Origin of the sequence: Arthrospiribacter ruber (assembly GCF_019343195.1) — a bacterium.
GTDB lineage: Bacteria > Bacteroidota > Bacteroidia > Cytophagales > Cyclobacteriaceae > Arthrospiribacter > Arthrospiribacter ruber.
In genome coordinates, this window is record NZ_RPHB01000002.1 from 634,385 (window position 1) to 692,055 (window position 57,671).

At 41.6% G+C, this 57,671-nt stretch carries 51 protein-coding genes (2 of these 51 running past the window's edge); 22 read left to right on the top strand and 29 right to left on the bottom strand.

Going from position 1 to position 57,671, the window contains the following annotated elements:
* From EGN73_RS05675 to EGN73_RS05695, 5 genes are all read right to left on the bottom strand, one after another.
* On the bottom strand, positions 1–791 hold the 5' portion of the coding sequence (locus EGN73_RS05675; protein WP_219287555.1) for an efflux RND transporter periplasmic adaptor subunit. It extends 292 nt beyond the left edge of the window; 791 of the gene's 1,083 nt are visible here — the first part of the coding sequence; it begins with the start codon at positions 789–791; its stop codon lies beyond the left edge, outside the window.
* A gap of 227 nt (positions 792–1,018) precedes the next feature.
* Positions 1,019–2,224 carry a 3-phosphoshikimate 1-carboxyvinyltransferase gene (locus tag EGN73_RS05680; protein WP_219287556.1) on the bottom strand — a complete coding sequence of 402 codons (1,206 nt, stop codon included), beginning with the start codon at positions 2,222–2,224 and terminating at the stop codon, positions 1,019–1,021.
* Positions 2,225–2,241: 17 nt separating this feature from the next.
* Complete coding sequence (aroB, locus tag EGN73_RS05685; protein WP_219287557.1) at positions 2,242–3,273, bottom strand: 3-dehydroquinate synthase; 1,032 nt, start codon at positions 3,271–3,273, stop codon at positions 2,242–2,244.
* A gap of 71 nt (positions 3,274–3,344) precedes the next feature.
* The gene (locus EGN73_RS05690) at positions 3,345–4,442 is read right to left on the bottom strand and encodes a chorismate mutase (RefSeq protein WP_219287558.1); all 1,098 of its coding nucleotides are present in this window, start codon (positions 4,440–4,442) and stop codon (positions 3,345–3,347) included.
* 298 nt (positions 4,443–4,740) lie between these two features.
* Positions 4,741–5,868: a bifunctional 3-deoxy-7-phosphoheptulonate synthase/chorismate mutase type II gene (locus EGN73_RS05695; RefSeq protein ID WP_219287559.1), complete on the bottom strand. Its 1,128-nt coding sequence runs from the start codon at positions 5,866–5,868 to the stop codon at positions 4,741–4,743.
* A 242-nt stretch (positions 5,869–6,110) separates the two neighbouring features.
* On the opposite strand from EGN73_RS05695, the gene EGN73_RS05700 reads away from it, so the two are divergent.
* The 3 genes from EGN73_RS05700 (at position 6,111) to EGN73_RS05710 (ending at position 10,416) form a co-directional block, all read left to right on the top strand.
* A complete protein-coding gene (locus EGN73_RS05700; RefSeq protein ID WP_219287560.1) occupies positions 6,111–7,307 on the top strand; it encodes a proline dehydrogenase family protein in 1,197 nt (398 codons plus the stop codon).
* Positions 7,308–7,369: 62 nt separating this feature from the next.
* Positions 7,370–9,088, top strand: coding sequence for a lysine--tRNA ligase (lysS, locus tag EGN73_RS05705; protein WP_219287561.1), 1,719 nt, complete (start codon positions 7,370–7,372; stop codon positions 9,086–9,088).
* 113 nt (positions 9,089–9,201) lie between these two features.
* Complete coding sequence (locus EGN73_RS05710; RefSeq protein ID WP_219287562.1) at positions 9,202–10,416, top strand: arginine deiminase; 1,215 nt, start codon at positions 9,202–9,204, stop codon at positions 10,414–10,416.
* A 389-nt stretch (positions 10,417–10,805) separates the two neighbouring features.
* Here EGN73_RS05710 and EGN73_RS05715 read toward each other — a convergent pair whose 3' ends face one another.
* Positions 10,806–11,183 (bottom strand): hypothetical protein, encoded by a 378-nt coding sequence (locus EGN73_RS05715; protein ID WP_219287563.1) that lies wholly within the window; start codon positions 11,181–11,183, stop codon positions 10,806–10,808.
* Positions 11,180–12,592, bottom strand: coding sequence for a 23S rRNA (uracil(1939)-C(5))-methyltransferase RlmD (gene rlmD, locus EGN73_RS05720; protein ID WP_219287564.1), 1,413 nt, complete (start codon positions 12,590–12,592; stop codon positions 11,180–11,182). Before rlmD ends, EGN73_RS05715 begins: the two co-directional genes overlap by 4 nt.
* A gap of 156 nt (positions 12,593–12,748) precedes the next feature.
* Here rlmD and EGN73_RS05725 point away from each other — a divergent pair, with 156 nt between their 5' ends.
* Together EGN73_RS05725 and EGN73_RS05730 are read left to right on the top strand one after the other, a co-directional pair.
* The gene (locus tag EGN73_RS05725; protein WP_219287565.1) at positions 12,749–13,561 is read left to right on the top strand and encodes an SDR family oxidoreductase; all 813 of its coding nucleotides are present in this window, start codon (positions 12,749–12,751) and stop codon (positions 13,559–13,561) included.
* A 4-nt stretch (positions 13,562–13,565) separates the two neighbouring features.
* Positions 13,566–17,492 (top strand): AAA domain-containing protein, encoded by a 3,927-nt coding sequence (locus EGN73_RS05730; protein ID WP_219287566.1) that lies wholly within the window; start codon positions 13,566–13,568, stop codon positions 17,490–17,492.
* 9 nt (positions 17,493–17,501) lie between these two features.
* On the opposite strand, the gene EGN73_RS05735 is transcribed toward EGN73_RS05730, so the two are convergent.
* From EGN73_RS05735 to recQ, 4 genes are all read right to left on the bottom strand, one after another.
* Positions 17,502–17,945 carry a gliding motility lipoprotein GldH gene (locus EGN73_RS05735; protein ID WP_219287567.1) on the bottom strand — a complete coding sequence of 148 codons (444 nt, stop codon included), beginning with the start codon at positions 17,943–17,945 and terminating at the stop codon, positions 17,502–17,504.
* Between the two features lies 1 nt (position 17,946).
* Positions 17,947–19,248, bottom strand: a complete 1,302-nt coding sequence (locus tag EGN73_RS05740; RefSeq protein ID WP_246611478.1) for a PSP1 domain-containing protein — start codon at positions 19,246–19,248, stop codon at positions 17,947–17,949.
* Between the two features lie 132 nt (positions 19,249–19,380).
* Positions 19,381–20,679, bottom strand: coding sequence for a phosphoribosylamine--glycine ligase (gene purD / locus EGN73_RS05745; protein WP_219287569.1), 1,299 nt, complete (start codon positions 20,677–20,679; stop codon positions 19,381–19,383).
* A 15-nt stretch (positions 20,680–20,694) separates the two neighbouring features.
* Positions 20,695–22,875, bottom strand: a complete 2,181-nt coding sequence (gene recQ, locus EGN73_RS05750) for a DNA helicase RecQ (protein WP_219287570.1) — start codon at positions 22,873–22,875, stop codon at positions 20,695–20,697.
* Between the two features lie 393 nt (positions 22,876–23,268).
* Here recQ and EGN73_RS05755 point away from each other — a divergent pair, with 393 nt between their 5' ends.
* Genes EGN73_RS05755 through EGN73_RS05770 form a run of 4 tightly spaced genes read left to right on the top strand, consistent with a single transcriptional unit; the run spans position 23,269 to position 25,404 of the window.
* The gene (locus EGN73_RS05755) at positions 23,269–24,342 is read left to right on the top strand and encodes a mannose-1-phosphate guanylyltransferase (RefSeq protein WP_219287571.1); all 1,074 of its coding nucleotides are present in this window, start codon (positions 23,269–23,271) and stop codon (positions 24,340–24,342) included.
* Entirely contained in the window at positions 24,342–24,683 is a 342-nt protein-coding gene (locus EGN73_RS05760) for a nucleotide pyrophosphohydrolase (RefSeq protein ID WP_219287572.1), read from the top strand. Before EGN73_RS05755 ends, EGN73_RS05760 begins: the two co-directional genes overlap by 1 nt.
* 35 nt (positions 24,684–24,718) lie before the next feature.
* A complete protein-coding gene (locus tag EGN73_RS05765) occupies positions 24,719–25,261 on the top strand; it encodes a hypothetical protein (RefSeq protein ID WP_219287573.1) in 543 nt (180 codons plus the stop codon).
* Entirely contained in the window at positions 25,258–25,404 is a 147-nt protein-coding gene (locus tag EGN73_RS05770; RefSeq protein WP_219287574.1) for a DUF2256 domain-containing protein, read from the top strand. The genes EGN73_RS05765 and EGN73_RS05770 overlap by 4 nt, the downstream gene beginning before the upstream one ends.
* A gap of 19 nt (positions 25,405–25,423) precedes the next feature.
* On the opposite strand, the gene EGN73_RS05775 is transcribed toward EGN73_RS05770, so the two are convergent.
* From EGN73_RS05775 to EGN73_RS05790, 4 genes are all read right to left on the bottom strand, one after another.
* Positions 25,424–27,856, bottom strand: coding sequence for a zinc-dependent metalloprotease (locus EGN73_RS05775; protein ID WP_219287575.1), 2,433 nt, complete (start codon positions 27,854–27,856; stop codon positions 25,424–25,426).
* Positions 27,857–27,920: 64 nt separating this feature from the next.
* Complete coding sequence (locus EGN73_RS05780) at positions 27,921–30,014, bottom strand: ComEA family DNA-binding protein (protein WP_219287576.1); 2,094 nt, start codon at positions 30,012–30,014, stop codon at positions 27,921–27,923.
* Positions 30,011–30,826, bottom strand: coding sequence for a PorV/PorQ family protein (locus EGN73_RS05785; RefSeq protein ID WP_219287577.1), 816 nt, complete (start codon positions 30,824–30,826; stop codon positions 30,011–30,013). The genes EGN73_RS05780 and EGN73_RS05785 overlap by 4 nt, the downstream gene beginning before the upstream one ends.
* An 84-nt stretch (positions 30,827–30,910) precedes the next feature.
* Complete coding sequence (locus EGN73_RS05790) at positions 30,911–32,359, bottom strand: BamA/TamA family outer membrane protein (RefSeq protein WP_219287578.1); 1,449 nt, start codon at positions 32,357–32,359, stop codon at positions 30,911–30,913.
* A gap of 69 nt (positions 32,360–32,428) precedes the next feature.
* On the opposite strand from EGN73_RS05790, the gene yidD reads away from it, so the two are divergent.
* Positions 32,429–32,650 (top strand): membrane protein insertion efficiency factor YidD, encoded by a 222-nt coding sequence (gene yidD, locus EGN73_RS05795; protein ID WP_219287579.1) that lies wholly within the window; start codon positions 32,429–32,431, stop codon positions 32,648–32,650.
* Here yidD and EGN73_RS05800 read toward each other — a convergent pair.
* The 5 genes from EGN73_RS05800 to EGN73_RS05820 are packed head-to-tail and all read right to left on the bottom strand — an operon-like array spanning position 32,632 to position 37,945.
* Positions 32,632–33,756, bottom strand: a complete 1,125-nt coding sequence (locus EGN73_RS05800; RefSeq protein WP_219287580.1) for a prolipoprotein diacylglyceryl transferase — start codon at positions 33,754–33,756, stop codon at positions 32,632–32,634. The genes yidD and EGN73_RS05800 overlap by 19 nt on opposite strands.
* Positions 33,757–33,798: 42 nt before the next feature.
* On the bottom strand, positions 33,799–35,646 hold the full coding sequence (gene nadE / locus EGN73_RS05805) for an NAD(+) synthase (RefSeq protein ID WP_219287581.1): 1,848 nt from the start codon (positions 35,644–35,646) through the stop codon (positions 33,799–33,801).
* A 45-nt stretch (positions 35,647–35,691) separates the two neighbouring features.
* Positions 35,692–36,432 (bottom strand): ribonuclease III, encoded by a 741-nt coding sequence (rnc, locus tag EGN73_RS05810; protein ID WP_219287635.1) that lies wholly within the window; start codon positions 36,430–36,432, stop codon positions 35,692–35,694.
* Position 36,433: 1 nt separating this feature from the next.
* The gene (gene fabF, locus EGN73_RS05815; RefSeq protein WP_219287582.1) at positions 36,434–37,687 is read right to left on the bottom strand and encodes a beta-ketoacyl-ACP synthase II; all 1,254 of its coding nucleotides are present in this window, start codon (positions 37,685–37,687) and stop codon (positions 36,434–36,436) included.
* Between the two features lie 21 nt (positions 37,688–37,708).
* Complete coding sequence (locus EGN73_RS05820; RefSeq protein ID WP_008629501.1) at positions 37,709–37,945, bottom strand: acyl carrier protein; 237 nt, start codon at positions 37,943–37,945, stop codon at positions 37,709–37,711.
* A gap of 152 nt (positions 37,946–38,097) precedes the next feature.
* Between EGN73_RS05820 and EGN73_RS05825 the strand changes: the two genes are divergently transcribed.
* The 4 genes from EGN73_RS05825 to EGN73_RS05840 all read left to right on the top strand — a co-directional run bounded on the left by EGN73_RS05825 (position 38,098) and on the right by EGN73_RS05840 (position 41,206).
* Positions 38,098–38,526 (top strand): IPExxxVDY family protein, encoded by a 429-nt coding sequence (locus tag EGN73_RS05825; RefSeq protein ID WP_219287583.1) that lies wholly within the window; start codon positions 38,098–38,100, stop codon positions 38,524–38,526.
* Positions 38,527–38,539: 13 nt separating this feature from the next.
* A complete protein-coding gene (pyk, locus tag EGN73_RS05830; protein WP_219287584.1) occupies positions 38,540–39,970 on the top strand; it encodes a pyruvate kinase in 1,431 nt (476 codons plus the stop codon).
* Positions 39,971–40,130: 160 nt separating this feature from the next.
* The gene (locus EGN73_RS05835; protein WP_219287585.1) at positions 40,131–40,373 is read left to right on the top strand and encodes a hypothetical protein; all 243 of its coding nucleotides are present in this window, start codon (positions 40,131–40,133) and stop codon (positions 40,371–40,373) included.
* Positions 40,374–40,435: 62 nt separating this feature from the next.
* The gene (locus EGN73_RS05840; protein ID WP_219287586.1) at positions 40,436–41,206 is read left to right on the top strand and encodes a YdcF family protein; all 771 of its coding nucleotides are present in this window, start codon (positions 40,436–40,438) and stop codon (positions 41,204–41,206) included.
* Here EGN73_RS05840 and EGN73_RS05845 read toward each other — a convergent pair.
* From EGN73_RS05845 to EGN73_RS05870, 6 genes are all read right to left on the bottom strand, one after another.
* Positions 41,203–42,345 (bottom strand): DUF4221 family protein, encoded by a 1,143-nt coding sequence (locus EGN73_RS05845; protein WP_219287587.1) that lies wholly within the window; start codon positions 42,343–42,345, stop codon positions 41,203–41,205. The genes EGN73_RS05840 and EGN73_RS05845 overlap by 4 nt on opposite strands.
* A 115-nt stretch (positions 42,346–42,460) precedes the next feature.
* Positions 42,461–42,919 (bottom strand): CBS domain-containing protein, encoded by a 459-nt coding sequence (locus EGN73_RS05850; RefSeq protein ID WP_219287588.1) that lies wholly within the window; start codon positions 42,917–42,919, stop codon positions 42,461–42,463.
* A gap of 113 nt (positions 42,920–43,032) precedes the next feature.
* Positions 43,033–44,568 (bottom strand): FG-GAP repeat domain-containing protein, encoded by a 1,536-nt coding sequence (locus tag EGN73_RS05855; protein WP_219287589.1) that lies wholly within the window; start codon positions 44,566–44,568, stop codon positions 43,033–43,035.
* Positions 44,569–44,654: 86 nt separating this feature from the next.
* On the bottom strand, positions 44,655–45,236 hold the full coding sequence (locus EGN73_RS05860; RefSeq protein ID WP_219287590.1) for a sugar O-acetyltransferase: 582 nt from the start codon (positions 45,234–45,236) through the stop codon (positions 44,655–44,657).
* Positions 45,237–45,977, bottom strand: a complete 741-nt coding sequence (locus EGN73_RS05865; protein WP_219287591.1) for a copper homeostasis protein CutC — start codon at positions 45,975–45,977, stop codon at positions 45,237–45,239.
* Positions 45,974–46,963, bottom strand: a complete 990-nt coding sequence (locus EGN73_RS05870) for an isoaspartyl peptidase/L-asparaginase family protein (protein ID WP_219287592.1) — start codon at positions 46,961–46,963, stop codon at positions 45,974–45,976. Before EGN73_RS05870 ends, EGN73_RS05865 begins: the two co-directional genes overlap by 4 nt.
* A 363-nt stretch (positions 46,964–47,326) precedes the next feature.
* Here EGN73_RS05870 and EGN73_RS05875 point away from each other — a divergent pair, with 363 nt between their 5' ends.
* The 8 genes from EGN73_RS05875 to EGN73_RS05910 all read left to right on the top strand — a co-directional run bounded on the left by EGN73_RS05875 (position 47,327) and on the right by EGN73_RS05910 (position 55,823).
* The gene (locus EGN73_RS05875; protein WP_219287593.1) at positions 47,327–48,088 is read left to right on the top strand and encodes a creatininase family protein; all 762 of its coding nucleotides are present in this window, start codon (positions 47,327–47,329) and stop codon (positions 48,086–48,088) included.
* 247 nt (positions 48,089–48,335) lie between these two features.
* Positions 48,336–49,214, top strand: coding sequence for a phytanoyl-CoA dioxygenase family protein (locus EGN73_RS05880; RefSeq protein WP_219287594.1), 879 nt, complete (start codon positions 48,336–48,338; stop codon positions 49,212–49,214).
* A gap of 12 nt (positions 49,215–49,226) precedes the next feature.
* A complete protein-coding gene (locus EGN73_RS05885) occupies positions 49,227–51,233 on the top strand; it encodes an alpha-ketoacid dehydrogenase subunit alpha/beta (protein ID WP_219287595.1) in 2,007 nt (668 codons plus the stop codon).
* A 100-nt stretch (positions 51,234–51,333) separates the two neighbouring features.
* Positions 51,334–52,062 (top strand): lysophospholipid acyltransferase family protein, encoded by a 729-nt coding sequence (locus EGN73_RS05890; protein WP_219287596.1) that lies wholly within the window; start codon positions 51,334–51,336, stop codon positions 52,060–52,062.
* A 15-nt stretch (positions 52,063–52,077) separates the two neighbouring features.
* A complete protein-coding gene (omp85, locus tag EGN73_RS05895; RefSeq protein WP_219287597.1) occupies positions 52,078–53,544 on the top strand; it encodes an Omp85 family outer membrane protein in 1,467 nt (488 codons plus the stop codon).
* 119 nt (positions 53,545–53,663) lie between these two features.
* Positions 53,664–54,992, top strand: coding sequence for an alpha-L-fucosidase (locus EGN73_RS05900; protein ID WP_219287598.1), 1,329 nt, complete (start codon positions 53,664–53,666; stop codon positions 54,990–54,992).
* A 137-nt stretch (positions 54,993–55,129) separates the two neighbouring features.
* On the top strand, positions 55,130–55,312 hold the full coding sequence (locus EGN73_RS05905) for a hypothetical protein (protein ID WP_343207084.1): 183 nt from the start codon (positions 55,130–55,132) through the stop codon (positions 55,310–55,312).
* Between the two features lie 100 nt (positions 55,313–55,412).
* Positions 55,413–55,823: a rhodanese-like domain-containing protein gene (locus tag EGN73_RS05910; protein ID WP_219287600.1), complete on the top strand. Its 411-nt coding sequence runs from the start codon at positions 55,413–55,415 to the stop codon at positions 55,821–55,823.
* A gap of 32 nt (positions 55,824–55,855) precedes the next feature.
* Here the strand turns inward: EGN73_RS05910 and EGN73_RS05915 are convergent, their stop codons facing one another.
* The 3 genes in view from EGN73_RS05915 to EGN73_RS05925 are tightly spaced (at most 14 nt apart) and all read right to left on the bottom strand, a layout consistent with a single transcriptional unit that may run on beyond the window.
* Positions 55,856–56,587: a 3-keto-disaccharide hydrolase gene (locus EGN73_RS05915; RefSeq protein WP_219287601.1), complete on the bottom strand. Its 732-nt coding sequence runs from the start codon at positions 56,585–56,587 to the stop codon at positions 55,856–55,858.
* A gap of 3 nt (positions 56,588–56,590) precedes the next feature.
* The gene (locus EGN73_RS05920) at positions 56,591–57,019 is read right to left on the bottom strand and encodes a c-type cytochrome (protein ID WP_219287602.1); all 429 of its coding nucleotides are present in this window, start codon (positions 57,017–57,019) and stop codon (positions 56,591–56,593) included.
* Between the two features lie 14 nt (positions 57,020–57,033).
* Positions 57,034–57,671, bottom strand: partial view of a sugar phosphate isomerase/epimerase family protein gene (locus tag EGN73_RS05925; protein ID WP_219287603.1) — the 3' portion only. The gene runs 415 nt beyond the window's last position; only the last 638 of its 1,053 coding nucleotides appear in the window; the start codon falls outside the window, past its right edge — the gene reads right to left on this strand; the stop codon is at positions 57,034–57,036.

Sequence of the window (57,671 nt, forward strand, 5' to 3'; positions counted from 1 at the left end):
GCCTCAAAGACCTCCCCCCTATAGCTGTCCATATTCACCAGGATCTTTTGCCCTTTTTCCACTTTGGAAATATCGTATTCATCTACCAGCATTTCCAGGACAAACTCTTCCCCACTTCCCAAAATGGCCAAGGGTGTCTGGGCGTTTACCATTTCACCCTTTTCTTTCAAAATGGAATAGACCAAGCCCTTAACTTCACTTTTCAATACCAGGTCACTTTCCAAAGCCCTGCTGATCGCAAGGTTCTTAGAGGCCGATCTTTCATTGAACTCTATTTCTCTTTTGAGTTCATTATACCTCAAAACTGAGGTTTCGTAGGATGTCCTCGAATTTTGATAGGCAAGCTCTCTTTGTTCAAACTCCAAAGAAGACCCGATCCCTTGATCTTTAAGCCTTCTTTGTCTTACCCAAAGCAAAGAATCATTGACCATCTTGTTTTTTGCAAGATTTATATTGACTTCTAGGTCTTTCAGCCTATTTTGATTGGCCTGAATATCCGAATATGCCCGATTGAGCTCTGCCAATTCGCGGTTGACTCTTGCGGATTCATTAAAAATGGCAAGAATAGGCGTGCCTACCTCCACAGAATCCCCTTCTTGCAGAAAAATTTCCTGAACAGTACCCGTAGCGTTGAGATACGCTTGGTACTGGTTCTTGGAGCGTATAGTTCCTGAAGCATATATCGATTCAGAAACCCTTTCTCTACTTGGATAAATTTTTTCTTCAGATGAACTGCAAGACCAAAGGACCATTGGAAAAAGTACCAACGGACGAAACTTCCGGAAATTCATAGTGCTGGGCTTTATCCAACTAATTTAATCCTAAAAAACTCATTTAAAGCAAGAATTGGCCATCTTTTTACTGCACTCCCAAAATTTCTACTTGAGAATAAAATAAATACGATGGATGAGTGCTCAGGACAAATACCTTCGATTAAAGTGCAAGCAGCTATATCTGGCTAGCTTACTGAAATCCTACATATTCCTAATAATTTAAACGTATATGTAATTCTTCACTTTCACTTCAGTAAGCCAACATGCTTCCAAAAACTTGGATAAGATTTATTGACCACTTCAGGTTCTTCAATCACTACTTCTGTCTTGGTCATCAAGGGCATAAATGCCATCGCCATTCTGTGATCATCATAGGTTTTGACCTGTACTGAAGCCGGCATATCCACAGAAGGAATCAAGGTGAAAATGCCTTCTTGCTCTTCAATGAACCGGGCGTTGAATTTCCCGAGTTCTTCCTGCAAGGCAAAGATCCTGTCCGTCTCTTTGATCCTAAGACTTTCAATCCCTGTAAAGTCCATTTTTTGACCAATGATGGCACAGGTGACCGCCACCGTCTGGGCAATATCCGGACAATGTGAAAAGTCCCAATGATCCAGCCCCTTAACTGCTTGCTTGGTCAACAAAACTCCCTTATCATTGAACTCGCTTTTGACACCCAAATAGCTCATTAAATCCACTATCATAGAATCTCCCTGAAGGCTATCAGCTTTCAGTCCTTCCAAAAACAGCTCTCCCTCATCCGAGCAGGCCAGAAGGCTATACCAATAGCTCGCTCCAGACCAGTCACTTTCTACAAGAAATTTTGTAGGCTTATAATCCTGAGGAGCGACTTTGATAACATTCCCTTCCCAAGAATATGAAATTCCAAAAGATTTCATCAACTGAAGCGTCATTTCAATGTAAGTCCTTGACCCCACTTTCCCTTGGAGCTCCAGTTCTATTCCAAGCGGAAGCACTGGTCCTATCATCAGCAAAGCCGAAATGTACTGACTGCTGACATCGCCCCTGATTTTTACTTTATTGGTAATCTGATCTTTCAGACCATGTACTGCCAGAGGAGGAAACCCCTCTACATTCATATAGTGGATTTCCGCACCCAATTCCCTCAATGCTTCCACCAATATACCTATAGGCCTTTCACACATTCTGGCTGTACCCGTAAGCACCTTATTTTGGTCGGTGACAGCTGCATACGCAGTCAAAAACCGCATGGTAGTTCCTGCATCCAGCACATCAAAAACCGGGGGATTTTCCTTGAGTAAACGTATCATGGTCTGAGTATCCCTGGCTTCTGCGAGGTTATAAAGCTCATTTTCTCCATCCGTCAGCGCATCGATGATCAAGGCCCTGTTGCTTTCGCTTTTGGAAGCTGGCAAAGGAATATGTACAGATGAAAAAGAAGATTTCTGAGGTAAGGTTAGTGTTTTCAATGGGTGTATAGGTTAGGTTAAAGAGACTTATAATAGATTATGGCCTGCTGAATTTCTTCCTTATTGACAGGGATATTAAAATCACAATTTCCCAATTCCCTAAGTAGGGAGAAATTGATTTTGTCCCCTTCATTCTTTTTGTCCTGGCTGCAAAGGTCGCAGATTCCACTTATATGGTCTTCCGGGAATTCAAATTTCCCAAATATTCCCAAAATCTTTTCTACAATGATTGCCAATTCCTGAGCAGGCAATCCGGATTTTTGATTGGAAAGGTAAGCCTCACATAGCATGCCTACCGCAATGGCTTCTCCGTGAAGTAAGTGCTTTTCTGTATTGAGGTAATAAGATTCGAATGCATGGCCAATGGTATGTCCAAAATTCAAAATCTTTCTGAGTCCTGATTCCTTGGGATCTTTTTCCACGACCTCTTTCTTGATCTGCACAGATCTTTCAGTGATACCCCTCCAATCTTGGTTTTGCCAGCCTTCAGTTCTCAGGCAATCAAAATAAGATTTACTTTTTATAAGTCCATGCTTGATCACTTCTGCATATCCTGACCTGAGCTCCACTTCAGAAAGTGTCTCGAGAAACAAATCAGAAATAAAAACTGCTTCGGGCTGGGTGAAAACACCTATATGGTTTTTGAAGCCATTGAAATCAATTCCCAACTTACCTCCCACACTGGCATCTACTTGGGAAAGTAAAGTGGTGGGTACATTGATGAAGCGGATGCCTCTTTTGTAAGTAGCTGCACAAAATCCGCCCATATCTCCTGTAACTCCTCCTCCAAGGTTGATGATCAAGGCCTTTCGGTCAAAACCCTCATCTGTCATCCATTGCCAGATAGAAGTACAAGTTGTCAGGTTTTTGTTTGATTCACCCGCCTCAAAACTAAAATGCACATGCTCCGGAAGAGACTGCCCGAGTTTCGGATAGCAGTGGACTTTTGTATTGCTGTCAGTAATTATCCCCAAGCGGGAATAGCCTAATTGCTTGATATAACTCCCCAGGTCTTCGGCTACCTTTTGGGAAAAGATGATGGTCTCCAAAACTTTTTATTTCAAAAATAGTCAAAACAGAATCCCGAAAGGCCATTTAGCCCTTCGGGATTTTATGATTTTTATTTTTTAATTGGATCCGCTTCGCGAAGTTGCTTTTCCTGCCTTTTTACTGATTCCTCATGGATACAATAAAGCAGCTCCTTCATGAATTTTTCGCTGAGGTTTTTATTAACACCCTTCTGGGTTCTGGATTCCATCACATATTTCCACCTGTCAGACTGGAATACTGTGAGGTGATGCTCTCTCTTGTAAGCACCTATCTGATCAATCATAGAAAAACGTTCCTGAAGGATATCCAAAAGTTGATCATCCAAATGGTCAATGGCATTTCTAAGGTCATTGAGTCTTTCACTAGGATTTTCTGTAGCTAAAGTATCTTTGAAATCGATCTTCGAAAGGATTTCTTTCAATCTACCTGGAGTAACTTGTTGCTTGGCATCTGACCAAGCCTTATCAGGGTCATGATGGGTCTCGATCATCAATCCGTCCAATCCAAAATTGATTGCCCTTTGGGCGGTTTCCAAAATCCCTTCTCTATTGCCAACAATATGACTTGGATCGTTGATGACTTCCATTCCTTTCCACTCTCTTTTGAGGTGAATCGGCATGGACCAGTTGGGCTTGTTACGGAATCTCTTGTCATAAGAATCAGAAAAACCTCTATGGATCGCTGCCAGCTTGTTGATCCCAACTGCCTGAAGTCTTTCCAAAGCTCCCAGCCAAAGCTGAAGGTCCGGATTCATAGGGTTTTTCACCATCACAGGCACATCCACTCCACGAAGGGCTTCAGCGATTTCTTGTACTGCAAAAGGGTTGACCGTGGTCCTTGCTCCTATCCAAAGCACATCCACTTTGTGCTTGAGTGCCATTTCCACATGGGCTGTATTGCCTACTTCTGTAGTAATAGGTATATTAAGGTGGTGCCTGACAATTTCCATCCATTTCAACCCATCTTCACCTATACCTTCAAAGCTTCCTGGTCTCGTTCTTGGCTTCCAGATACCTGCCCTGAAAACATCAGGGATCATATTTTCTTCTTTCATAGCGAGACAGACTTTTTCGATCTGCTCTGGTGTCTCGGCGCTGCATGGGCCTGCGATAATGGTGTGGCCTTTCAGACCTAATCCCCAATCCTTGGTTTGTAAATGGTTTTCCATAATGGTGTTAGTTTAAAAGCAAAAAGCCCGACTCTCTCGAATCGGGCTCTTCACTTGGTTTATAATCTTTTAGTTTTTTACAAGGCAATAAGCAGCTCCGATTCGATTTTTCATTCGAAAGTAAAAGTAAAAGAATGTAAAATATGCGAAGCCTGCGATTATCATGTCTCAAATGTAAAGGCACATTTTTTAAAAACAAATCAATTTTTAAACATTTTTTTAATTTTTATGCAAAAACCCGCGACAATACTCCACTTTCAAGAAATGTCGTACATAGAATGAGTTTTCACGAAATAATCTACTGTGGTTTTTCTAACTTTTCTGCACCTTCTATTTTACTTTCCATAATTTCTTCCTGTTTTTTGATCGACTCCGTATGGATCAACTGAAACATTTCCTTTACAAAGCCTTCTTCAAGTTGCAGGGATCTGCCCCATTCCGGTCTTGATTCAAAAACCGTCTTCCACCTTTCCATTTGGAAGATGGCCACATTGTTCAGCTTTTTGTATTCACCGGCTTTTTCCACCAGTCTAATCCTTCTGCTCAACACCTCCAGCAATTCACGGTCAACCTGGTCTATATGTTCCCTAATCGTATCCAACTGAGACTGAAAAACCGGATTCTCCACCGAGACTTCTCTAATATGAAGCCCTGCAATCATGCCTCCCAATACTTCAGGTGTGATTTGTTGTGAGGCGTCAGACCAGGCCTTATCAGGATCTATGTGGGATTCGACGATCAAGCCCTCAAAATTCAAATCCATTGCCATCTGCGCGACCGAAGAAAGTAAATCCCTTCTTCCGCAGATATGGCTGGGATCATTGATAATGGGAAGGTTCGGGATTTTTGTTTTTAGCTCAAGAGGAATCTGCCAGGTCGGGCTATTTCTGTAAACCTGATCGTTAAAGTTGGAAAAGCCTCTATGAATGGCCCCGATTTTTCTGATCCCTGCCTGATGTATCCTTTCCAATGCTCCAATCCAAAGTGCCAGGTCAGGATTAACCGGATTTTTGACTAAGACAGGAACATCAACCCCCTTCAGGCTGTCCGCAATATCCTGCACGGCAAATGGATTGACCGTAGTCCTGGCTCCAAGCCAAAGCACATCAATGCCAAACTCTAAAGCTTTTTCTACATGGTACGGACTTGCCACCTCTATGGCAAATTTGACTCCATACTTTTCTTTGACATCCTTGATCCAAGGCAAAGCAATATGCCCTACTCCTTCAAAACTATTAGGCCTGGTCCTAGGCTTCCATACTCCTCCCCTAACCACTGAAAAACCTTTCTCCACAAGGGCTGAAACAGTCCTGTCCAACTGTTCAGGAGTCTCCACGCTACATGGCCCTGCAATGACCAAGGGGGCTTTAGAACCCACTCCCCATTCGCTTATCGAAGCAATATCAAATCCCTTTTCTTTTTCCATTAATGAACAAACCAAGTTTACACCCTTTAAGTTTGGGCGACAAGTTAAGACAATTCCCTCATTGACCTTCAAGACAAGCATCTGGTATGCCTGATTTTCTCTCAGTGCATCTTGTATGAATCTACTCCACTGGAAAGCCTAAAAAAGTCTTGGGAATATTTATGTCAACGGTCTGAAATAGCCAAACATAAGCCAAGCCCGTGGAGTTTTTTTGATATATTTGCAGCCAGAATTGACATGCTATGCCAGTAAAACCCAATATTTCTTTTGAGAACCTAGAAGTAGCTTTTGCCTCCAAGTCCGATGCTGAGCTTAAAAAGATGTACCTCATTTTCGCTACAGTCAACAGCAACCTTGCCGTAAGTGTGGGCACCAAGCTGGCCAATTGGTCATTTGCCTTGGGCCTTCCCATCAAGGGAATCATGAAAAAAACCATGTTTGGGCATTTTTGTGGTGGTGAAGACATTGAAGACTGTGAGAAAAACATCAAAGAGCTAGCCGACTTCAACATCCACACCATTCTTGATTATTCTGTGGAAGGCAAAGGCGATGAAGAAAGCTATGAAGCCACCAAACAGGAAATCCTAAAAACTATTGCAAGATCGGCAGGTGATGACAGGATACCTTTTGCGGTATTTAAAGTTACAGGATTGGGGGATTATAAAATAATGACCAAAGTCCAGGCCGGGAAAAAGCTAAATGAAAAAGAGCAGGCAAGTTTTGAAAGAATGAAAGGAAGGGTGGATGAACTTTGTCGGGCAGCTTTTGACGCCAATACGAAAATCCTTGTAGATGCTGAGGAGTCCTGGTTTCAGGACATCATAGATCAGATGACCTATGAAGCTATGGCAAAATACAATAAAGACACCTGCATTGTGTACAACACATACCAAATGTACCGGCATGACATGTTGGACAGGCTCAAAAAAGCCCATAAAGAGGCAGAAAAAAAAGGGTATTGGCTAGGAGCAAAGTTGGTGAGAGGGGCTTACATGGAGAAAGAGAGAAAACGTGCGGAAGACAAAGGTTACCCCAGCCCAATCCAACCGGACAAAATCTCCTCAGACAGAGATTATAATGCAGCCTTGGAATATTGTGTGGAACATATTGAATCAATCGGATTAGTTTCCGGTTCACACAATGAAAAAAGTAACATCTACCTTACTGAATTGATCTCTGACCACAATATTGACCCTAAAGATGACAGGGTTTATTTTGCCCAGCTTTATGGAATGAGTGACAACATTTCATTCAACTTGGCAGATGCCGGCTACAATGTAGTAAAATACGTCCCTTATGGTCCGGTGGAAAAAGTAATGCCCTATCTTTCCAGAAGAGCAGAAGAAAATACATCTGTCTCGGGACAAAGCAGCAGGGAGTTTGATCTGGTAAGAAGAGAAATGAGCAGAAGGAAAAACCTAAACGGTAAAAAAGCATAAAAAATAAAACTTTGGGAGGTGCGGATCTGAAGCACCTTATAAAAATAAACACAACGCAAAAAATGCAACTACTTAGCGAACAGGAGATAGAAAGAAGAAAAGACAGAGAAGAATTGATGAAATTAGGCATCAATCCATATCCTGCATCCTCTTTCCCTATCAATGTGACTGCGGAGGATATCCACAGAAATTACGAAAACAGAAAAAACGATTACAAAAACATCTCTATTGCCGGAAGGCTGATGACCCGGCGAATAATGGGCTCCGCATCTTTTGCGGAAATCCAGGACTCTACAGGGAGACTTCAGATCTATGTAAGAAGAGACGACATCTGCCCGGAGGAGGACAAGACCCTCTATAATACAGTGTTCAAAAAACTTCTCGGAATAGGTGATTTCATCGGCGTCAAAGGTTATATATTCACTACACAGACTGGGGAAATTTCTCTGCATGTAACTGAACTGACCATCCTTTCCAAAGCCGTAAAACCACTTCCTGTGGTAAAGCGAGACGATGAAGGAAATGTATATGATGGATTTACCGATCCTGAACTTCGCTACAGACAACGCTATGTAGACCTCACAGTCAATCCTGAAGTAAAGCAGGTATTTATCACAAGGTCGAAAATCATCAGCAACATGCGGAGATATTTCGATAATCATGGTTGGTTGGAAGTGGAAACCCCCATCCTTCAGCAGGTTCATGGAGGAGCGGCTGCAAGGCCATTCCAGACCCATCACAACACTTTGGACATGCCATTGTACCTAAGAATCGCCAATGAACTCTACCTCAAAAGACTGATTGTAGGTGGATTTGATGGAGTGTATGAGTTTGGGAAAATGTTCAGAAATGAAGGAATGGACAGGACCCACAACCCTGAATTCACTTCCATGGAGATCTATGTGGCCTACAAAGATTACATCTGGATGATGGAAATGGTCGAAGAGCTGCTGGAAAAGGTAACGGCATCCATTCACGGCACCACCAAAGTTAAGGTAGGGGAAAAAGAGATTGATTTTGCAGGTCCTTACAGACGCTTGAGCATGTATGATTCCATTAAGGAATATGCCGGCATAGATGTCAGTGAAATGGATGAGGAAGGCCTGAGAAAAGTATGTGCCGACCTTGGCATTGCAGTGGATGACAGCATGGGCAAAGGAAAGCTCATTGACGAAATATTCGGAGAAAAAGTAGAAGCCAACTTGGTACAGCCTACTTATATCACCGACTACCCTATCGAAATGACCCCATTGGCCAAAAAGCACCGAAGCAAAGATGGCTTGGTAGAAAGGTTTGAGCTTTTTGTCAATGGCAAAGAAATCGCCAATGCTTACACAGAGCTTAATGACCCTATCGATCAAAGAGAAAGGTTCGAGGACCAGTTGAAACTTGCAGCAAGAGGTGATGATGAAGCAATGGCCATGGACGAGGATTTCCTACGCGCCCTGGAATACGGCATGCCGCCCACTTCAGGGCTTGGAATTGGCATAGACAGATTGACCATGTTGCTCACCGACAATTCTACCATTCAGGAAGTGCTGTTTTTCCCTCAGATGAGACCGGAGAAAAAGGTCAAAATCGCATCTGATGAAGATTTGATGAAAGAAGGTATTCCGGAAGGCCTGATTCCGGTGATCCGGGACCTGAATATCCATACCATCGAGCAACTTAAGGAAATGGATGCCAACAAGTTGTTTAACGATGTCTGTGGAAGAAGAAAAAAACTAAAGCTTCAAGTACCCAACCCTACCAAGGAAGAGGTAGAAGGCTGGCTTGCTTAAAATACAAAAACCAATCAATCCTAAAACCGGAAAGCACATAGCTTCCGGTTTTTTTTTGATCATATTTTCAATAATTTACCGTATCCTTACAAATTAAGGTTAAATTTTACACCATGAATCTCCGACTTAACTCCGAATTTGGCACTTTGAAGGCTGTACTGATGCACAGGCCTGCCAAAGAAATAGATAGACTTACTCCCTACAATAAAGAATACCTTCTTTTTGAAGATGTTCCATATTTGGAAGCCATGCAGAAAGAACATGATTTTTTCAGCAATCTTATCAAAGAAACTACTGGTGCAAGGGTTTACAGGCTACATGAACTGCTTATCCAAACGCTTACAAACAGAAAAATACTCGAAGAATTGATGCTTCAGGCACTGAAACCTTCCAATCTTTCTTATCTCAAAGATCAGATACTGGATAGGCTGTCCACCGCCGAATGCGCCCTGGCATTGACTGCAGGAATCAAAGTCCATGAACTGAAACGGAAAATCCCTAACCTTCAGGCCAATGAACTGATGGATTATGCCTTCATCATTCCTCCCAGCCCAAATCTATATTTCCAGAGAGACCCCATGGCCATTACTCCAGGAGGCATTGTGTTTTCCAGTATGAAAATGGAAGGAAGGCAGCGTGAAGCCAATATCCTTAAAGCCATTTTTGAAAATCATCCTGATTTCAAAGAAAATGTGAACCAAATTTACCCTTTGGAAGGTCAAAACTCCTCCCCAAGTATAGAAGGTGGAGATATCATCATTTTATCCCAAAAAGCAGTTGCAATAGGAAATTCAGAGCGTACTGATGCCAAAGCCATATATCAGGTAGCCAAAGCTTTGCTGGCAGAGGGCACCGTAGAACGGGTCTATGAAGTACACCTTCCTGAGAGGCGAAACTACATGCATTTGGACACCGTGTTTACGATTCTGGATGAAAACCTGGTACTTACCTATCCCGATGCTCTCAATTCGGTGCTGCAAACTTCCCTTTATACCTTAAAGGAAATTCAGGAAGACAAAGTGCACATCAAAAGGCAAGTCCTAAAAGAGTCATTGCTGACGGTATTGGAAAGAGAAATCCCTCACCTTGAAATCTTGTCCACAGCAGATGGCAATCCTGATTACTCCATGAGAGAACAATGGTTTGATGGTGCAAATGTATTCGCCATCGGGCCGAGGCGGGTGATCTCATACAACCGAAACAAGCATACCAACACTGCCCTTCGAAATATGGGGGTTGAGGTGCTGGAAATCCCCTCTTCAGAGCTTTCCCGTGGACTTGGCGGACCTAGGTGCATGACCATGCCCATCAGTAGGTCAAAAATTTAGGGATTGGGTGAGGTGGATTTTAGATTGAAGATTTTAGATTGAAGATTGAAGATTGGAGATTGGAGATTGGAGATTGGAGATTGGAGATTGGAGATTGGAGATTGGAGATTGGAGATTGGACCAGCTTTCTGGTCATTTGTCTTGAATCTTGATGAATGACATTTACGAAGGACGATTTACGAGGCTGTTAGGTAATCTTACCTCCCGTCTGATCCTAAGCCGATATTATCTCAAATTTCTTTCGCCAAAAACTTCTTGATTCATTATTCATCATTCTATATTCGAAATTTTGAATATCGAACATCGAACTTCCAATAATGAATTTCGAAGGAAATATGTCGTTATCTCTCTCTTCTCAACTCTCGCTTCTATTCTCTAACCTCTCCCCATCAATCTTCCGGATACGGAATATACACAAAGCTGGTAAAATCCTTGTCTACCACAAAAAGGCAACAAAACTCATCGGGATCTTTGTAGGCCTTTTCAAAATCTTCAATCAGTTCTTCGGAGACTAGCTTCCTCTGCAAAAATTCATCTATATAGGTGATGTAATAATTCCAATCCAGTTTCTTTTCATCTTTACCCAAAAGCAATTGACCTATGGGCTGCTCTTCTTTGGATATCGGAAAAATCGGATATTTGGAGAATTTTCTGCTCCTCACCTGATAAGAAGCTTCTTTGAGCACCTCTGAAACTTTGACAAAATCCTTGGTAATTGTCCCGAGGTATTTGCCATTCAATTCCGGATCATTAAAATCTGATATCATAATCTTTTCAAAGTTAAGCGTACTACATTTTCCACATGATAAGTCTGAGGAAACATATCGACAGGCTGAATTTTATCTACTTGATATTTTTCCGAAAGCAAAGCCACATCCCGGGCCTGGGTAGCAGGGTTACAGCTTACATATACAATTTTCGGAGCTTCCAGCTTAAGCAGCATCTGAACTACATCATCATGCATTCCTGCCCTTGGAGGATCGGTAATGACCACATCAGGCCTTTCATGCTTGCTGATAAACTCTTCGGTGAGCATGTCTTTCATGTCTCCGGCATAAAACAGCGTATTTTCAAGGCCGTTGACCTCTGCATTGAGCTTCGCATCTTCAATGGCGGCTTCCACATATTCGATTCCGATTACCTGCTTAGCCTGCTTGGCCACAAAATTGGCAATAGTCCCGGTGCCTGTATATAGGTCATATACCACTTCATCACCCTGCAGGTCTGCCATTTCCCTTGTTACCTTATACAACTCATAGGCCTGTGCGGAGTTGGTCTGGTAAAAAGACTTTGGACCAATCCTGAATTTCAGCCCCTCCATTTCTTCTTCAATGTAAGGTTTACCGACATAAGTCACCACTTCCAAATCATGAAAAGTTTCATTTTTCTTGAGGTTGATGATATAAAGTAATGAAGTGATCTGGGGGAATTTTTCATTCAAAAATACCATCACAGTCTCTATCTCTTCCTTATGGTCTGCACCAAACTGCACGATCACCATACTTTCTCCTGTACTGCTGGTACGGATGATAAGGTTCCTGAGCAAACCTTCCTGATTGCGGATATCATAAAAACCAAGACCTTGCGCCAAAGCAAATTCACGCAGGCTATTTCTAACCTCATTGGAGATGTCATTCTGAAGGTAACAATGCTCAATGTCGACAATTTTGTCAAACATCTTTGGAATATGAAAACCAAGAGCATTTCTCTCAAACTGCTCCCCGGAATTGATTTCCTCTCTGGTCAGCCACCTGTTGTTAGAAAAAGTAAAATCCAGTTTATTTCTGTAATACCGGGTATTTTCTGAACCTAAAATCGGAAGGACATCCGGCATATTTTCCACTTTGGCTATGCGGTCAAACTGATCAATCACCTGCTGCCATTTATAATTTTTCTGAAGGTCATAGTGGATATGCTGCCATTTACAGCCACCACAGACTCCAAAATGACTACAAAACGGTTCTACCCTGTCTTTGGAATATTCGTGAAAGGCAATAGGCTCACCTTCCATAAAAGAACTTTTTCCTTTGGTAATCCTCACATCTACCACATCTCCGGGCGCTACATCTTTAACAAACACGACTTTCCCTTCATGGTGGGCAACACATTTTCCTTCAGCTGCTATCCTTTCTATTTTCAGGTTGGAGACAACCTTGTTCTTCATCTTTCTTGACATGGTCGCAAAATTAAGAAAAAAGGAATAGCCCTTTAGAAATTCCCTATAAATGCGCTCCATTTTCACGCTTAGCAATATTTATTTTTCCTTATCTAGCTTAAACATTTACTCCTCCCGCCTATATCTTTATCTTTAAGCCACAAAAGTCCATTTGAAATGAATTTGAAAGACAAAGTAGTGATCGTGACAGGTGCCACTTCTGGGATAGGGGAAGCATGTGCCCTCGCTTTTGGAAAAGAAGGTGCAAAGGTTGCCATTACGGGAAGGTCCCAAGTCAAAATCGACAACACCTTACACAGGCTTCAGCAACAAGGCATCACTGCAATAGGTATATTGGCAGATGCTTCCTCTGAAGAAGACAATGAAAAAGCAGCCATTGAGACTTTAAAAGCTTTTGGCCGGATTGATATCCTGATCAATAACGCCGGCATATCCATGAGGGCATTGTTCGAGGAGTTGGATCTCGATGTATTCAAAAAGGTAATGGATACCAATTTTTACGGATCTGTATATGCCACCAAATATTGTCTGCCTGAAATCCTGAAAAATAAAGGCAGCATCGTAGCCGTGTCTTCAATCAATGGATACAGGGGTACTCCTGCCAGGACGGCCTATACAGCCAGCAAGTATGCTATGAATGGTTTTTTTGAAGCACTACGGACGGAAGTAATGAAGCGTGGTGTCCACATCTTGGTGGCTTCACCTGGATTCACTTCATCCAACATCCGAAACAATGCCCTTACAGCCGACGGCAATACACAAGGAGAATCACCTCGGCAAGAAGACAAGATGATGAGTGCAGACACTGTAGCCAAACACATCCTATCTGCTACATTGAAAAGAAAAAGAGATATAGTACTTACCGGACAAGGTAAACTTGCCGTTTTCCTAAACAAGTGGATTCCCGGAACTATGGATTCCCTGGTTTACAAAACCATGGCAAAAGAAAAAGATTCGCCTTTCAAATAAGCCTATGCTCAAAGTCACCCTTCAAACCTACCTCAACAGACTGGTAGACTTGTCTAGCAGAAATAGGTCACTGTACATGCCCAAGCTTCCGGCAAGTCAAATGATAGATTTGAAGGACCTGAATTTCCTAAACGGTAAGGAAGATTTTGACATCATCAGAAACCTGATAGGCAAAAAAAAAGACATTCCTATTTGCCCCATCTTGGATCAAAGGGACAAACAAAATAATCAGCAGTCCTTAAGGCTAAAGAAATTGGCAAACCTATCTGAAACCCTCGCCTCAGAAACAGGAGAAAAAAGCCTTTATATAGCTTGGCCCTTTGTAGAAGGAAAATTGATCAATGGACAGCTGCTGAGATGCCCACTCATCCTTTTCCCGGTAAGTTTGTCAAATGATGGCAAAACCTGGACCCTTAAAAGACCAACAGGGGAAGAACCTGAACTGAACCAAACTTTCTTACTGGCTCTTGCCAATGCCCTATCCGAGGTTCCTGTCTCTTTTGATGAGCAAAATCCTCTAGCTGAGTTTGGAAAAGACCCTATAGAATTCCGAAATCAATTGTATGAATTCCTGAAAAAAAACTTCCCGGTCAACTTCAGCCAGGAACTCTACGAAGATAAAATCATAGGCTTCCCTGATACAGGAAAAGCATTGGATGAAGAGAGGCTTGGATTGGGGCAAATGAAACTCAGACCCTATGCGGTATTGGGCCATTTTTCACAAAAAACAAGCTTTTTGATAGGAGATTACGAGCAACTGTTGGAGAGGGAAAACCATCCCGATCTCGAGCACTTGTTTGAAAGTAAATTCACATTAGATGAGGGAAGCAAAACCAACAGAGAGGAGCAGTTGTACACAGTATTTCCTGTAGATTCCAGTCAGGAAAAAGTATTGAAAGCTGCCCGGTCTGGGCATTCCTGCGTGGTAGAAGGGCCTCCCGGAACGGGCAAGTCACAACTGATTTCCAATCTTGCGGTAGATTATATCAGCAGAGGTAAAAAAGTCCTGATTGTGTCCCAAAAAAGGGCAGCACTGGATGTGGTAGCCAAAAGACTCGCTGAAAAAGGATTCGGGGATTTTATCGGTCTGGTGCATGATTTTAGAGCAGACAGGAAAACACTTTTTCAGAAAATCCATAAGCAAATCCAACAGATTGACCGCTATCAGGAACTCAACAGGTCAATAGACGCTATACAATTGGAGCGCGAATTCTCCCAACTTTCCCGAACTGTAAACAACCTCAATGAATATTTTGAAGATTACCGAAAGGCCCTTTTCAACACAGAGGAATGCGGTATTCCTATCAAGGAGCTTTACCTAAGCTCCACACTTGAGGAGGAATCATTTGACCTTACCCAGCATTACAGGCACTTCACTTTTGACCAATCAAGTCAATTTGTAAGGAATATGAAAGAATTTGCTATTTATTACAGGCAATTTCAACAGCCGGATTCATTTTGGCTGCACAGGGTGGATTTCAGTAGCTTTGGCGCTAGCTCGCAGACCAGATTAAAGGAGGTGTTCGATGAGATTTCCAGCTTTAAAAAAGAGCTTGAGGCCAATTTCAGCATACATGGCGATTTTGAACCTTCTTTTATATTTCATCTTTTGGAAAAAAGAGTAAAACTCGAGCACTTGATCAAATCACTTGAAGACCCTGAGGTAATGAAGACCTACCAAAACCTGCAGACATATGACTCTGGAGCATTTGATCTGTTGTGGCTTCAGCACAAGATCGATATTGTAAAAAAACTTCTAAGTCAGGAAGGTGTGGAATGGAGCTGTCCTGAAAAAGAAATAGAAGATTGCCTTTCATTGGCCCTGCAATACAAAGAAAGTAAAAAACGATGGTTTGGAAACTTCAGATGGCCTTGGCAAAAAAACCGATTTGAAAAAATCCAGGAATTACTGATAAAAAATGGGCTGAAGGATGATGATCAGGGAATACAAACACTGATCACCAAGTTGGAAAACCGGCTGAACCTCAACCATCAGCTCACTTTACTTTCAGGCAAGAAATGGCTAAGCCTTCCCTCCCAGCCTTTTGATTTTTTAGATTTCAATCACTTCGGGAGGATACATGAAGAAGCTGTAAAATCCAGGCTTCTTATTGAAGACTGGAATCTGACAGGTCAATTTATCAACCAACTGCTTTTGACTCAGGAAAAGGGGAAATTATCTATCCTGCTGGAAAAAACTTCAATTTTGGAAAGCAAATTGCCAGCTTGGTATGTTTATCTTTCCAAGATTCAGGTCCAGCACCTTTTCGTACAATCTTTGGGCAAAGATATCCAACAGCTCCTTGATTCTCTTCCCAAAATTTTTGATCAGTTGGTAGGATTTGACCAGCTCCGAAGCAGAATTGGCCATAGCGATAGGGAACTGATGGAAAAAGTTCTGGACCATTACCCGGAAAGGTCTATAGATGAAATTTGTAATGTATTTATTGCAGGTTTGAAAAAAGCATGGATTGATCATATAGAAAAAAAATACCCTGTGTTAAGGGAAATCTGCACCCCTAAGTCCTCCAACCTTCAGCAAGAATTTATGGAAGCGGTCGAAAAAAAATGGCAGGTTTCCAGACACATTGTGGAGCTGAGGTTGAGAGAGCGGACATTCAAAAACTTAAAATTCAACAGGCTCGGAAATTTACTTACCTACAGGGAGCTTTCGCATCAGGTGAGTAAAAAGAAGCGGATATGGAGTGTCAGAAAACTGATAGCTGAATTTGAGACCGAAATTTTTGAATTGATGCCATGCTGGCTGGCTTCACCTGAGACAGTATCTGCCATTTTCCCACTTGAGCAGCATTTTGATTTGGTGATTTTTGATGAATCTTCGCAATGCTATGTAGAAAGAGGCCTCCCGGCCATGTTGAGAGGGAAGCAGGTGGTGGTAGCTGGAGACTCTCAGCAGCTTCAGCCATTTGACCTTTACCAGGTCAGATTAGAAACAGAAGAGGAAGGTGTGGAATTAGAGACGGATTCACTTTTAGACTTGAGCTCCAAATATTTTCAAAAGCACTGGCTTCAGGGACACTACAGGAGCCTTCAGCCTGAATTGATCCATTTTTCCAATCGGGAATTCTATGAAAACAAACTTGAGATGCTCAGCTCAAGAAAGCTTGTCAATCAAAACAGCATTCCATTTTCACTGCATAGAGCAGATGGCATTTGGGACAATCAGACCAACAAAGAAGAAGCGGAGCATGTAGTGTCAATTTTGAAAGCACTGCAAAAAGAGGATCCAAAGGATCAGATCGGTATCATTACCTTCAATTTTTTCCAGATGGAACACATCCGTGAGCAAATAGAAAAAGACCATATGATACATCTCCAAAAGGTAAAAGTGAAAAACATTGAAAATGTACAGGGGGATGAATTTGATCAGGTTATTTTTTCCATCGGATATGCCAAAAATAAAAAAGGCAAACTGATCGCCAACTTTGGAATGTTGTCCAAAAAAGGAGGGGTGAACAGGTTGAATGTTGCCATCACACGGGCAAGAAAAAAAATCCATCTGGTGACCAGCCTAAGTTCACAGGATTTTTCACCTAAGCAATTGAAAAACGAAGGAATTGCAAGCCTGAAAAACTACATAGAATTTGTCGAATCAGCTGTAAATGATGGGCAAATAACATACCCTGAACAGATATCCCAGGGATATGAGTACAGTTGGTTCTTGAAAAACAAATTGGAAGGACAAAATGGCACCTATACAATTTCCAAATACCCAGCTTCCCAATGGCTGGATCTTGTCTGGAAAAAAGGGTCTGAAATCGAGGGGGCCTACCTCACTGATGATCAGAGACTGTACAATGCCGTCAGTGCGAAAGAAGCATTTGTGTATCACCCTATTCAGCTCAAAGAAAAGGGCTGGCCCTACCAATTTGTCTTTAGCAGACAATATTGGCTGGGACAGCCATTATGACATCGGCAATTACTTGACTCTTTTCAGACCTACCGCTTCTATACCTTTTAGTTGGTCTACCCGCATATACTGGACAAAATGGATGCTTCTAAAATTTTCGCCTGATTCCAAAGGAAGGGTATCAAAGCGGGTATATGTATTTCCGAAGCCAGACCCAAGGGGTTTTCCGGAACTTTCGAAAAGCGGTATATTGATCAGTTGGGATTCAACCTCCTGACCCGTAGAATCAAGGAGAAAATACCTCAGATAGAGATTTCTAAACTCATAATCCTGATTGTACTTGACCGCGATAAGAGAAGATCTTGCTTCAAGCTCTTCGTCAAAATAAAAGGAAACGGTATCCTTCAAGTACCAGGATTGACTTTCCATCCCCTTGTACTTTTCAAACAGGCGATCGCTGTCACATCCCAAAAGCAATGACAAGACCAATATCAATAAATACCTGAGCTTCATGTCACTGATCTTTGTTTTGGTCTCCCTTATTCCGTGGTGGGAATCTTCTTCTACCTCTGTTTTTTGGTTTGGTTGGATTATCCTTGTTGCTATTGTCCAGCTCCTGCTTTTTGGCCTGGGGCTTATTGGAATTCCTATTCTGTCCTTCGTTTGGATTTCTTCTTTTTGGCCTATTCCCTTTAGGATTTTGTCTTTCCCTTGCTGCATTTTCGGGTTTTTCTCTATCCTGTTTTCGGGTATCCTCCCTCCTATTGGACTCAGCTTGTTGATTTTCCTGCCCCCCTGGCCTTGGTTTTCTTTTTTTCTTTTTTTTCTTTTTAGCAAATTTCTTATCCAGTCTTTCCAGCTCAAGTGTAGACTTGATAGCCTCATCGTCAAACTCCTTGGCTTTGTCATGAAGTAGATCAAAAGGCACTATCCCTTTTTCATTGAGCTCTTGGATTTCCCTTGCCCTTTCACAAGAGATGCTGAACCAGTTATTGTCATTGTTGTAACTGAACCACATCAACTTTCTGAAAATATCCGTTTTCTGAAGCTTAGCAGTCCCGGATTCCGTTTGTAGTGGTTTGTCAATGGAAGGCACATCTTCCAATGCCTGCATGTAGGTATCGAGTTCATAGTTGAGGCAGCATTTTAACCTGCCACATTGACCTGAAAGTTTACTCGGGTTTAAGGAGAGATTCTGATACCTTGCAGCAGCGGTTGACACGCTTTTGAAATCATGGATCCAGGTTGAGCAGCACAGTTCCCTTCCACAAATCCCTATACCTCCAAGTCTTCCGGCTTCTTGCCTAAGGCTTATTTGTCTCATTTCGACCCTGATTTTGAATTCAGAAGCCAAGAGCTTGATCAGCTCTCTAAAATCAACCCTATCATCCGCAGAATAATAAAAAGTTGCCTTGGAATTATCTGCCTGAAACTCCACATCGGAAAGCTTCATTTTTAAACCAAGCTCATCTATGATCTGCTTACTTCTGTATATGGTGGGCACCTCTCTGTTTTTGGCTTCCTCCCATCTTTCTATATCCTTTTGAGTTGCTATTCTGTAAATTCTCAGAATATTGTCATCATTTTTGATTTTTCTTTTCTGCATCTGAAGCCGGACTAGCTCCCCCTGTAGAGAAACATAGCCTATATGGTGTCCATTCGGTACATCCAACACTACTGGATCACCGGTGGTCAGGTGGAGATGATCTACATTTCTGTAGTACTCTTTCCTGCCTCCTTTGAATTTGATCTCCACTAAATCAGACTTATCTATTGTCGGTATGCCCATATGGGACAACCAATCAAAAGAATTCATTTTATTACAATCACTCGTACCACAAGTGCCGTTGTTTTGGCACCCCCCACTGTTCCCTGAAGTGGTAGAGCAGCTACTACATCCTGCCATAATTATATTAAGGGAGCTTTTTACTCCTCCTTTGATTTGGGTTTATTTGATTAGTTTCAATACGTCCTGACCAATATCCTTTCTAAAATATAGGTCATTCCAACAAATCCCGGAAACTGTCCCATAGGCATTTTCCAAGGCTTCCTCTATACTACTTCCCATTCCAGTAACAGCCAATACCCTGCCACCATTGGTAAGCACATTTCCGTTTTCTGCCAATTTGGTTCCTGCATGAAACACTTCACTGCCTTCTCTGCTATATGCTTCTGACAAGCCTTCTATTTTATCACCTTTGTTGTATGATTCCGGATAGCCTCCTGCAACCATAACTACAGTAGTCGAGGTAAAATCATGTAGCTCCAACACATAATTATCCAGTGTTTCATTACCCATGTGGATGAGCATTTCCAGAAAATCCGATTTGATCCTTGGAAGCACTGCCTGGGTTTCTGGATCACCCATCCTTACATTGTATTCAATGACATAAGGTTCCCCTCCAATATTCATAAGGCCAATGAACAGAAAACCTCTGTACCTAATTTCTTCCTTATGCAATCCTTCTATAGACGGCTTCACGACTTTTTCCTCCACTTTGGAAAGGAAAGCTTTATCTGCAAAAGGAACAGGACTTACTGCTCCCATTCCACCTGTATTCAACCCTGCATCTTTTTCACCGATTCTCTTATAATCTTTTGCCTCTGGAAGTATCCTGTAGCTCTTTCCATCGGTAGCCACAAATACAGAAAGCTCGATTCCATCGAGAAATTGTTCCACCACTACTTTTTGGGAGGCCTCTCCAAATTTGGCATCCAGCAGCATTTCCTTAAAAGATGATTCTGCTTCTCCCAATGTCTCACAGATAAGGACACCTTTTCCAGCTGCAAGTCCATCAGCCTTTAGTACTATTGGTAGTGTTTGGCTCTTTAGGTATTCCAAACCTTCCGAAAAAGTATCTTTGGTAAAAGTCTTAGAAGCCGCAGTAGGAACCCCATGTCTTTCCATAAATTTTTTGGAAAAATCCTTGGAACCTTCCAAATGGGCACCTCTTTGACCTGGACCTATCACTGGAATGTGGCTGATTTTTTCATTTCCTTCAAAGTAATCCACTACGCCTCTTACCAGAGGTTCTTCAGGCCCCACTACCACAAGTTCTATGTTTTTTTCCAAAACAAAAGACTGGAGCTTTTCAAAATCTGTGGGGGAAATGGCTACGTTTTCTGCTATTTGGGCCGTTCCGGCGTTTCCGGGGGCCACAAAAAGTTTGGTGCACTTTGGACTGTTTACAATCTTCCAAGCAAAGGCATGTTCACGGCCTCCGCTACCTAACAATAATATATTCATGGGTTGTTGTCTAATTTAATTAGCGTGGTCTGAAATGAATTTGATTCTGTACACACGGATTTCTTCTTCTGCAAAATCCTCGTCTTCCAATTCATTTAATGCCACTCTTATATTGTCTGTATCAGCAGTCATAAAATAATCATGGAGGATATCTTCTCTTTCCTCATCCATGATATTTTCTATGTAGTAATTGATATTCAACTTGGTACCACTGTAGATGATTTGCTCGATTTCCTGGAGCAACTCCGACATGGACATATTGAGATTGTCCGCAATCTCATCCAAGTTGATTTTTCTATCCACCTGCTGAATAATGGATATTTTTACTTTAGAACGGCTTCCTGCTGTCTTCACGACCACATCCGAAGCAGTAATGATTTCATTTTCCTCTACATAATTTTCAATCAGTTTCAGAAAAGATGTACCAAATTTAGCGACTTTTCCCATACCGACACCGTTGATCTGTGCCAATTCTTCTCTTGAAGTAGGATATACGGTCGCCATTTCTTCCAAGGAAGGATCTTGGAATATCACATAAGGAGGAAGCCCTTTGGCTTTGGCTACCTTTTTCCTCTCGGCTTTGAGGAGTTCAAAAAGCTTCTCATCATAGGCTTTACCTCCTCCGGCCGGAGCTTCTTCAGGGGTTTCATTTTCTATCATCCCTTCAAAGTCATGGTCTTTGTAAATAGGAAAGGCATATGGAGCTTTTAAGTATTCTTCTCCTTTTTTGGTAATCTTGATCACACCATAATTTTCGATGTCTTTTTCAAGAAAACCTCCGATCATGGCCTGTCTGATAACTGTCTTCCAAGTTCTCTCATCTTCATCTTTCCCTATACCAAACACCTTGAGCTTGTCATGCTTATAGCTGCTGATATAGTCATTGCTTTCTCCACGCACCACATTGACAATATGGTCCATATTAAAGCGGTTATTAGTCTCCTTTACAGCTCCAATCACAGCCTCCAAGTGCTCCATTCCTTCGAATTTCTCCTTTGGCTTCTTGCAGTTGTCGCAATGGCCACAATCTTCAGCCATCAACTCACCGAAGTAATGAAGGAGGAATTTTCTTCTACATATAGAGCTTTCCGCATAGGCAGCCATTTCCTGGAGAAGTACTCTGGCATTTTCACGCTCTGTTACTGGTTTGTCTTTATTGAATTTTTCCAGCTTGATGATATCATCATACTTGTAAAACATCAGACAATGCCCTTCTAATCCATCTCTACCTGCACGTCCTGTCTCCTGATAATACCCCTCAAGTGACTTTGGCACATCATAGTGAATGACATATCTGACATCAGGCTTATCTATTCCCATCCCAAATGCAATGGTAGCAACGATCACATCGACTTCTTCATTAAGAAAATCGTCCTGATTTTTGACCCTGACGTTTTGCTCCAGTCCGGCATGGTAAGGAGCAGCTTTGATGCCGTTTACCTTTAAGAGATCCGCAAGTTCCTGCACTTTTTTTCTGCTCAGGCAATAAATAATTCCGGACTTCCCTTTGTGAGATTTGATATATTTGATGATCTGTTTTTTGGTCTCATTTTTCACCTTAGGTCTTACTTCATAGAACAGGTTGGTTCTATTGAAGGAAGACTTGAAAATGTCGGCTTCTTCCATCTGCAAGTTGCGCTGTATGTCCTGCTGTACTTTAGGGGTAGCAGTAGCGGTCAATGCTACAATAGGGAGGTTGGAGCCGATCTGAGCGATAATGGACTTAATTTTACGGTACTCCGGACGGAAGTCATGCCCCCATTCAGAAATACAATGCGCTTCATCTATAGCCACAAAACTCAGCTTGGCATCTTTGAGAAAAAGAATATTGTCTTCTTTGGTGAGGGATTCAGGTGCCACATAGAGGAGTTTGGTTTTTCCTGCCAACACCTCTTTTTTCACCTTGGTCGTTTCAGATTTGTTCAATGTAGAATTGAGGAAGTGTGCATTGATCCCAAATGCATTGAGTTGGTCCACCTGATTTTTCATCAACGCGATAAGAGGTGAAATGACTATAGCAGTACCATCTTGGATCACTGCAGGAAGCTGATAGCACAGGGATTTCCCCGCTCCTGTTGGCATGATGACGAAAGTATTGCTACCATTCAAAACATTATCAACAATTGCTTCTTGATTGCCTCTGAATTGAGAGAAGCCAAATATTCTTTTAAGGTTTTCTTTGACGGTTTGATCCACAGTAAAATTGCTTTTTTAATGTTCCACCTAGAGGATAATCATTAAATGAATAAGGTTTTCTTTTTTTACCTTTGGTACAAATTTAATGATTCACAACAGTAATTTTGAAGTTAGTAAAAAATATTAAGAAAGCAGACAGAAAACCAAAGCAAGTCTAAATTGTTGATTGATTTTCGGCCAATTTTTATTTTTACTTCTCTTACTCTTTCGTAATTTCAGGTGGCTGTAGTTTTGATAAAATCTCAGTTATACGCTCCATTCATTACATCGCAAATAAATCAACCGAATAAAAACAAAAAGAACAAATATTCTCTGACAAGCCTTTAATGTTTCATCTATTTATTCAAAAGTGACTTTTGCATAAACAATTGATGACTAACTTACCCTCCACAGATGCAAGAAAAAACCTATATCGTCATCATGGCCGGTGGAATCGGTTCCCGGTTTTGGCCATACAGCCGTAATAATAAACCCAAACAATTTCTAGATATACTAGGCACAGGAAGAACGCTATTACAGATGACCTTTGATAGGTTTTCCCAAATTGCTCCTGCGGAGATGTTCTATGTGGTAACTAACAAACATTACCTGACCCTGGTAAAAGAACAACTTCCTGACATTCCAGAAAACCAGATTCTCACCGAACCACTCCGCAGAAATACAGCCACCTGTGTGGCTTATGCCAATTATAAAATCTCCAAAAATGATCCGCATGCCAAGGTAATCGTGACTCCGGCAGATCACCTGATCGTGAGAGAGGACAAATTCCATCAAAAGATCGAGTTGGCCTTAACAGCTTGTAATGGCAACAACAAATTGATCACCATAGGAATCAAACCAAACCGCCCCGAAACGGGCTATGGATACATCCAATATATTTCCGATCCCAACAATCATATAAAAAAAGTAAAAACCTTTACTGAAAAACCTAATCTGAAATTGGCCAAAACCTTTTTGGAAAGTGGGGATTTTGTTTGGAACTCCGGCATGTTTGTATGGAAAGTGCAAAGTGCCTTATTTGCTTTTGGCAAATATATGCCAGAAGTAGCAGAGGTATTCGAAGAGGGAATGGCCTTCTACGACACAGAAAAGGAAGAAGAGTTTATCAAAAAAGCTTATTCTCTGGTCAAAAACACTTCAATTGATTATGGGATCATGGAAAAATCCGATGAAGTGTACATGGTACTGGGTGACTTCGGATGGTCTGACCTTGGTTCTTGGATGAGTCTACACGAAAACAGAAAAAAAGACCCTGACAACAATGTGGTTGAGGCAAACGCCATCCTCTATGAAACACAAAACTGCTATATCAAAGTAGACTCCCAAAAACTGGTAGTAGTTCAGGGACTTGACAATTATTTGGTAAATGAAAGTGAAAATGTATTACTGATCTGTAAACTGGATGCAGAAAAAAAATTCAGGACATTTGTCAGTGATGCCAAAAACAAAGGAGAAGATTACGTCTGATGAAAAACCAAGAAATCACCATATCCCAAGCCCAAAAACTTGTAGATGAATGGATCAATACTGTAGGCGTAAGGTACTTCAATGAACTTACCAATACCGCTATTCTGATGGAGGAAGTGGGCGAAGTAGCCAGGATCATGGCCAGAAAATATGGAGAACAATCCTTCAAAGATTCCGATAAAGATAAAGACCTAGCTGATGAAATGGCAGACGTGCTATGGGTGCTGATCTGCCTCGCCAATCAGACGGGTGTGGACCTTACTCAAGCCCTCAAAAAAAACATGGAGAAAAAAAATGTACGGGACAAAGACCGGCACCGGCAAAACAATAAACTCAAGTAGCCGTTTTTCATTTGTGATCAACCTGGAATGATAAAATGAAAATTCTCTATCCCATCCTCCTAGGAGCATTTTTTTTATTTATAATCTCTTCTTGTGGAGACAATCCCGAGGCTCCTCCGCGGTTTTATTATGGAAATTACAACCTGGAAGTAATCACAATGGAGCAATCCATTGACCTCAATGATGACGGAGCATCATCCACCAATTTCAAAGATCAGGTTGCTTCTTTAACTGGTGAATTTAACGATAGAATGACTTTTTTACAGGGAGATGAAGATCAGATGTTTTTCTCCATATACCTTCCAAATGTACTTACAGAACAAGGAGGTGTCCCTATCATTCGTTACCCTGCCGAAAATCTGACCTTGGAAGTGGCACTGGAAGAAGAGAATAACCAATTTCAATTACTCAGCCAACAACCGCCTAACCCGGATAATGGTGAAATTGTCTCCATCGAACTTTTAGATCAACTACGCATAGAATTCAAGGTCAACAAATCCCTTTACGACTTTGAAGCCAATGAGTGGGTCGATGTGCAGGTCAATTATTTATTCGTTCGCGGCTTGATCGAAACATGAAAAAACAACACCTTCCTACAAAAATCTGCCCAGTCTGTAACCGTTCATTTATGTGGAGGAAGAAATGGGAAAAGAACTGGGAAATGGTAAAATACTGCTCAAAGAAATGTGCAGGAATAAAAAGTAATAAAGGGTTGACCTAAGCGTCAACCCTTTATTTTTTCAAAATTCAAAATCACAGAAAATCTCATCAGAACCTATAGGTGCCCCATCCGGAACATTCAGAGAAGAGGGAGTAGACAGTTCCTCGGGCAATCTCAGGAAGGCTGTGATCTTATCTGACAAATACTTGTCATGAGCAGAAATGCCTGATTTCCCTTTTTCTGTTTCGGATTTTCTATTTTTGATCTGGTCAAGTTTTGCTCTCACTTCCGCTTTCACTAAAGAGCTCGCGCCGGCATCTTTGGATAGTTTGATCAGGTGATCCACCAGTTTGTTTTCAATCATCAAAGCAATCTGTCCTTGGTAATCTTCACTTATCTGATTTCTCACAAGAGAGGATGAAAGCTTATCCAGGTATGCCCCAAAAGACGGAAGACCGGATTCAAATGCTGCCTGCTGAGCAAGTCTGTTTGTCCTTCCAGCTTCAAGCATAAAGCCCAATGCCATATCCACCACATTTTCAGCCGGAGCAATAGGGTCAAAATTAAGCCCTGTCCGTGAAGGGAAGGTCTCCCTGTTTCTGGAGTACCCCATCGGTCGTGGCGGAATATGGTCTATGACCTGTTTGGGCAATACAAGGTTTTCAGGAGACAAAGCCTTAAGCAATGCATCAATCGCCTCATTTTGAACCGAAGCACTGAGCCTTTTCTGATTACGCTGATTATCTCCTTTGACCTTGTAAGTATAATCCAATCCTCCGATCAGTTTTGCGGCAGCCTCTATCTGATACCTGTGCATCAGGTAAAGTGGTACAAGAACTTCTTCCATCAGAGCCTCCGGTTGGCCATCTTCGATCGTATTTTTCCCGAAGGTTTCCAACCTTGACTTTCTGATTTCCATCAGGCGCAGCAACTCTTCCGGAGCGGATTCACCATTGGACCAAAGGTGTGCTTTGGGGTGGCTTCCACTGGGATGCCTTGCGTCCACATCAGAAATAAAAGTATGTCCTGCAGCATAAGTATCTTCAAGGATCTGATTTAGGAATTTCTTCTCATCTTCCCCTTCCGGAGTGATGGCATAGCCATATTTCACTGCCCATTTGTCCCAATCTCCTATTTTGTCATCATAGGCTTTGGAAAAATCCAGATTACCCGAACCATCCATAGTGATGTATGGATAGGGATAGTCCATTACTGAAGCCCTATCTGTTGGCGCTGAAGCGTAAGCATGTGCAAGTCCTATGGTATGGCCAATCTCATGAGCAGATAATTGTCTCAAGCGGGCCAAAGCCATTTCCAGCATTTTAGGGTCAGCTGGCTTTCCATCCTCAAAGGGCTGCAACAATCCTTGTGCAATAAGGTAATCCTGTCTTACCCTCAAAGATCCAAGAGAAACATGTCCCTTAATGATTTCACCTGTTCTTGGGTCTCTGACTGAAGACCCATAGGACCAGCCCCGAGTGGACCTATGCACCCATTGGATGACATTGTATCTTACATCCATCATATCTCCATCTTCCGGCATCAATTCTACTCGATAGGCATTTTTAAAACCTGCCGCCTCAAAGGCCTCGGCCCACCAGTTCCCGCCTTCCAAAAGGGCTGATCTGACAGGTTCAGGTGTACCTCTATCCAAATAGTACACAATCGGCTTGATCGGTTCTGAGACCTCTGCATTGGGATCTTTCTTTTCGAGCCTGTGTCTTGAAATCAGCTTTCTCACTATTGGCTCTCCTATAGCTGTGGTGAAATCCATGTATGAAACATGAAAATATCCTGATCTGGGATCAAATTCTCTTGGCTGATAACCATCATCAGGAAGTTCGATGAAGGAATGTCTTTGTCTTACAGTGACTGCTTCAGGAGATGGGGTAACAGACCGGATATATCCACCACTAGGTGTACCTGTCAGGGTGACAATGGCCTCCACCTCAGAGTTCTTCGGAAAATTCTTGGTCATGGGATAATGAATCGCACTTCTCGACGCATCCGGCCTATAAGTTCCCTGTTTGGCATTACCCAATTTTTCACCCACCATATGGGCATCCTGTAGATAAAACGAAGTGGCATCTACCAAAAATTTGCCTGAATTGTGATCTGCAATTTCAAAACCCCAAACTACAGATTCTGCAAATGCATCTTTCACTGCTTTGGTCTCATAAGGATTGTCCGTATGTGAAGCACGGAAGTCATAATTTTTGTGAACAAGAAGAATTTTGTTTCCCGCTTTTCTGAATTCTACCACTCGGGTCCTGCCCAACTGTCCACGATCAAGTCCAAGGTCATTGGATCCTACCCCGGCAGGCAAGGAATTTACATAGAGAAATTCATAGTCAAGCTTGTCAATTTCCAGATAAATCTTCCCTTTATCTTCATCGGTGTAAAAAGTGAAGAAACCCTCCTTTTTTTCAAGTTTGGACTTATCTATGGTCTGTGACAACACTGGCAGTGAGACCAGCAGCAGCAAATAAAATAGTATAAAGGTTTTTTTCATAATTCGGTGGTTTTATGCCCAATTTATCAAAAAACATCTTTTACATATTTACCGATTGTAGAAATTATCTATTGAACTGATACCTCACCTGAAAAACGGTTTCAGTAAGCCGATTGCCTGACACCTGCTGCAGCCCGGTACCTATACTTTCCCGGTCTGTATATTGGGTTCTTGAAAATCTAGCCCAAAGCGTAAGCTTATTGCTCAACTTATACTGCCCCAAAATATAATACCGCAAGCCCTGCCCATGCAGAGCTGGTATAGAAAACAACCAGAGGACATTTCTTTCGAATAAAAATTGTCGGTTGTCAAAATCATCCGTATCAAAAAGCGCAAAACGAGTGCTGATTCTCCATCGTTGAAAATCAGCATTCAGGTCCTGAGAGATGGCAAACCCTGAAGTCCTTCGTTGATTGAATTGGAAAGAAGAACCCATAACCCTTGACTTGATACTCCAATTGGGATGTAAACCATAGTCTAGGTTGAATACATAGTTCCATCTCCTACCCTGATCGAGCAAATATGGAGACTGAAATCCGGGATAATCACTGATATTGCGGGCTTTGGATTCTTCTCTGATCTGAAAAAAGAGCAGGGCTTTTCGCTGAGGGCTATAGGAAATCCTACTGAGCCATTCGTAGCCTTTTGAAGGGGCATAGGTACGGAACCTCAGCCATGGAAATGTAAACTGATCGTAGTAAAATGACCAGTTGAATTTCCGGTCCGGTTTAAAATTTAGTCCTAGGTATAAACCTCGCTCATTGATGGGCCTGGAACCTTCCGTGAAAGCATTACCGTAAAAGCTATGAAAATCCCGATCAAAATCCCTCCACAAAACTGACATGGAAAGCTTGGGGTGAAGACTTCCCATCATCCCCAACACAGTCCCTCTGCCCCCACTTTTTGATTGTGCCGTCTCACCAAAAAAGAAATAGTTTTGATAATTGTAAGCAAAATACAAGCTGTAGAGGTGGTTTTCCCTTCCAATGAACTCGAATTGATTGTACACCTGAGGCCTTCTTTCAAAGGCTTGACTGAATCTGGTCGCGAGGACATTGGCTCCCAGTTGCAAGTTTTTCCTTTTATTTTGAAAATGCACATTTGAACCTATATTCTGTTCTCTTGCCTGTCTTCGGTAGCTTATCTCAGTCGGGGTTCGATGCAGGCCAGAACTCTGAAGTGAGGTTATAATTGCTTCTTCTCTCTCAAGGGTATCCAACCTTACCGCCACATTTCCATCCCTAGGCGCGTCAGAAGCCATTAAGGTGAGAGAAATGGGGCCCATTTGATAAGTTGCTGCTCCTCCCCTGAAAAACCCAAATTCCAGCGCTGAGGTGTATGGCCTGATTCCGACAGTACTCCTCCTGACTGTGGTAATGGTTTCACCACCTTTCCCCACCGCGAATCCGGCTCCAAAAACCAGACCTTGTCCTGTCTGCATCTGATAATCACCTAGTGTGACAGCCTTCCATTTACCTTGGTTATAAACAGTGAAATGGTAGGAAAAAAAGTTAAACCCATACCTTCTTGTAGCCGGTTCCCAAATGAACTGTTCCCCCGGATCTTTATCCAAAGTAAAACCAAGGCTGAAATCTTTGCTATGCTGGATCCTGAACCTGGCGTATAGGTTATTGGGATCACCCAAATACCTGCTGGTAAGTCTACCATTGCTTAGCGTATCAGGAGGAGTAAAACCTCTTCTTGTTTCCCAAACCCTGTTTTGCCTAAAAATAAAGTAGGCGTCACGGCTATTTGCAATCCTCTCCCAAAGTGATCCCTGATGTTTTTCTGAACTTTCCAAAATGACAAATGGAAGTATTTTTTGGATAGTCTCAAGGTCGAACCCGGGAATAGCCTGTAATTCATATAAGGAAATCAGATCTCCTAAGTGATCTCGGTATTCGAAAAAGCTATTGACCTGAGCTGGACTGAGTATAAAAATTGACTTAAGCTCTTCAGGATTAGTCTTGTTGAGATTGATTGGATTGAGCAAGAGCTGGAGAATATTTTCATACAAATCTTCATAATCCTGATCTTCTCTCTGCATACCAAACAGGTCTTCCACAAGCATCTCTGTGTTGATCTCGCCTTTTCGGTAAGTCTGTGCAGATACCAGGCAATAACAAAAAACCAGCGTCAAAGTCAGCCAGAGTTTCATTTCTTTGAAAAAAGATAGTTAAATGAAAAATGCTGAGTGCTACCCAAATATGGGTTCTGGTTGACAGCAAAATCTATATGAAAAAGCCTGTTTTTGAAGCCAACACCAAAACAAAGCCTACTGGGGTGATTGTTGACACCTGCTCTTGCCCATATCTTCTCATGGATACTGTATTCAAGGCCGACTCTGAGAACCGGAGGCAACAAGAGATCTTTTTCAGCTTCTATATTTACCGTCACGGAAGTAGAGGGACGGTAAGAAATGCCTGCCTGAACAGTGGTCGGTAGCTGATCCTCAGAATTATTACCGAATTTTGACCCGGTAAGATTGTAAATATGTGCTCCAAAAAACAACTCAGGTGTAAGCTCTGCCACTCCTCCAAATTCCACCACAGCCGATCTTCCTGTACCAAATCCTTCTATACTGGTCTGAAAATAACTGACTTTTGCTCCTACACTGGCGATTCCTAGCCGTTGGGAAACACCCATTCCTATCTGGCTTTGGGAAAACCACTCCTCACCATATGTCGACATTGAAATTCCATAGGCCAGCTTTTCAGTCTTGAATACTGCACCTGCTGCCAAAGTAGTAAGTTCACTCAATTGACCCCTATGATCGTATGCAAAAAATACCTGGGAATGGTCTATACCTGATAAAGCACCAATATTATTGAAAATGCTCCAGGCATCCTGTAAGGTCACGTGAGCATTCCCCATTCCCATACTTCTTCCGCCTTTGGGCAAAAGGTCAGATTGGGCATAAACCAAATGAACAATAGACATCAACCAATATGTCAAAAAGTATTTTGCCATAAAAAATCCATTGAAAAATGAATTTAGGTGATATTTTTTTAGGTAAAAAAATATAAACGGATAGTAAACGGATAATTATCCGGATCAGAACGGGGCCCTTATATTCAGGAAAAATGCTCCTTCATTCTGACTATTGATGGAGTATTCGAGTCGAAATACCATATCGTAAAGCGTCACCAAGTCCAATCCCAGACCATAGCCAAAGAGGTATTGATTGGTAAGTCTAACATTTTCGGGAATATTATTCCTGTCATTGACATAGCCATGGTCAAAGTTGGCTGAGAGATACAGTTTGATCGGGAAATAGGCAAATTCTTCCAAAGGCACAAAATCCCCGATATTATAGCCCAAATCCAGAAATTTAAACCTAAGGCTGTTTTTATGGACCAATACCTGTTGACCTTCCACCACATTCAATTCGTACCCCCGGATAAAATATGGGTTATACCCTATCCCCCTTACCAAAGTGAAAGGCTGCCTTTGACCAAAAAAAGCATTGAACGAAAGACCACTGACCAAGTGAATTTTATCGTTGAACTTGGTGTATTTATTGGCATTCATGGTGAACTCCCAATCCTGCACATCATCTCCTCCAAATAGTCCATACCTGGTCAAAGCCAGGTTGAGCAACTGTCCTTGGGTGGCATATAGGATATTGTCCCTTTTATCATGTCTGTAATTGTACCTCAGCGCAAAATACTCCAAGGAATTGGACCCGTGGATAAAAAAGTCAGGGTTCTGGGTAAAAACATCATCGTCAATCCAGGTATTGGTATAACCTGCTGTGACATAATGAAAGTTGTAAAAACTTCCCCTGTAAGTATAAGTAAGAGAAGCTGACCTGTTCCTTCTTAGAATATCCTCATCTTCATTGCTGTAAAAAATCTGCCTGTTATCAGAAGACCTAACCTGAAGATTTCTTTGGGTAAAATACATACCCTGAATGGCAAGCCCGTGTTTTTGTTTTTTGTCAATGTAGGGCTTGCTGTAGAGCACCTCGAAGGTTCTGATGAAGCCCATCTGCCCTCCTATCCTTAGTCTCTCATTTCTTCCTCCCACATTATTATGGACAAGTCTTCCACCGTAGTTGATCCGGGACAAATCCCTGTTTTGGTTGGTCCACCATTCCGCCAGATTTCGGTCTGCAAGGTTGAGGATTATATTCGGTATAATGTACCAGCGCTCGGTGACCGAGACGAGCAATTCTATCTGTTCGGTATCGGTAAACAAAGGAGTGATCTCTACTTTATTGAAAAGCTGAAGGTTATACACCTTCTTTTGATCTTCCTGCACCAAAGAAATAAATTCTTCCCAGTCATACTCTATTCCTCTTTGCAGATCTATTTCCCTTAAAATGATGTTTCTTTTGGTCTTTTTGTTGCCAATTACAAAAATGTTGTTGATGACTACTTTGTCTGGTGTTTCAGCTGGAAAAGCAGGTGCCTCATTTTGTCCAATTGCAATAAATGGCAATAACCAACCCAGCCAGATGACTGAAATCAATTTAAAATATGGACGCAAAGAATTTATCACCTACTTTGTTTATGTTTACTCGGGAACTTAATTAGCTAGGATTCCTTTTTGTTTTCAAATACTATCATCTTGAAGACCCTAATCAGAAAGATCGCCATTTTACCGGTATTGTTTTACCAATATCTGATTTCCCCCCTATTCCCTCCTGCTTGCAGGTATACTCCTACCTGCAGCCAATATACGAAGGAGGCCATCTTAAAGCATGGTATCTTCAAAGGAGGCTGGCTGGGTATTAAGCGCATCGCCAGTTGTCACCCTTGGGGCGGCCATGGTCATGATCCCGTTCCTTGAGTATTTTCAGGTTTTAGCCCTTTTTTCAAAGCCAAAACTACCAGAACAAGCCCACCAACAACCAAAGGTATACTCAGCGTCTGTCCCATATTGAACTGAAGCCCTTCCTCAAATTCCACCTGATTTTCTTTGAGAAATTCCCAGATAAACCGCATTCCAAAAACTGTAATCAGGAAAAATCCCAAAAACAAACCATCCGGAATTCTGGATTGATAACGGTACCAGGCAGCAAATAATATTAAAAATATAATGAAGTATGATGCAGCTTCATAAATCTGGGTAGGGTGCCGTGCCACGCCGAATGTATAAATGGTAGCCATGTAATGATCTCCCTTATCCTGTACCTGAAAATTGAGAGGGGTGTCCGGATTTTCCGCAAGGTATTTTTGCGAACTCCTAAACCTTGTCAGGACATATTTAACATCCGTTTCCAGAGTCCTTTTGAGATCTGCTTCTTCGTAAGCACCTTTTTCTATTTTGATGTCAAAATTTACCGGAACAATACCGCTCCCTTTCAATTCTCCTTTTCTTTCTTCTGGTTTGTAAGCATTTACATCTACCACTGGGATACGCAATGTTTCAAGAATCTCTTCTGCGTCTCTGGCAAACACAAAGCCACTATCACTCTCTGTAGGTTTACCTCCAATTTCGGAATTCATCAGATTGCCTATACGGATCATGGCACCGACCATCGCAGTAACAATGACTATCCTGTCTACTACCCAAAGGTAACTCTGGGTAGGGATCTTTCTGGCATATAAGTACAAAGCGATAAGAATGGCTATTGCCGCACCATGACTGGCCAATCCCCCTTCCCAGACTTTCAAGATATCAATGGGGTTGCTGAGGTACTTTTCTGGCTCATAAAACAAAACATGCCCTAGACGCGCACCTATGATGGTAGACAATACCATATAAATCGTCAATCTGTCAACCAATCTTGGATCCTGACCTTCCTTCTTGTAGAAGTAAATCATAATCTGTTGAGAAATGATAAAACCTAGGGCAAAGAGTAAACTGTACCATCGCAATCTATCAAAACCCGAAAAAACAGCAGGATTGGGACTCCAGACAATATAATTAAGTACACTTTGTATGCTTAGCATGATTCAAATTTTAGGATTCTTATGCTGTGAAATTACCTTATTTTAATAATTATCCAATTCTTTTAACTCTTCTTCAAACCCTCCTGAAAGGATTGGGAACCTATACCAGGTTTTGGGGTCTACATTGAATTCATCCAAATGAAAGGAAGGAGCAAGTCTTTCTCTTTTCCATTGATTTCTGGACCAAAGTCTGAAAAACTTTCTTACATAGTCTTTCAGAACTGAAGATTCCACCTCCAGCTCATCTTTCAGAATCAGGTAAACGTCCATTGGGGACCTTCTGTCACGAATTGCCAATTTTTCTATTTCTACTATTACTGAATAAGGCATCAAATCCTTTTCATCAGTCTGTTGATTGTCAGAGGGCCTTAGCTCGGCGGTCGGCTGAAGGTTGTTGACTTTATGCAAGCCTTTGTAGCCCAAAGTTACTTCCGCCCATTTCAGCCACTGAATGACAAAGTACTTGTCCACTGCGGCGATGGGGGAAATACTCCCGCTCGTATCTCCATCCATAGTAGTATAGCCTACATCTCCTTCGCTTCTGTTGGATGTACTGAGAAGTAAAGCCTGATTAATATTTGCAAGCATCCAGATAATCGGAGATCTTGCCCTGGCCTGAATATTTTGAAGGGTAATGTCATCAGTTTTCCAGTGAAGCCTTCTTCCGATGGCCTTTTCAATTTTTTCCGTATAACCCTTCACTTCATCACTGATTTCCCAATGCCTGAAAACCGCCCCGATACTTTCCGCCAATGTTTTGGCAGATTGAAAGGTAGCAAAAGATGAGTTTTCAGATGCCTGATATGCAGTGGTAAGTAATTTTCCTACGATTTCTTTTTTGGTATTTTCGCTAGTAGGAATGTATGTCAGTCCAAGCTTGTTCATAAAAACCGTTAGACCCAGTTCTTCTATTCCACGCCTGACCATTTCGGCTACCAAAACCGCAATAGTCGAGGAATCTGCACCTCCGCTCAAAGAGAGAACGAAGCCTTTACTCTTACTCTTTCTCAGGTAATCAAAAAGACCTAAAGAAGCTGCTTGGACAAACTCCTCATTCTTATCCACTTCGGACTCTAAAGACAGATCAGATTGAATTCCTTTAGGTACCTCAAAATATTTCACTTGGAAATCCTTGAAGGACAAAAGGGTATTCTTGAGCAGAAGCCTCCCTTTGTCAGCTACCATTATCTCTCCATCGAAAATCATTCTTCCGGATTCATTACCCAAAAGATTGACATAGAAATAAGTCGCATTAAACAGCTGAGAGCTCTTACAGACCAATTCTTCCCTCAGCTTGGTCTTACCCATGGCAAAATGACTAGCAGAAGGATTAAATATCAACTGGACATTTCTGTCCCTTAATCTAAAGCCTGGTCTGACGTCTCCTCTCCAAGCATCCTCGCAAATTTCAAAACCGTATTTATAACCGCCCTTTTCAAAAACCAAATCGCCCATAGGTACAGAATGACCAAGGAAATCAAAAGAAATTACTTCACCGGCCTGCCAAGGCGTAAACCACCGGAATTCGTAATGCACACCATCAATGGCCATGAATTGTTTGGCAACAATCCCTTTGAGCTGATGGTCTTCGATGATGGCCATGCAGTTGTAAACCTTTTCCTGTATTCTGATCGGAAGACCAACTGCCACGGTGATACCTCCACAAAAAGGCAGCAGTTTTTCCAGCTGCTTTACAGCTTTCTGAGGAAACCAATAACTCAAAAAGAGGTCTTCACTTCCGTATCCTGTAATGGCCAGTTCGGGAAAACATATCAGGTCTGTGTTGTCTGCTTTTGCCTCCTTGATGGCGGATTTGATATGTTCCAGGTTACCCTTCCAGTCCAGAGGAGTTTGATTGAGGGTAGCACAGGCTATTTTAATACTTGACATAAAATCTTCGGAAAACCAAAAAACACCAAATCCAAAGATAGTGTTCTAGCTGGCGATATTAAGTTTTTCACAGGCATTTTTAGCAGCTTCCTGTTCAGCTTTTTTCTTTGTGGCACCTTTTCCTTCAGCAATGGCGTCTCCATTAATACAAAGCTCGACCACAAACTCTTTGAACCTTTGATTCCCTCTTACTGTAACCATTTTAAAATCCACTTCTTTACTTTCCTTCTGTGACCACTCAATGATCTTACTTTTAAAGTTGGTAGTGGTACTGATGATATCATCCACATCAAAATGTATGATGATTCTCTTTAGAATGAATTTTTTACAAAAATAATAACCTCGGTCCAAATAGACGGCACCTACAAGTGCCTCCAAGGTATCTCCAAAAATCGACTTATGGGCACTGAGATTTTTTCCTTTGTATTCCTTTTCAATAATTTTAGAAAGGCCAATCTTGATGGCAATCTGATTGAGGGCTTCTCTATTGACCATTCTGGATCTTGTCTCCGTCAGAAAACCTTCATCTCTGAAAGGGAATTTCAAAAATAAAAATTCAGCTACTACAGTTCCGAGGACAGCATCTCCAAGGTATTCAAGCCTTTCGTTTGAAATTTTAAGTCCATTGATACTTTCATCTGAAACCGAAGCGTGCTTTAATGCAAGTTTATACAGGTTCAAATTAAAAGGCTTGCTGCCCACCATATGTTTGATGGAGGCAGCAAGCCATTTGTCATGTTTGGAATAAAATATCGCTTGTAATCGGAGTAATCTGGATAGTCTCAATTTACTCACTTATTTTTTTGAAAATGATGGAGGCATTGTGTCCACCAAATCCAAATGTATTGCTTAGTGCAGCCCTGACTTCCCTATTTTGCGCTTTGTTGAATGTCAGGTTCAGTTTAGGGTCAAATTCCTCATCATCGGTAAAGTGATTGATGGTAGGAGGTACAAGACTGTGTTGAATTGCCAGAATAGAAGCTATAGCTTCTACTGCACCGGCTGCACCCAACAAATGACCTGTCATTGATTTGGTACTGCTGATGTTGAGATTATATGCGTGCTCTCCGAATACTTTTTGGATGGCTTTGATTTCACTGACGTCGCCCAAAGGAGTAGAAGTACCATGCACGTTGACATAATCTATATCTTCGGCCTTAAGGCCTGCATCTTCCAGGGCAGCGTTCATCACATTGCTTGCACCTGCACCTTCCGGATGAGGGGCAGTCATGTGATATGCATCAGCGGTCATTCCTCCACCTACCATTTCGGCGTAGATTTTGGCACCACGGGCTTTTGCATGCTCATAGTCTTCCAAAATCAAACAACCAGCCCCTTCACCTAAGACAAAACCATCTCTGTCTTTGTCAAAAGGCCTTGAAGCTGTAGTAGGGGAATCATTTCTTTGCGAAAGGGCTTTTAGGGCATTGAAACCTCCAACTCCTGCTTCTGTGATGGTGGCTTCAGTACCACCGGTCACAAAGACATCCGCCTTGCCCAATCTGATGTAATTAAATGCATCAATGATGGCATGTGTGGCGGAAGCACAGGCTGAAACGGTCACAAAATTAGGACCCATAAAGCCGTATTTTATTGAAATAAAACCTGCACAAATATCGGCGATCATTTTAGGGATGAAGAAAGGATTGAACCTCGGGGTTCCATCTCCTTTTACGAAATCAGTCACCTCGTCCTGAAAAGAACGAAGTCCTCCGATTCCCGATCCCATGATTACACCAGCACGGTGAAGGTTGGTTTTTTCTAGATCAAGTCCTGAATCAACGATTGCCTGATCTGCGGCAATCATACCCATCTGGGTAAAAAGATCCATTTTTCTCGCCTCTTTTCTATCAATGAACTGGTCAATTTCAAGTCCTTTGACTTCACAGGCGAATTGTGTTTTGAAAAGAGAGGCATCGAATCTAGTAATAGGCGCAGCACCGCTCACACCATTTGACAGACCGTTCCAATATTCATCGACGGTATTGCCAATTGGTGTAAGGGCACCTAAACCTGTTACTACAACTCTTCTTAAATTCATAAATGAATTGTAAGTGATTTATTATTTAACGTTTGCTTCCAGATAGCTGATAGCTTGGCCAACAGTGCCGATTTGCTCAGCTTGATCGTCCGGAATGGAAATGTTGAATTCTTTTTCGAATTCCATGATGAGCTCTACAGTATCTAGAGAGTCAGCACCTAGGTCGTTGGTGAAGCTTGCCTCAGGAGTTACTTCAGATTCTTCAACGCCCAACTTATCTACGATAATGGCTTTTACTTTTTGTGCTATTTCAGACATTTTTTGAACAGTTTAATTTAAAACACTTCGCAAAGAAATATATTTATAACCTTATTGCCAAAAAAATAGGGGAAGTAAATTCAAGTTGGCCCTAGCATCCGCAAAAGTTAAGGGAATATTTCTACCTTTGTTTTTTACCAATTCTTCCTTCAATGAAGAAAATTAAACTTGTAGTCGAACACCAATTTGATTTTGAACTTTTGGGTATAGTGGCACCGCTCAAAGACTATAAGATGGCTTGGGTGATCAATCATGTTTTGGACCTAAAACTGATAAAAGCCCAGGATCTGGTGCTGGAGTTTATAGAAGATCCCAAGATTGAAATATCCAAATACATGGAAAAAATGGATCATGGCTTCGTCCAGTTGCTCAAGAACAAATCCATCTCCAAAAGAACAAATGCTGCTTACCTGATACCCGAACTCAAAATCATGGATTACTTTCTTCTGCTACAGGATCAGACCTTCGAATTGGATATTAATGTGTATATTGAGCGCTTAAGTGAAAGCCCACATATTCAAAATGTAGTTAAATTGGATGTTTCCAAAATCAAATCAAAAGAAAATCTACTTACCTATTAATTCTTAAATTAACATGAGTATTGCACTTTACAACAAAACAAAAATCTTAGCAACTATAGGCCCAGCTTCCAATAACCCTGATACTTTGGCCAGTCTGGCAAGCGCCGGAGCAAATGTCTTCCGCTTGAATTTTTCGCATGGAGATCATAAAATACATGCCTCAGTCGTCAAAATGATCAGAAAGCTCAACAAGGAAAAAAGCCTCAACCTGGGCATACTTCAAGACCTTCAAGGACCAAAGATTCGTGTCGGTGAAATGGAAAACGGGGGCGTAGCGATCAAAGCCGGCCAAAAAATAACCATTACCAACGACCCTGTTGTGGGAAATGCTGAGCTGGTAAGCACCGTGTACCAAAACCTGCCCAATGATGTAAAAGCCGGGGACAGAATCCTGATCGACGATGGCAACATAGAGTTGGCAGTAAATAATACAGATGGCAAAAATGTAAGGTGCGTGGTTATCCATGGAGGTTTGCTAAAATCAAGAAAAGGCATCAACCTTCCAAACACCAAAGTGTCTGCACCTTCTCTTACAGAAAAGGACATTGCTGATCTTGAATTCGGACTGAAGCAAGATGTGGACTGGATTGCTCTTTCCTTTGTAAGGTCAGCTGATGATATCAAAGACTTAAGAGAAAGAATCAAAGCAGCAGGGAAAGACTGCAAGATTGTAGCTAAAATCGAAAAACCGGAAGCACTCAAAAACATTGATGCTATCATAGAAGCTACAGATGCCATTATGGTTGCCAGGGGTGACCTAGGTGTAGAAGTCCCTATGGAAACAGTTCCACTTTGGCAGAAGCAGATGGTACAAAAATGTAAGCTTGCCTGCAAGCCTGTGATCATTGCCACCCAAATGTTGGAAAGTATGACCACACACCCTCGGCCAACTAGAGCTGAAACTAATGATGTCGCTACCGCTGTCTTGGACGGTGCAGATGCAGTAATGCTATCTGCTGAAACTGCATCGGGTGAATTCCCCGTCAACGCAGTAAAAGCCATGAGCAGCATCATTAATTATATAGAGAACAACCATGATGTATTCCATCATTTATACAAAATCCCAGAAGATGATGCTAATTTCTATTCCAAAAACCTGACTTTAATGGCGGCACGTCTCTCAAGAAATGTAAAAGCAAAAGCCCTTGTAGGGATCACCTCCTCAGGAATGACGGCTTTGAGACTGGCATCTTTCCGACCTTTAGCCAATCTACTGGTCTTCACCCGAAACAAGAAACTGATGACACAGCTGAGCTTGGTATGGGGTGTGAAATCTTACCATTATGAAAGCAACGTTTCTACCGATGCCACCTTCATGGATATCCAAAATCAGCTAAAGAAGGACGGCTATGTAAAAAATGGCGACATCATCATCAATACTGCCAGTATGCCATTGAAGGCAAAAGGAAGAACGAACATGTTGAAAATCCACGAAGTGGAATAATCCGAAATGAATATTGATCAAAAAAGCTGTCAATTTAATTGGCAGCTTTTTTTGTTTCCTGCCAAATTCCAGAGACTAATCCAACCATTATAATTGATTGTTTTCACAGGATTTATTAGTCAAAATTTTGTTTGCTCAAAGGATTTCCCTAACTTTTAGCATGGCTTCTGGAAATAAACACCATATTAGAACGGAAAAATCCATGGACGCAAGGTCCATGAATGATAGTGTGCAATCCAGAAAGAACTTGCAATTCCATAATTTTTCCGTCATGAATGAGCATGTCCCGGAGATGTTTGCAGAGGACTTAGAGCAGCAGGAAGAAAGCGGTAGCAACAATTACTTGGTTTTGGCTTTTTTTGCGCTGTTAGTCATCCTTTCCGCTTCGCTATTTTTCTTATAATTTGCACTGAAATTTGTTAACGTTTTTTTTTGTGAGGCTTATATTGCGAGAAATTTACTCACATGTTCTTTTACCTTTCCCAATTTTTGAGTTTCCTGGCCATGCCCCTCACCATTATCGTGGCTTTGTTGGCAATAGGTCTCATATTTTATAAAAAATCATTTTCCAGAAGACTCCTTTTGATGGGTTTTGCTCTTTTATTGTTTTTCACCAATCCATTTATTTCCAACCTGAGTATGCTGGCTTGGGAGCCGGATTTCAAGCCTTTTGATACGCTCCCTGAATACGAGCTGGGAATCGTACTAACAGGAGTCACCAACTTAAGCAAAACAGCTTATGACAGAACTTTCTTTGACAAAGGGGCCGACAGGGTCACTCACGCCATACAGCTTTACAAGCTAGGAAAAATCAAAAAAATACTCATCACTGGTGGACAAGGATTAAATCCTGTCAATACGAATACAGAAGCTGAATGGCTGAGAGATGTGATGCTTTTGGCAGAAATCCCTGCAGAAGATATTTTAATAGAAAATCAAGCCAAAAACACCTACCAAAATGCGGTACTGGCAAAGGAAACTTTAGAAATTGTTGGATACAGACCGGATCAAGAGCATTTGTTGATCACTTCTGCATTTCACATGAGAAGGGCCAAAGGTTGTTTTAATAAAGTGGGGCTTAGGACTGTGACTTTTCCGGTAGATTATTACACCCACGATATCAAGATTGATATCCCAAATCTACTTTACCCTGATCCAAAAAGCATGGCTACATGGCACACGCTCTTTAAAGAATGGATCGGAATTACTGTGTATAAAATTGCAGGCTACATTTAATCTAGCTCTACTCTTTCAATCAATCTAAAGGTCAGAAACTCCTCATCCAGCTCAGGATTATTTCCATGTGCAGTACTGTACCACACCCCCTTGCTGTTTTCGATCATATAATTTGGATTGGATTGGTTTTCAGGAAGCAAGATCTCTCCTATCAATTCTAAATCAGAATTCAAAATCACCAAACCCCATTTGGACTGAATAAACTGCCTCATATCTGTCTGGCTTTCATCCGGAACTTCTTCAAATTTGGCTATTCTGATATATATTTGATTTTCAGGGAAATATTGGATCCCTTCATAAATATCCGAATAACTCACAATCCTCATGATCTCTTTCATATCCTCAAACATAGACTTGTTTGAGATGGGAGGGTGATTTTTAAAAGCTGAAAGCAGGGCTAGATATTTACTTGTTTCACCCTGATCATGTACATAGATATTTTTAAAATTATGATTGATCAGCACTTCTTGGCCTTTGCCTTTGAAAATCGTAGGAAGGATAAGTTTATTGAGATTGGTACCCAGAAACTCACTGTCATAATTACTCAGTTTAATGATTTCATTGCTTTCCAAATCAAAAGAAACAAGGTTTGGCATTTCCGAAATTTCTGAAGGAGAATGCACTGTCCAATCAAACGACAAAGGCATCACTGGCAGATATATCTTATCCCCAACTTTGACAAAAGAAAATGTCATCAAGGATAGCCCCTCTTCCATCAAGTCCTCTGAGCTTAATTCCCAAGTCTTTACAATCTTCAAGTCCCTATTTAATTGGTAAAGAATGTCAGCGGGAGACATAATCCAAAAAATCCCATCTTCATCAACCCAAAGATCTGCTATCCCACCTTTGATTCCTTCTGGCCCCTCTGTCTGAACTTCACGTACCAATGACAATTGCAAAGTATTTCTATCATATTCAGCCAGCGAATTTCTACTTGGATCAAATAGGTATACATTACTGGAATTTGAAAGCATCCTATGACCAAAATGCCCCCATCCCTCTGGAAGTTTCAGGTCAAAAGTTTCTTCAGAAATCTGGAATTTATTAAGATTACTTTTATCAGCATTATTTTCAGAACCAGCACAAGCATTCAATACCGTGAGTAAAATCAAAAGGGGGAAGAAATATTTACAAGACATATTTTAAAATTTAGTCAGACCATACAAGTCTACTAAATTTTTAACAATAAACTAAATTTTCTTACTTAAGATGGATTTTTTGGCTTACACTCGATTCGAAAAGCTTTCTTCCTTTCTACCAAGTGGTTTCACGAAGCTTAGGAAAAGCCCTTATGATATCTGAGAGACTTATCTGTCCTACCAATTGCCCATCTTTGAGAACTGGAAACCTTCTGATTTTCATTTCTAGAAATTTTTGTGCCGCATCGAAAAGGGACATTTCTGGAGAAAGTGTCATTACATTCTCAGTCATGTGTTCTGATACTTTTCCCGGAAAAGAAGGTGTATTAGAATACTTTCCTTTTATGATTTCTTTGAGGCAATCCACCTCAGAAATAATTCCGACAAGCTTTCCATCATGGTTGACTACGGGAGCTCCGGAAATTTTCCTTTTTGTGAGCATATCCAGCACGTGATCTATAGAGTCCTCAGGATGAAAAGTAACCAAATTGGTACTCATATGGTCCTGGACCATAATTGGGGCAGCGGTCTTTTTGGGTTCTACGACCCTGACACCTTGAAAACTTTTTACCATGGCAATTTTGAGTTTATGTGAGTCGAATAAATTAACACCAAAACCTTAAAAATCAAAATGCTATTTCACAAATTATACATTAAAAAAAATTATACAACTGAAATAACTTGAACCTAAAAATTGTTTTCGAGATAAACATAAGGAACCCAATCTCCCATTGGAAAAGCTCTGGAGGTGGAAAAATCAAAACAACCCAATATCAAATCCTTCTTCCCATTCCCTGAAATATCAGCAGCATCCATGGTCATTAAATTATACTTGCCCAAATCATCTTTTTTATAAATATCAAAATTCAAACTTCCGGCATTCTCTAGATACAGAAAATTATTTCTTTGTCCGTTTTCCCTTTCAGGAAAATAAGACAACACTGCCAAATCAAGCCTTCCGTTAAGATTAAAGTCTTCTACCAAAAGGGCACTTGCTCCATGAAAAGGTTGAAAATAGGATTCGGTGAATTTATTTTGGCCATCATTCTTATAAATCCTCACACCATGATAAGGCTTAGGAATGATTGAAAGATCTGCATTGTCCCCTGATACCAGTATGATGTCTTTGTAGCCATCTCCATCCATGTCTTCAAAAAACATATCCGAAGCCCCGAAAAGCGGTTGGAATCCCAACCATTTTTCTTCCCTGAATTTCCCTTTGCCTTGATTGAGGTAAACATACACCCCTTCATAGGCCTGAGTCATCAAGGCTATAACATCCGGAAGTCCATCTCCATTAATGTCTTCTATAGTCGCCTTTCTTGCACCTGGCCTGTTATTAAAGTATCTTTTGATGTATCCGCTTTCCTTTTGCTCGTACCAGACCAATTGACCGACATGATGTCCAAATTCAGAGATGACAATATCTTGCCTTCCGTCTTGATTGAGATCTTCATAAACAAAGTGTACTGGTCTAGTGAGACTATCCAAAACGGGACTAACTCTTTTATCCGAAAAATTACTATATGACTCCAACTTACCGATAGAGGTATTGGAAGGATCCATTACCCCCGTAGTGAGAAGGTCAAACCTATCTTTTCCATAGAAATAGATATCCGAAGCAGGACTTGAAATCCTAATAGAATCTTTGAGATCATTGCGCAAGACATCTGCCTTAAAAACCTGCCTAAATCTATCCCCGAAATAAAGGACACCTTCTTCCGCCTCCCATCTTAAAAAGGTGGTGAAATTAGGTCTTTGTTTCCCTGTCTTGGGCACTTTGATTTTCCAATTTTCAGCCTCTTTAATTGACTGAAAATCAAGGCCATTACCCGGCAAACTCTCGGGAGAATTTTCCAAATAATAGGATTCCATCACTTTCCATTCGCTAAGAGAAATCAATGCCTGCTTGGCATAAACCCCTTCAGGAGCATCAATATCAGCGCCTACCGCATGTCCAAAATCCTCTTCTGTAATCAAGCCCATCCTTCTTCTCATATCCGGCAGAACAGAGTTTCTCCAAGTAGCCTTGTCCAACAATGCCGGATCGGGTTTAAGGTGACAAGCACCACAATATGCATCCGTAAGGGTTTTTCCATCCATCACCTCTTCATCCAGACTTATAGAAGCGACATGGTCGAGGTCAGACTTTTCACTTTCAATTCTTTTGGAACAAGCAAATAAAAAAAAACAGAGCAGTAAAAAAGTGGAGATATTTTGCATTTGGGATTTGATTTTCACTAGAAAAATAGTGTCAAATTTACAGTTAAACCACCTCTTTGGGATAAATGGAAAAATCAATATGCCAATCAGGATAATTCCCTGATAACTTTTGCGGGGCTTCCCATGGCCAGAACATTGGCTGGAATATCTTTTGCAACCAAAGACCCAGCGGCAATGGTGGTATTCTCACCTATGCTTACCCCAGGAAGAATCACAGAATTCCCTCCTATCCAGCAGTTGTCACCAATACTGACCGGTAAAGCTTTGGTTAGGTATGGTGCATAATCAGGCTCCTGATTCAGTATAACGCGTTCTTTGGCCGAAAGGGGATGGGTAGCAGTATAAACCTGCACATTAGGACCTATAAGCACATTTTGACCAATCATTATTTTAGCACAGTCAAGCAAAACAGCTCCTGTATTGATAAAAGTATTTCCCCCTATTTCAATGTGCATCCCATAATCACAGTAAAAAGGTGCTTCTATCCAGACTCCCTCATCTAACTTTCCAAAAAGCTCCCTCAACAATAAAACTTTTCCTTCAGTATCTCTGGAAGACAAAGCATGCCATTTTTGCAAAAGCTCCTTGGCCCTATGGTAACATTCCAAAAGTTCAGGATCCCTGGAATTGTAAAAATGCCCCCTTTCCAGTTTTTCTCTTTCTGTCATTTAGCTTATCGCCTTTTTAAATTTCAACACTTCAAATTCATCAACAGTCAGGACCTTTTTAAACATTTCAGGATCTGAGGAAAGGCTGACTTTTGAATACACAAACCGGCTTTTTGAAGGTCTGAATCCCTTACAACTGGCATGAATCTCTTGAAATGCTGAATGATTTTTGAACTCATGAACATGTTCGGATCTGGATCCACCACCTGGCATGATGATAATCCTTTCTGCTGCCCAATCCATGTAGGATTTGATATTCTCCAGTCCCAAGCTAACTGTATTTTCTCCTCCGGAAGTAAGTATCCTCTTAAATCCAAGGGATACAATTTCCTCCAGTGCTATCTTTTTGTCCACCGTAATGTCAAAAGCCCTGTGAAATGTGCAGGGCAATCCTTCTGCAGCTTCCAGCAAATACTGACAGGCTGCTTTGTCTACCTGACCAACTTCATCCAAAACCCCGAAAACAAAACCCTCAGCTCCATGAGATTTCAGGATCTGAATATCATTGCGCATTGCTACCAATTCTTCTTGCTCATATACGAAATCCCCCCCTCTTAGTCTTATCATCACAAAGACAGGGGTATTGATTTTTGATTTGATCAGCTTAAGCAGTCCTGCGCTGGGGGTAGTACCACCCTCGCCAAAATCCGCACACAATTCCAGCCTATCAATCCCAAATGCTGATGCCCTCAATGCCGCTTCAACTGTATAGACAGGAGCTTCCAAAAGTATTTTTCTCATTTAAACCAAGATTTAGAATCTACCAATACTTTCTCCTGTTGATTGTGTCTGGCAAAGTTAAAACCAGGGTGTACTGCAAAAGCCCCTGATTCTCCATCCTTATTGATGGCCAAAAATCCCGCCTGAATATCTTTAATATCTTTGCTGTTTTTGGCTACCAGTCTTCTTACCGCTTCTTCGCATGCTTCCTGGGGTGTCCTTCCTTGACGCATCAGTTCAACAATCAAAAAACTTCCACAAATTCTAATAATTGACTCCCCCAATCCTGTGGCAGTGGCAGCCCCGACTTCATCATCCACATACAAACCCGCACCTATGATAGGACTGTCCCCTACCCTACCGTGCATTTTGAATGCAAGACCAGAAGTAGTACAAGAACCTGCCATTTTCCCGTTTGCATCAATTCCGATCATTCCTATCGTATCATGATTTTCTATATTGATGATTGGCTTGTATTTTGACTCTACTTTCCACTCCTTATACATTTCCTCAGCTTTGGGGCTTAGTGTTTCCTCTTCCATAGGGAAGCCCTGCGCAATGGCAAACTGACGTGCTCCTTCCCCCGCCAGCATCACATGGGGCGTTTCTTCCATAACCCTTCTGGCCAAAGAAATCGGATGCCGTACCTGCCTCACAAAGGCAACTGTTCCACAGGAGCCATCCCCTTTCATAATAGATGCATCCAAAGTGGGGATACCCTCTCTATCAGGAAGCCCCTGAAGTCCCACAGATAAGTTGTCCATATCTAGCTCTGTCACTTTCACACCTTCCTCCACTGCATCTACCAAGTTTCCGGACTGCATCAAAACCTCCCAAGCCCTATCATTGGCCGGCATGCCGTGCTCCCAGGTACTTAAGATAAGGGGTTTTTGACTTTGTGATTTTTTGGAAAAAGTGAAAGCTTCACCGGCTTTCAAAATTCCCGAAGGGAGCATCAATGACGTCCCTAATAATGAGGTTTTGAGGAATGACCTTCTGTTAGACATGGGGTTCTATATTTTTAGATATTATCATGAACAAATCAATGTGGCAACAATATCATAAAAATATCAAGGACTTCTTTAAACTTTAATAAAAAAATTAAAAAAGTATCGACCATTGGTAAAAGACTATTTACGCATTTCGAAAAACAATCTTAATTTTAATCTTGCTTAAAAGTCTAACCTGCCAGGTTTTACCTAATATTTTGGTTTAAATTATTTAGATTTATTAACCTGGCAGGTTTTAAGCTTATTTTAGATTCTGAATATCGGTGTGCAATAAAAAAACAAGATTTTTAATGGCTACTGACATCATTCCGGATCTACTTATCTTAGACTATACAAAATTATATACCAAACATAAAGCCCATGAGACCTTATATACTTGCTGAAAACAACTGGAAGAACCTCAAAACAGAACGTTTTGAACTGGCAGTTCTTCCTTGGGGAGCAACTGAAGCCCACAATTACCACATGCCTTATGGTACGGACATATTTGAGGCGGATGCCATTTCCGGTGAGGCCGGTAGAATTGCCTGGGAAAAAGGCGCAAAAGTTACAGTGCTGCCTACTATCCCTTTTGGTGTAAATACTGGCCAACATGACATCTACTTGGATATCAACATGAATCCAAGTACCCAAATAGCCATTATCAGGGACATTCTCACTGTACTCAACAGACAGGGAGTCAAGAAATTTCTGATTGTCAACAGTCATGGAGGTAATCATTTTAAAACCATGCTCAGGGAACTGGGACTTGAATTTCCGGAAATGTTGTTGATGACCTGCAACTGGTTTCAGGCTTTGGACAAAAGCAAATATTTTGAGGAAGCCGGAGACCATGCTGATGAAATGGAAACCAGCCTGATCATGCATTTACACCCGGAATTGGTAGGTCCTTTGGAAGAGGCCGGAGACGGAAAAGAAAAAATGCCGAAGATCGAAAGTCTAAAGGAAAAATGGGCTTGGGCAGAGAGACGATGGTCACAGGTCACAGAAGATACCGGTATTGGCAATCCTAAAAAAGCAAGCGCAGAAAAAGGCAAAAGGTATTTTGATGACGTTTGCCACAAAGTGGCCAAGCTGATGGTTGAGATTTGCGAGGCAGATACAAATGACCTCTATGGGTAAAAGATCCATAGGTCAGACCTACTTTGTCAGGTTAGAAAATGACAAAAAAAATCGCCAGGTTTCTTTTTGAAATGATAAATAATAAATCTGTTTTGGCTTCTACACCTGGAAGGTATGACCCAAACTGCTTTTTTGACAATTTAGGATTAGTTAACTACGCCATTGTCTTCACAATCGTTGTATTTATTAATCCCAAAATCAATTGAATACAACTAATTAAGATCCCGCATAAAAACCCCAAAATATCATGCAAGACCTATCCCAAATCCATCAACCAATCAGTGATTTATTCCCATGGCCCCAATCCGAAAAAGAATGGGAGCAGTATAAACTAAGTCAAGACCAACTGGATTTCTTTCATGAATACGGCTATCTCAGCGGCATCAAATTGCTGGATGAGCGTCAAATAGAAGTTTTGCGAACAGAACTTGAAAAACTACAAGACCCAGAACATCCCCTCAACCACCTTTTCCACGAATACCACAGCAACGAATCCTCAGATCCCAATACCGTGCTTTTCCATTCATTGGGACATTGGAGAATTTCAGAAGCTTTCCATGATGCCATATGGAACCCTGCTTTTGTTATGGCCGCACATCAACTTTTGGGAGAAAGGGGCTTAAGATTTTGGCACGATCAGCTGTTCTGCAAGCCTGCCAAACATGGTGGTGTAGTGGCTTGGCATCAGGATTATTCCTACTGGACCAGAACGATCAAAATGCAGCACTTGACCTGTTGGTGCGGGTTGGATGATGCTGACGAAGAAAATGGCTGTCTGCATTACATCCCCAAAAGCCATACTTGGGGCTTATTGGAAAAGCCTGCTTTGGCTGGAGATATGGATGGTCTGAAAGCTTTTATGACAGAAGATCAGCTGAAAGATTTTAATCCGGTAGCCATTCCATTGAAGGCTGGCCATGCAACGTTTCACCATCCTTTGATGGTGCATGGCAGTTATCCCAATCACTCCGAAAGAAGCAGAAGGGCATTTGTGCTCAATGTTTTTGCGGACGGCACAATTTCAAATACAGATGAAGAATTGTTGAAAGGTGTTCCTGTGATACCCAAAGGTCAAAAAATGGAAGGGCAATTTTTTCCATTGCTTTTTTCATCTAATTTGGTGTGAAAATTCACAGATATGACCCAGATAAAAACCGCAGAAAATCTCTTCCAGTTTGACATTGGAGGAATAAGCAAAGAAACCCACCTACAACTCTACGAATCTCTTCTGATGCCCAGAAGGATTGAAGAAAAAATGCTTATTCTGTTAAGGCAGGGAAAAATTTCAAAATGGTTTAGCGGCTGGGGTCAGGAAGCCATTTCTATCGGTGTGGTCAATGCCTTGGAAAAAGACGAATTCATCCTGCCCATGCACCGGAATCTTGGAATATTCACAGGCCGGGACATTCCATTGTCAAGACTTTTTGCACAGTTTCAGGGTAAGAAAACCGGATTTACCAAAGGCCGGGACCGTTCTTTTCATTTTGGTTCTATTGAGCACCATATAGTAGGGATGATTTCCCATTTAGGCCCTCAAATGGCCATTGCTGACGGAATTGGCTTGGCACATAAACTATCCAATGAAAAAAAAGTCTGCCTGGTATTTTCGGGAGACGGGGCAAGTTCAGAGGGAGACTTTCATGAAGGACTCAATGTTGCTGCGGTATGGAAACTTCCTGTCATTTTTGTTGTAGAGCACAACGGCTATGGGCTTTCTACTCCCAGTGAAGAGCAGTTTGCCTTTACGAATTTTACGGACAAGGGTCCCGGATACGGAATAGAAAGCTACAGAATTGATGGAAACAATGTAGCAGAAGTATATTCCATGATCAAAAAACTGGCTGAAGGAATCAGAGAGAACCCAAGACCTATTTTAGTCGAAGCCATGACATTCAGAATGCGCGGACACGAAGAAGCTTCCGGCACCAAGTATGTCCCAAAAGATTTGATGGAATCCTGGGCCATAAAAGACCCTGTCCTCAATTATGAGAAATTTTTGCTGGACCGGGGCATTCTCAGCGAATCCATATTAAAAGAACTGAATACCAAGATCAAAAAACTGATCAATGAAGGGCTGGACGAAGCTTTTTCGGAAAGTTCAATCACAGCTGATAGCCAAGAGGAACTTTCTGATTTATACGCTCCTTTTTCTCAGGTTCCAATATCCCCAAATTCCGGTAATTCCAGAGAATTGAGATTTGTAGATGCCATCTCGGATGCGCTGAAACAATCCATGCAAAAGTTCCCAAATCTGGTATTGATGGGTCAGGATATCGGAACCTACGGTGGGGTATTTAAAATCACCGATGGATTTGTCGAGGCCTTCGGCAAAGAAAGGGTAAGAAACACACCACTTTGTGAAAGTGCAATTATCGGAGCTGCACTTGGGCTTTCCATCAAAGGATATAAAGCCATGGTAGAAATGCAGTTTGCAGATTTTGTGTCAGTAGGATTCAATCAGATAGTTAACAACCTTGCAAAAATTCACTACCGCTGGGGGCAAAATGCAGATGTGGTTGTCAGGATGCCTACAGGTGCGGGAGTTGCTGCGGGCCCATTTCATTCCCAGTCAAACGAAGCATGGTTTTTCCATACTCCAGGGCTGAAAATTGTATATCCATCTAACCCGTATGACGCTAAAGGTCTGCTTAATGCTGCCTTAGAAGATCCCAACCCCTATTTGTACTTCGAGCACAAGGCGCTTTACAGGTCTCTCACTGGAGAAGTCCCTGATGACTATTATACCTTACCAATTGGCCAGGCAAAATTAGTCACAGAAGGCAGCGAGGTATCCATTATCACCTATGGAATGGGGGTACATTGGGCAAAATCTACAGCTGAATCCCTAGGCTGCAAGGCAGATATTCTGGATTTGAGAACCTTATTGCCATGGGACAAAGATGCCGTTGAAAAAACTGTGAGAAAAACAGGCAAGGTTATTTTCCTGCAGGAGGATTGTCTAACAGGAGGTATTGGTGGGGAAATTTGTGCATGGATAGCAGAACATTGCTTCCAATATCTGGATGCTCCCGTAATGAGGGAAGGAAGCTTGGACACTCCAGTACCATTTGCACCCCCATTGGAAAAAAACTTTCTTCCTGTGGAGCGATTTTCCGATAAGCTAAAGAATTTACTGGAGTATTAAAAAAAAGAAACCCCTGAAAAACGCTTTCAGGGGTTGTTTTGCAAGCAAAGAGTGAAAGATTTGTTTACGATATTTCAAAAGTAATCAAAGTCAAAGGATTATGAAAATCTTCCAATGGATATATACAGCCTATGCTGCATTGCTGTTCGTCCTTTTGATGATTATCTTTGGGCTTTTTATCATTTTACCCTTGGTTTTAAGCCCCAGGGGAGGAAAAGTATCATTTATATTTATAAGGTTATGGGCTAGGATTTGGTCATTATTGACCGGAATCAGGTATGAAGTGCATGGAAGACAGCACATTGACCCCAAACAAGCCTACATTTACATTTTCAATCACCGTTCATTTATAGATGCACCAGTCATTCCTATAGCTATTCGTCAGGAAGTGAGAGCTATAGGAAAAAAGGAACTCTCAAAAATCCCGATCTTTGGTTTGATCGTATCAAGAGTTGCCGTTTGGGTAGACAGAAAGGATACCGCTTCCAGAAAAGCCTCTGTAGAAATTTTAAAGGAGATCCTTGCCAAAGGTATTTCCATAGTAGTGGCTCCTGAAGGCACACGCAACGATACAGGACAAACACTTTTACCTTTTCAAAAAGGCGCATTTAGGATCGCTGTGGAAACAGGCACCTCTATCATGCCCATGGCTGTGTTAGGTGCAGACAAAATAATGAAAAGAGGATCCTTGCTTATGAAGCCGGGTAAGGTCAGGATTTACTTCTCCTCCCCCATTTCCCCTGAACAATACCAAAAAGATGAAGGTTATATTCAATTATCGGACAAATGTTTCAACAGGCTAGAAGCAATGATCCTAACTCATGAATAAAGTAAAAAACCGAACATGCCCTTTTTAAAGCAGAGCACCTTTTATCTAATTCTGTTTTTTTTACCATCTCTTGTCAAGGCGCAAAACGACACTTTACCCTTTTCCATCAGTGAAAAACGCAGGATCTCTGAACAAAAGTTAGAATCAAAAAGAGAAGGATGGTACCTTACCGGCCTCCCCAAAATAGGATATGATCCAATACAAGGTTTTGGCTTTGGGGCTGAAGGTGAAATCTTCAACAATGGCAAAAGGGAGGATCCTTTCTTTGCTTATACGCCTTACAGAAGTAAAATCAGTTTTTCAGCTTCTTACACCCAATTCGGTAAAGTTTCAGCCGGTCTGGGCCTGGACATGCCCTATTTTCTGGATACAAAATGGCGGCTAAGGGCCAGCTTTTCATTCTCAGACAATCCCAACAAGATCTATTTCTCTCCTGGAGAGGCTTCCATGCAAGCACTCGAATATACGGACAGAGTAACAGGAGAAAGGGTTACCAATGCCCAATTTAACGATTATCGAAGAGCACTTTCTGTAGTGAGAGGGCCCAATCCATGGGAAGGGGAAGTCCCAGGAGTATTATACACTGACCGCAATTTCAATTACAACCGCTACACCAAATATGCATTAGATGTGATTTTGGAAAGGACTTATCTCGATGGTGACCTTAGGGTGGTATTTGCGGGAGGAATAGTCAATCTAAGTTACAATCCATATGACTTTGATGTGGAAAGTCGGGCTTTGGACCGTGATGGCAACCGGATTGAGGCTGTCAATGGAATAACCCAGATTACCAGAGATTTTCAACAAGCTGAGCGGGGGAATCCTGATTCCTTCTGGCTGCAGAACAATATTGTAGGATATGACGGTGGTTTTTCTGTAAAGTTAAAAGGAGGTCTAATATATGACACTAGAGATTTTGAGCCCAATCCAGCTAAAGGAACCTTATTGGAATACTCCATGGGATACACTGCTCCTTGGTTGGGATCAGACTTCAACTATAGCAGGCATCAGGTACAATGGATGCAGTTTGGACAGGTTTTTGGATTCATGCCCAACAAAAACATTTTGGCTGGCCGATTGATGTTCAGCACCATCGGTGGTCAGTCCGTATTTTTCAGAGAAGTATTTGACATCTGGAGTGCCAGTCAAGGAAGAATCGGAGTACTCGGAGGGGAAGATACCATGCGGGGTTTTAAAAAATTCAGATTTGGAGGCATGGCCATGGGAATGGGCAATATTGAGCTGAGAAGTCAGATCAGCTCATTTTCAAGCTGGAATCAGGATTTTGAAATAGACCTAGTACCCTTTTTTGACTTTGGCAGAGTTTGGGACGGCTTGAACAGCATCCGTCTTTCAGGATTCAAATACAATCCCGGGCTTGGAGCTAGAGTGATTTGGAACCAGTCTACTGTTATCCGCCTGGACTACGCCAGATCAGTAGAGGACTCCCAGTTCTTTTTGGTTTTCGGCCAGTTGTTTTAGACAATCGGCTTACATTTTCAAATCTGCATATTTTTTTTGCATAAATACCTACCCAATATTTTTTCCAGCTAAAAAATCATTACTTTTTATTCACAATCCGAACCCGAAATTCCAGAATTATGAGAAAGCCAATTCTAATCTGCTTGATTCTATCGCTTTTATTCTCCAATCATGAGGTTTTTTCTCAAAAAGACTACCAGCCATCCCCGGAAAATCTTAAAAACAGAGAATGGTTTCAGGACAACAAGTATGGACTCTTTGTCCATTGGGGGGTCTACTCTGTCATGGCAGGTGGTGGGGACATGGGAATTGCCGAATGGATTATGAACCAAAAACAGATTCCCATAGTGGCTTATGAAAATTTGCCGGGATTTTTCAACCCCATTGAATTTGATGCTGAAGAATGGGTAGCAATGGTTAAAAAAGCCGGAATGCGATACATCACCATCACCTCTAAGCATCATGATGGATTTGCGATGTACGACTCCAAAGCTTCTGATTACAACATAGTCAAAAAGACACCATTCAAGCGAGACGTACTTAAAGAACTCAAAGATGCCTGTGACAAGGAAGGCATCAAGCTTTTCTTCTATTACTCCCAGCTGGATTGGCACCATCCCGATTACTTTCCAAGAGGAAGTACAGGTAGAGGATATACAGGCAGACCTGATTCCGGAGAATGGAGAAAGTACATAGATTATATGAAAGACCAACTGACTGAATTGCTGACCAACTATGGAGAAATCGGTGGGATTTGGTTCGATGGTCAATGGGACAAATATGATGAAAATTGGTACTTGGACGAAATCTACAGCCATATACATAACTTACAGCCAGGAGCCCTAATAGGCTCCAATCATCACTTGGCACCCTTTCCTGGTGAAGATTTTCAGATGTTTGAAAGAGATTTGCCAGGCGAAAACACCATGGGATTCAATAAAGGTGCTGAAATTTCCCAGGAACTGCCTCTGGAAATGTGCGAAACCATGAACGGCAGCTGGGGTTACAATATCAAGGACAGAAGGTTCAAAAGTTCCAGTCAGTTATTGGAAACTATGATCAGAGCTGCTGGATATGGTGCCAATTTCCTACTGAACACAGGACCTCTGCCCAATGGAAAAATCCAATCTGAAAATGTAGACACCCTTATGGTGATGGCGAATTGGTTGGAGAAAAACGGGGAAACTATTTATGGAACCAGAAAAGGGCCAATTGAACCAAGACCTTGGGGTGTTACCACACAAAAGGACAATAAGGTGTATGTTCACATGCTGGCTTGGAAGGATGAATCTATATTGATTCCTACTGTAGGAAAAAAAGTGAAGTCTGCCACGCTTTTTGGAGACAAGAGTAAAATCCGATTTTCCGAAACCAAAGACGGAATACTATTAACTGTGCCTTACGATAAAAGAAAACCCTTGGAAACTATAGTGGTATTGGAATTGTAAGAATTTAGAATCAGGGAAAGGATTTATTGAAATAGCCCAGCTTTTTATTTCATTGGAGATTCATAATTTTATGAAATCACCAATCTAGCTCAATAACAATGAAAAAATCAAAAAGCTTCAAGTCGATTCTTTCGCTTGTGCTTGCGTTTGGATTTCTATTTGCTGTAGCCACTACATCTTGTGGACCAAAGAAATCAGAATCCGATACTGAACAAGTAGAGGAGCATCCTGCTGAAGAGGAGCATCCAACCGAGGGAGGAGAGCATCCATCAAGTAGTGAGCACCCATCCGGAGGAGGAGATCACCCTTCAAATGATTAATTTAAAGGGACCCAAATGGTTGCCTTTTTTAATTTTACACAATTTATACGAATGGATATTTTTTAATAAGTTTACAAAAACCGAAAAACAAAGACTTAATATGCATTCAAAAAAAATCAAGGCATTAGTTTTTATCATGATGATCTCGCTAACGTGGACAAGCTGCACAAGCGAAAAACAGAAGCGTGATGATCAGACGATAGTACAGGTTGACAATGCTACTTTTCAAAAATTGATCACAGAAGGCGATGGTATTTTAATTGATGTGAGAACGGAAGAAGAAATAGCTAACGGGGTCATAGATAATCCCCTCAAAATCGATTTCAGCAGTTCGGATTTCTCAGAAAAATTGGATCAATTGCCTAAAGACTCTGAAATCTACATATACTGTGCTGTAGGGGGGAGAAGCGGAAAGGCAGCTGAAATCCTGAAGGACAAAGGCTATAGCAAAATCTACAACCTCGAAGGTGGGTATGAGCAATGGAAAAAAGAAGGATTTCCTATAAACTAAAAAAAGCCGGCTTAAGACCGGCTTTTTCTATTTTAGAGTTCTTTTACTCGGATATTTCTGAACCACACTTCATCTCCATGATCTTGAAGGGCTATTTTCCCTTTTCTGTACTTGCCAAAACCCGGCATGTCTTTGAATTTGGAATTGGCTACCATCTCTTCCCATTCCGGTGTCCATAGGCTTGTAGAGACCACCATCACCCCATTGAGATGCAGTTGCAATTCACCTTGGTTAACAATAATTTCTGCAAGGTTCCATTCACCAATTGGCTTCACAGTCTCTTCGCTTGATTCGATAAGATCATATAGATCTCCCGCTCGATGGGTTCTGATTTTTGCATCAGGATGTCCGTCATTGTCCAAAACCTGCATTTCCAGACCTGTCATCCATGGATAAGAATATTCTTCTGATTCATGTACAAGGAAAATGATTCCGCTATTTCCATTCTCTGCAATTTTCCATTCCAATTGAAAATGGAAATTCTCAAATTCGTCTACGGTAACGATATCTCCTGCATCTCCTTGCTCCCAATTTTCCTTGTTGGCTGCATCAAGATATAAGGTACCATCCTTGATTTTCCAGGCATTACCAACTTCTCCGCCACCATATTTTTTCCAGCCATCAAAAGATGTCCCGTCAAATAGCTCCACCCATTCGTTTTCTTCAACCTCCACTTCTACCGTTTCGGCAGATTGTTCGGAAGAACCACCACAGGAAAAGCTTAAAGTCGCAGAAACCATTAGTAAGTATCCTAAATTTTTCATTTTTTATTTTTTAAGTAGTAAGACATACTTGACTATGGTTTCCACATCATCAGTGTCCAAATGCGGATGAGCAGGCATAGGTACTTCGCCCCACTCACCTACGTTTCCTTTGATTACCCTGGAAGTAAGAAGCTCTACATTTTCAGGTGTATTGTCATATTTAGCCGCTACATCTGCGTAAGATGGGCCTACGATTTTTCTTTCTACCATGTGGCAAGCAGTACATCCAGCCTCTTTGGCTTTGGAGGATCCTGCTACAAATACAGGATCATCTTTGTACTTGTCCTCCAAGCTTTGGGAAGCTGCAGGAGCTGATGAAGAAGTTGATGTTGTGGTTTCGGAGCTGGAAGAACTTGATCCTCCACCTCCACATGCGTAAGCAAGGGAAGCAATAGCTACCATTCCCAATGCCATCGATTTAATTGTTTTCATGTTACTGGAATTAATTAGATACCTAAAATTTTCTTGTTAAATGCTTCATCAGCACCGGTTCCCGCAAAATCGTCAAAGGCTTTTTCGGTTACCCTAATGATATGGTCAGCAATGAATTGAGCACCTTCTATGGCTCCCTGCTCAGGATGCTTGATGGCACATTCCCACTCCAAGACTGCCCATCCATCAAAGTCGTACTGCGAAAGTTTGCTAAAGATACCACTAAAATCCACTTGACCATCACCCAAAGAACGGAATCTTCCTGCTCTGTCGACCCATCCTTGGAAGCCTCCATACACGCCCTGCTTGCCTGTTGGGTTGAATTCTGCATCCTTCACATGGAACATTTTGATTCTATCATGATAAAAATCAATAAATTGAAGGTAATCCAAACACTGCAAAACAAAGTGACTTGGATCGTAAAGGATATTCGCACGTTTGTGGTTATTTACCTTTTCCAAAAACATCTCAAAGGTAATCCCATCATGTAGGTCTTCTCCGGGGTGGAGTTCATAACAGACATCCACACCATATTGATCAAACTCATCAAGAATCGGAGTCCAGCGCTTTGCAAGCTCAGTAAATCCGGTTTCGACCAAACCTGCCGGTCTTTGTGGCCATGGATATACGGTATGCCACATCAAAGCTCCAG

Coding starts and splice junctions, on each gene's coding strand:
- EGN73_RS05690 (WP_219287558.1), bottom strand. CDS start 4,442: ATGGAAAACCATTTACAAACCAAGGATTGGGGATTAGGTCTGAAAGGC.
- EGN73_RS05695 (WP_219287559.1), bottom strand. CDS start 5,868: ATGGAAAAAGAAAAGGGATTTGATATTGCTTCGATAAGCGAATGGGGA.
- EGN73_RS05700 (WP_219287560.1), top strand. CDS start 6,111: ATGCCAGTAAAACCCAATATTTCTTTTGAGAACCTAGAAGTAGCTTTT.
- lysS (WP_219287561.1), top strand. CDS start 7,370: ATGCAACTACTTAGCGAACAGGAGATAGAAAGAAGAAAAGACAGAGAA.
- EGN73_RS05710 (WP_219287562.1), top strand. CDS start 9,202: ATGAATCTCCGACTTAACTCCGAATTTGGCACTTTGAAGGCTGTACTG.
- EGN73_RS05715 (WP_219287563.1), bottom strand. CDS start 11,183: ATGATATCAGATTTTAATGATCCGGAATTGAATGGCAAATACCTCGGG.
- rlmD (WP_219287564.1), bottom strand. CDS start 12,592: ATGTCAAGAAAGATGAAGAACAAGGTTGTCTCCAACCTGAAAATAGAA.
- EGN73_RS05725 (WP_219287565.1), top strand. CDS start 12,749: ATGAATTTGAAAGACAAAGTAGTGATCGTGACAGGTGCCACTTCTGGG.
- EGN73_RS05730 (WP_219287566.1), top strand. CDS start 13,566: ATGCTCAAAGTCACCCTTCAAACCTACCTCAACAGACTGGTAGACTTG.
- EGN73_RS05735 (WP_219287567.1), bottom strand. CDS start 17,945: ATGAAGCTCAGGTATTTATTGATATTGGTCTTGTCATTGCTTTTGGGA.
- EGN73_RS05740 (WP_246611478.1), bottom strand. CDS start 19,248: ATGAATTCTTTTGATTGGTTGTCCCATATGGGCATACCGACAATAGAT.
- purD (WP_219287569.1), bottom strand. CDS start 20,679: ATGAATATATTATTGTTAGGTAGCGGAGGCCGTGAACATGCCTTTGCT.
- EGN73_RS05755 (WP_219287571.1), top strand. CDS start 23,269: ATGCAAGAAAAAACCTATATCGTCATCATGGCCGGTGGAATCGGTTCC.
- EGN73_RS05760 (WP_219287572.1), top strand. CDS start 24,342: ATGAAAAACCAAGAAATCACCATATCCCAAGCCCAAAAACTTGTAGAT.
- EGN73_RS05765 (WP_219287573.1), top strand. CDS start 24,719: ATGAAAATTCTCTATCCCATCCTCCTAGGAGCATTTTTTTTATTTATA.
- EGN73_RS05770 (WP_219287574.1), top strand. CDS start 25,258: ATGAAAAAACAACACCTTCCTACAAAAATCTGCCCAGTCTGTAACCGT.
- EGN73_RS05775 (WP_219287575.1), bottom strand. CDS start 27,856: ATGAAAAAAACCTTTATACTATTTTATTTGCTGCTGCTGGTCTCACTG.
- EGN73_RS05780 (WP_219287576.1), bottom strand. CDS start 30,014: ATGAAACTCTGGCTGACTTTGACGCTGGTTTTTTGTTATTGCCTGGTA.
- EGN73_RS05785 (WP_219287577.1), bottom strand. CDS start 30,826: ATGGCAAAATACTTTTTGACATATTGGTTGATGTCTATTGTTCATTTG.
- EGN73_RS05800 (WP_219287580.1), bottom strand. CDS start 33,756: ATGCTAAGCATACAAAGTGTACTTAATTATATTGTCTGGAGTCCCAAT.
- nadE (WP_219287581.1), bottom strand. CDS start 35,646: ATGTCAAGTATTAAAATAGCCTGTGCTACCCTCAATCAAACTCCTCTG.
- fabF (WP_219287582.1), bottom strand. CDS start 37,687: ATGAATTTAAGAAGAGTTGTAGTAACAGGTTTAGGTGCCCTTACACCA.
- EGN73_RS05820 (WP_008629501.1), bottom strand. CDS start 37,945: ATGTCTGAAATAGCACAAAAAGTAAAAGCCATTATCGTAGATAAGTTG.
- EGN73_RS05825 (WP_219287583.1), top strand. CDS start 38,098: ATGAAGAAAATTAAACTTGTAGTCGAACACCAATTTGATTTTGAACTT.
- pyk (WP_219287584.1), top strand. CDS start 38,540: ATGAGTATTGCACTTTACAACAAAACAAAAATCTTAGCAACTATAGGC.
- EGN73_RS05835 (WP_219287585.1), top strand. CDS start 40,131: ATGGCTTCTGGAAATAAACACCATATTAGAACGGAAAAATCCATGGAC.
- EGN73_RS05840 (WP_219287586.1), top strand. CDS start 40,436: ATGTTCTTTTACCTTTCCCAATTTTTGAGTTTCCTGGCCATGCCCCTC.
- EGN73_RS05845 (WP_219287587.1), bottom strand. CDS start 42,345: ATGTCTTGTAAATATTTCTTCCCCCTTTTGATTTTACTCACGGTATTG.
- EGN73_RS05850 (WP_219287588.1), bottom strand. CDS start 42,919: ATGGTAAAAAGTTTTCAAGGTGTCAGGGTCGTAGAACCCAAAAAGACC.
- EGN73_RS05855 (WP_219287589.1), bottom strand. CDS start 44,568: ATGCAAAATATCTCCACTTTTTTACTGCTCTGTTTTTTTTTATTTGCT.
- EGN73_RS05860 (WP_219287590.1), bottom strand. CDS start 45,236: ATGACAGAAAGAGAAAAACTGGAAAGGGGGCATTTTTACAATTCCAGG.
- EGN73_RS05865 (WP_219287591.1), bottom strand. CDS start 45,977: ATGAGAAAAATACTTTTGGAAGCTCCTGTCTATACAGTTGAAGCGGCA.
- EGN73_RS05870 (WP_219287592.1), bottom strand. CDS start 46,963: ATGTCTAACAGAAGGTCATTCCTCAAAACCTCATTATTAGGGACGTCA.
- EGN73_RS05875 (WP_219287593.1), top strand. CDS start 47,327: ATGAGACCTTATATACTTGCTGAAAACAACTGGAAGAACCTCAAAACA.
- EGN73_RS05880 (WP_219287594.1), top strand. CDS start 48,336: ATGCAAGACCTATCCCAAATCCATCAACCAATCAGTGATTTATTCCCA.
- EGN73_RS05885 (WP_219287595.1), top strand. CDS start 49,227: ATGACCCAGATAAAAACCGCAGAAAATCTCTTCCAGTTTGACATTGGA.
- EGN73_RS05890 (WP_219287596.1), top strand. CDS start 51,334: ATGAAAATCTTCCAATGGATATATACAGCCTATGCTGCATTGCTGTTC.
- omp85 (WP_219287597.1), top strand. CDS start 52,078: ATGCCCTTTTTAAAGCAGAGCACCTTTTATCTAATTCTGTTTTTTTTA.
- EGN73_RS05900 (WP_219287598.1), top strand. CDS start 53,664: ATGAGAAAGCCAATTCTAATCTGCTTGATTCTATCGCTTTTATTCTCC.
- EGN73_RS05910 (WP_219287600.1), top strand. CDS start 55,413: ATGCATTCAAAAAAAATCAAGGCATTAGTTTTTATCATGATGATCTCG.
- EGN73_RS05915 (WP_219287601.1), bottom strand. CDS start 56,587: ATGAAAAATTTAGGATACTTACTAATGGTTTCTGCGACTTTAAGCTTT.
- EGN73_RS05920 (WP_219287602.1), bottom strand. CDS start 57,019: ATGAAAACAATTAAATCGATGGCATTGGGAATGGTAGCTATTGCTTCC.